Source organism: Burkholderia sp. BDU5, assembly GCF_001522845.1.
GTDB classification, from domain to species: Bacteria; Pseudomonadota; Gammaproteobacteria; order Burkholderiales; family Burkholderiaceae; genus Burkholderia; species Burkholderia mayonis.
On the sequence record NZ_LOWC01000159.1, the window covers coordinates 171136 to 228806 of the forward strand.

At 65.7% G+C, this 57671-nt stretch carries 49 protein-coding genes and 3 pseudogenes; 29 read left to right on the forward strand and 23 right to left on the reverse strand.

The genetic code is table 11. The features are described 5' to 3' along the window. The first annotated feature begins 54 nt into the window (after positions 1 to 54). Positions 55 to 1617, forward strand: a complete 1563-nt coding sequence (locus tag WS69_RS25850) for a DHA2 family efflux MFS transporter permease subunit (protein ID WP_059473486.1) — start codon at positions 55 to 57, stop codon at positions 1615 to 1617. A 102-nt stretch (positions 1618 to 1719) separates the two neighbouring features. Here WS69_RS25850 and WS69_RS25855 read toward each other — a convergent pair whose 3' ends face one another. Beyond that, a complete protein-coding gene (locus WS69_RS25855) occupies positions 1720 to 2643 on the reverse strand; it encodes a LysR family transcriptional regulator (protein WP_059473487.1) in 924 nt (307 codons plus the stop codon). 135 nt (positions 2644 to 2778) lie between these two features. Between WS69_RS25855 and WS69_RS25860 the strand changes: the two genes are divergently transcribed. The 19 genes from WS69_RS25860 to WS69_RS25955 all read left to right on the forward strand — a co-directional run bounded on the left by WS69_RS25860 (position 2779) and on the right by WS69_RS25955 (position 23976). Continuing rightward, positions 2779 to 3252 carry a CidA/LrgA family protein gene (locus WS69_RS25860; RefSeq protein ID WP_059473488.1) on the forward strand — a complete coding sequence of 158 codons (474 nt, stop codon included), beginning with the start codon at positions 2779 to 2781 and terminating at the stop codon, positions 3250 to 3252. A 65-nt stretch (positions 3253 to 3317) separates the two neighbouring features. Further along, positions 3318 to 4040 carry an LrgB family protein gene (locus WS69_RS25865; protein ID WP_059473489.1) on the forward strand — a complete coding sequence of 241 codons (723 nt, stop codon included), beginning with the start codon at positions 3318 to 3320 and terminating at the stop codon, positions 4038 to 4040. Between the two features lie 390 nt (positions 4041 to 4430). Next, entirely contained in the window at positions 4431 to 4931 is a 501-nt protein-coding gene (gene fliL, locus WS69_RS25870) for a flagellar basal body-associated protein FliL (protein ID WP_059473490.1), read from the forward strand. A 26-nt stretch (positions 4932 to 4957) separates the two neighbouring features. After that, on the forward strand, positions 4958 to 5956 hold the full coding sequence (gene fliM / locus WS69_RS25875) for a flagellar motor switch protein FliM (protein WP_059473491.1): 999 nt from the start codon (positions 4958 to 4960) through the stop codon (positions 5954 to 5956). Beyond that, positions 5949 to 6446 (forward strand): flagellar motor switch protein FliN, encoded by a 498-nt coding sequence (gene fliN / locus WS69_RS25880; protein WP_059473492.1) that lies wholly within the window; start codon positions 5949 to 5951, stop codon positions 6444 to 6446. The genes fliM and fliN overlap by 8 nt, the downstream gene beginning before the upstream one ends. Further along, positions 6443 to 7096: a flagellar biosynthetic protein FliO gene (gene fliO / locus WS69_RS25885; RefSeq protein ID WP_059473493.1), complete on the forward strand. Its 654-nt coding sequence runs from the start codon at positions 6443 to 6445 to the stop codon at positions 7094 to 7096. Before fliN ends, fliO begins: the two co-directional genes overlap by 4 nt. 1 nt (position 7097) lies before the next feature. Beyond that, positions 7098 to 7928, forward strand: coding sequence for a flagellar type III secretion system pore protein FliP (fliP, locus tag WS69_RS25890; protein ID WP_418230141.1), 831 nt, complete (start codon positions 7098 to 7100; stop codon positions 7926 to 7928). Positions 7929 to 7953: 25 nt separating this feature from the next. Beyond that, positions 7954 to 8226 carry a flagellar biosynthesis protein FliQ gene (fliQ, locus tag WS69_RS25895; RefSeq protein ID WP_010100578.1) on the forward strand — a complete coding sequence of 91 codons (273 nt, stop codon included), beginning with the start codon at positions 7954 to 7956 and terminating at the stop codon, positions 8224 to 8226. 62 nt (positions 8227 to 8288) lie between these two features. Continuing rightward, the gene (gene fliR, locus WS69_RS25900; RefSeq protein ID WP_059473494.1) at positions 8289 to 9071 is read left to right on the forward strand and encodes a flagellar biosynthetic protein FliR; all 783 of its coding nucleotides are present in this window, start codon (positions 8289 to 8291) and stop codon (positions 9069 to 9071) included. Positions 9072 to 9372: 301 nt separating this feature from the next. Then, the gene (locus WS69_RS25910) at positions 9373 to 10392 is read left to right on the forward strand and encodes an ABC transporter substrate-binding protein (protein ID WP_059473496.1); all 1020 of its coding nucleotides are present in this window, start codon (positions 9373 to 9375) and stop codon (positions 10390 to 10392) included. A gap of 94 nt (positions 10393 to 10486) precedes the next feature. Next, positions 10487 to 11284, forward strand: a complete 798-nt coding sequence (locus WS69_RS25915; protein WP_059473497.1) for an ABC transporter ATP-binding protein — start codon at positions 10487 to 10489, stop codon at positions 11282 to 11284. Positions 11285 to 11311: 27 nt separating this feature from the next. Beyond that, positions 11312 to 12166, forward strand: coding sequence for an ABC transporter permease (locus WS69_RS25920; protein WP_059473498.1), 855 nt, complete (start codon positions 11312 to 11314; stop codon positions 12164 to 12166). A gap of 75 nt (positions 12167 to 12241) precedes the next feature. After that, entirely contained in the window at positions 12242 to 13621 is a 1380-nt protein-coding gene (locus tag WS69_RS25925) for a sensor histidine kinase (RefSeq protein ID WP_059473499.1), read from the forward strand. Positions 13622 to 13631: 10 nt separating this feature from the next. Then, positions 13632 to 14309 carry a response regulator gene (locus tag WS69_RS25930; RefSeq protein ID WP_059473500.1) on the forward strand — a complete coding sequence of 226 codons (678 nt, stop codon included), beginning with the start codon at positions 13632 to 13634 and terminating at the stop codon, positions 14307 to 14309. Between the two features lie 288 nt (positions 14310 to 14597). Beyond that, the gene (locus tag WS69_RS25935) at positions 14598 to 15758 is read left to right on the forward strand and encodes a porin (RefSeq protein WP_059473501.1); all 1161 of its coding nucleotides are present in this window, start codon (positions 14598 to 14600) and stop codon (positions 15756 to 15758) included. 388 nt (positions 15759 to 16146) lie between these two features. Then, positions 16147 to 18171, forward strand: a complete 2025-nt coding sequence (locus WS69_RS25940) for a site-specific DNA-methyltransferase (protein WP_059473582.1) — start codon at positions 16147 to 16149, stop codon at positions 18169 to 18171. Positions 18172 to 18211: 40 nt separating this feature from the next. Then, entirely contained in the window at positions 18212 to 21247 is a 3036-nt protein-coding gene (locus WS69_RS25945) for a type III restriction-modification system endonuclease (RefSeq protein ID WP_059473502.1), read from the forward strand. A gap of 339 nt (positions 21248 to 21586) precedes the next feature. Next, positions 21587 to 22687, forward strand: a complete 1101-nt coding sequence (locus tag WS69_RS25950; RefSeq protein ID WP_059473503.1) for a porin — start codon at positions 21587 to 21589, stop codon at positions 22685 to 22687. Positions 22688 to 23016: 329 nt separating this feature from the next. Beyond that, positions 23017 to 23976: an AraC family transcriptional regulator gene (locus WS69_RS25955; protein WP_059473504.1), complete on the forward strand. Its 960-nt coding sequence runs from the start codon at positions 23017 to 23019 to the stop codon at positions 23974 to 23976. A gap of 64 nt (positions 23977 to 24040) precedes the next feature. Here WS69_RS25955 and WS69_RS25960 read toward each other — a convergent pair whose 3' ends face one another. From WS69_RS25960 to WS69_RS26035, 16 genes are all read right to left on the reverse strand, one after another. Then, positions 24041 to 24772 carry an ABC transporter ATP-binding protein gene (locus tag WS69_RS25960; protein WP_059473505.1) on the reverse strand — a complete coding sequence of 244 codons (732 nt, stop codon included), beginning with the start codon at positions 24770 to 24772 and terminating at the stop codon, positions 24041 to 24043. Continuing rightward, complete coding sequence (locus WS69_RS25965) at positions 24762 to 25484, reverse strand: ABC transporter ATP-binding protein (RefSeq protein WP_059473506.1); 723 nt, start codon at positions 25482 to 25484, stop codon at positions 24762 to 24764. Before WS69_RS25965 ends, WS69_RS25960 begins: the two co-directional genes overlap by 11 nt. Further along, positions 25481 to 26530, reverse strand: a complete 1050-nt coding sequence (locus WS69_RS25970; protein WP_059473507.1) for a branched-chain amino acid ABC transporter permease — start codon at positions 26528 to 26530, stop codon at positions 25481 to 25483. The genes WS69_RS25965 and WS69_RS25970 overlap by 4 nt, the downstream gene beginning before the upstream one ends. After that, positions 26527 to 27405: a branched-chain amino acid ABC transporter permease gene (locus WS69_RS25975; protein WP_059473508.1), complete on the reverse strand. Its 879-nt coding sequence runs from the start codon at positions 27403 to 27405 to the stop codon at positions 26527 to 26529. Before WS69_RS25975 ends, WS69_RS25970 begins: the two co-directional genes overlap by 4 nt. 4 nt (positions 27406 to 27409) lie before the next feature. After that, entirely contained in the window at positions 27410 to 28669 is a 1260-nt protein-coding gene (locus WS69_RS25980) for an ABC transporter substrate-binding protein (protein WP_059473509.1), read from the reverse strand. Positions 28670 to 28793: 124 nt separating this feature from the next. Then, positions 28794 to 30299, reverse strand: coding sequence for an aldehyde dehydrogenase family protein (locus tag WS69_RS25985; RefSeq protein WP_059473510.1), 1506 nt, complete (start codon positions 30297 to 30299; stop codon positions 28794 to 28796). A 49-nt stretch (positions 30300 to 30348) separates the two neighbouring features. Then, positions 30349 to 30741 (reverse strand): nuclear transport factor 2 family protein, encoded by a 393-nt coding sequence (locus WS69_RS25990; RefSeq protein WP_059473583.1) that lies wholly within the window; start codon positions 30739 to 30741, stop codon positions 30349 to 30351. A 10-nt stretch (positions 30742 to 30751) separates the two neighbouring features. After that, positions 30752 to 31543 carry a molybdenum cofactor biosynthesis F family protein gene (locus tag WS69_RS25995; protein WP_059473511.1) on the reverse strand — a complete coding sequence of 264 codons (792 nt, stop codon included), beginning with the start codon at positions 31541 to 31543 and terminating at the stop codon, positions 30752 to 30754. A gap of 44 nt (positions 31544 to 31587) precedes the next feature. After that, positions 31588 to 32385, reverse strand: a complete 798-nt coding sequence (locus WS69_RS26000) for an SDR family NAD(P)-dependent oxidoreductase (protein WP_059473512.1) — start codon at positions 32383 to 32385, stop codon at positions 31588 to 31590. A 72-nt stretch (positions 32386 to 32457) separates the two neighbouring features. Further along, positions 32458 to 34128, reverse strand: coding sequence for a GMC family oxidoreductase (locus WS69_RS26005; protein WP_059473513.1), 1671 nt, complete (start codon positions 34126 to 34128; stop codon positions 32458 to 32460). Between the two features lie 545 nt (positions 34129 to 34673). After that, a complete protein-coding gene (locus WS69_RS26010; RefSeq protein WP_082716484.1) occupies positions 34674 to 35897 on the reverse strand; it encodes a DUF2087 domain-containing protein in 1224 nt (407 codons plus the stop codon). 7 nt (positions 35898 to 35904) lie between these two features. Further along, positions 35905 to 36600, reverse strand: a complete 696-nt coding sequence (locus WS69_RS35125) for a hypothetical protein (protein WP_231747221.1) — start codon at positions 36598 to 36600, stop codon at positions 35905 to 35907. 6 nt (positions 36601 to 36606) lie between these two features. Next, positions 36607 to 37485 carry a class I SAM-dependent methyltransferase gene (locus WS69_RS26020; RefSeq protein ID WP_226382790.1) on the reverse strand — a complete coding sequence of 293 codons (879 nt, stop codon included), beginning with the start codon at positions 37483 to 37485 and terminating at the stop codon, positions 36607 to 36609. Positions 37486 to 37487: 2 nt separating this feature from the next. Then, complete coding sequence (locus WS69_RS26025) at positions 37488 to 38687, reverse strand: MFS transporter (protein ID WP_059473517.1); 1200 nt, start codon at positions 38685 to 38687, stop codon at positions 37488 to 37490. After that, positions 38687 to 39877: a hypothetical protein gene (locus WS69_RS26030; protein ID WP_059473518.1), complete on the reverse strand. Its 1191-nt coding sequence runs from the start codon at positions 39875 to 39877 to the stop codon at positions 38687 to 38689. Before WS69_RS26030 ends, WS69_RS26025 begins: the two co-directional genes overlap by 1 nt. Positions 39878 to 39979: 102 nt before the next feature. Further along, complete coding sequence (locus tag WS69_RS26035) at positions 39980 to 40213, reverse strand: hypothetical protein (protein ID WP_059473519.1); 234 nt, start codon at positions 40211 to 40213, stop codon at positions 39980 to 39982. Positions 40214 to 40976: 763 nt separating this feature from the next. On the opposite strand from WS69_RS26035, the gene WS69_RS26040 reads away from it, so the two are divergent. Together WS69_RS26040 and WS69_RS26045 are read left to right on the forward strand one after the other, a co-directional pair. Continuing rightward, positions 40977 to 41318, forward strand: a complete 342-nt coding sequence (locus WS69_RS26040; RefSeq protein ID WP_059473520.1) for a PadR family transcriptional regulator — start codon at positions 40977 to 40979, stop codon at positions 41316 to 41318. Further along, positions 41315 to 42493, forward strand: coding sequence for a DUF1700 domain-containing protein (locus WS69_RS26045; protein ID WP_059473521.1), 1179 nt, complete (start codon positions 41315 to 41317; stop codon positions 42491 to 42493). Before WS69_RS26040 ends, WS69_RS26045 begins: the two co-directional genes overlap by 4 nt. Positions 42494 to 43459: 966 nt before the next feature. On the opposite strand, the gene WS69_RS26050 is transcribed toward WS69_RS26045, so the two are convergent. The 3 genes from WS69_RS26050 to WS69_RS26060 all read right to left on the reverse strand — a co-directional run bounded on the left by WS69_RS26050 (position 43460) and on the right by WS69_RS26060 (position 46581). Next, positions 43460 to 44449, reverse strand: a complete 990-nt coding sequence (locus tag WS69_RS26050; protein ID WP_059473522.1) for a fatty acid desaturase family protein — start codon at positions 44447 to 44449, stop codon at positions 43460 to 43462. Positions 44450 to 44475: 26 nt separating this feature from the next. Then, complete coding sequence (locus tag WS69_RS26055; protein ID WP_059473523.1) at positions 44476 to 45312, reverse strand: PaaX family transcriptional regulator C-terminal domain-containing protein; 837 nt, start codon at positions 45310 to 45312, stop codon at positions 44476 to 44478. 174 nt (positions 45313 to 45486) lie between these two features. Continuing rightward, on the reverse strand, positions 45487 to 46581 hold the full coding sequence (locus WS69_RS26060) for a GlxA family transcriptional regulator (RefSeq protein WP_059473524.1): 1095 nt from the start codon (positions 46579 to 46581) through the stop codon (positions 45487 to 45489). Positions 46582 to 46691: 110 nt separating this feature from the next. Between WS69_RS26060 and WS69_RS26065 the strand changes: the two genes are divergently transcribed. The 4 genes from WS69_RS26065 to WS69_RS26080 all read left to right on the forward strand — a co-directional run bounded on the left by WS69_RS26065 (position 46692) and on the right by WS69_RS26080 (position 52981). Further along, entirely contained in the window at positions 46692 to 47828 is a 1137-nt protein-coding gene (locus WS69_RS26065; protein ID WP_059473525.1) for an acyl-CoA dehydrogenase family protein, read from the forward strand. 359 nt (positions 47829 to 48187) lie between these two features. Further along, positions 48188 to 49393, forward strand: a complete 1206-nt coding sequence (locus WS69_RS26070) for an acetyl-CoA C-acetyltransferase (protein ID WP_059473526.1) — start codon at positions 48188 to 48190, stop codon at positions 49391 to 49393. 12 nt (positions 49394 to 49405) lie between these two features. Next, positions 49406 to 51529: a 3-hydroxyacyl-CoA dehydrogenase NAD-binding domain-containing protein gene (locus WS69_RS26075; protein ID WP_059473527.1), complete on the forward strand. Its 2124-nt coding sequence runs from the start codon at positions 49406 to 49408 to the stop codon at positions 51527 to 51529. Between the two features lie 318 nt (positions 51530 to 51847). Beyond that, a complete protein-coding gene (locus tag WS69_RS26080) occupies positions 51848 to 52981 on the forward strand; it encodes a CaiB/BaiF CoA transferase family protein (RefSeq protein WP_059473528.1) in 1134 nt (377 codons plus the stop codon). A 143-nt stretch (positions 52982 to 53124) separates the two neighbouring features. Here WS69_RS26080 and WS69_RS33805 read toward each other — a convergent pair. Both WS69_RS33805 and WS69_RS26090 read right to left on the reverse strand, forming a co-directional pair. Next, positions 53125 to 53421: pseudogene (locus WS69_RS33805) on the reverse strand (sigma factor-like helix-turn-helix DNA-binding protein); the annotation flags it as partial. A gap of 318 nt (positions 53422 to 53739) precedes the next feature. Then, positions 53740 to 54201: a hypothetical protein gene (locus WS69_RS26090; protein ID WP_059473584.1), complete on the reverse strand. Its 462-nt coding sequence runs from the start codon at positions 54199 to 54201 to the stop codon at positions 53740 to 53742. Between the two features lie 360 nt (positions 54202 to 54561). Between WS69_RS26090 and WS69_RS26095 the strand changes: the two are divergent. Together WS69_RS26095 and WS69_RS26100 are read left to right on the forward strand one after the other, a co-directional pair. Next, positions 54562 to 55631: pseudogene (locus WS69_RS26095) on the forward strand (catalase family peroxidase). A gap of 3 nt (positions 55632 to 55634) precedes the next feature. Then, a pseudogene (locus WS69_RS26100) lies at positions 55635 to 55979 on the forward strand (cytochrome b); the annotation flags it as partial. On the opposite strand, the gene WS69_RS26105 reads toward WS69_RS26100, so the two are convergent. Next, positions 55965 to 56414 (reverse strand): helix-turn-helix domain-containing protein, encoded by a 450-nt coding sequence (locus WS69_RS26105; RefSeq protein WP_231747222.1) that lies wholly within the window; start codon positions 56412 to 56414, stop codon positions 55965 to 55967. The pseudogene WS69_RS26100 and the gene WS69_RS26105 overlap by 15 nt on opposite strands. A gap of 222 nt (positions 56415 to 56636) precedes the next feature. On the opposite strand from WS69_RS26105, the gene WS69_RS26110 reads away from it, so the two are divergent. Next, complete coding sequence (locus tag WS69_RS26110) at positions 56637 to 57536, forward strand: GIY-YIG nuclease family protein (protein WP_059473530.1); 900 nt, start codon at positions 56637 to 56639, stop codon at positions 57534 to 57536. The last annotated feature ends 135 nt before the right edge of the window (positions 57537 to 57671 follow it).

Below are 57671 nucleotides of genomic sequence, written 5' to 3' on the forward strand. Positions count from 1 at the left end.
GATGTCGATGCATAAAAGGATGTCGGGGCAACTGTCGCCCCTTAGGAGAGACGCATGGCTGCGACGGCCCCCGCTTCCGCTTCCCCTTCCGCCGAACCGGCGCCGCTGTCGGGCGGCGTGCTCGCGCTGCTGACGGTCGGGCTCGCGCTCGGCACGTTCATGGAGGTGCTCGACACGTCGATCGCGAACGTCGCCGTGCCGACGATTTCCGGCAGTCTCGGCGTCGCGACGAGCGAAGGCACCTGGGTGATCTCGTCGTACTCGGTCGCGTCCGCGATCGCGGTGCCGCTGACCGGCTGGCTCGCGCGGCGGGTCGGCGAGGTCCGGCTCTTCACGCTGTCGGTGCTCGCGTTCACGATCGCGTCCGCGCTCTGCGGCCTCGCGGAAAACTTCGAATCGCTGATCGCGTTCCGGCTGTTGCAGGGCCTCGTGTCCGGCCCGATGGTGCCGCTGTCGCAGACGATCCTGATGCGCAGCTATCCGCCCGCGAAGCGCGGGCTCGCGCTCGGCCTATGGGCGATGACGGTGATCGTCGCGCCGATCTTCGGCCCGGTGATGGGCGGCTGGATCACCGACAACTACACGTGGCCGTGGATCTTCTACATCAATCTGCCGATCGGGATCTTCTCCGCCGTGTGCGCGTTCTTCCTGTTGCGCGGTCGCGAGACGAAGACGACCAAGCAGCGGATCGACGCGATCGGGCTCGCGCTCCTCGTGATCGGCGTGTCGTGCCTGCAGATGATGCTCGACCTCGGCAAGGACCGCGACTGGTTCAATTCCACGTTCATCACCGCGCTCGCGCTGATCGCCGTCGTGTCGCTCGCATTCATGCTCGTTTGGGAGTCGACTGAGACGGAGCCGGTCGTCGATCTGTCGCTTTTCAAGGACCGCAACTTCGCGCTCGGCGCGATGATCATCTCGTTCGGATTCATGGCGTTCTTCGGCTCGGTCGTGATTTTCCCGCTGTGGCTGCAGACCGTGATGGGCTACACGGCGGGCCTGGCCGGCCTCGCAACCGCGCCCGTCGGCTTCCTCGCGCTCGTGCTGTCGCCGCTCATCGGCCGCAACATGCACCGGCTCGACCTGCGGATGGTCGCGAGCTTCGCATTCGTCGTATTCGCCGTCGTGTCGATCTGGAATTCGACGTTCACGCTCGACGTGCCGTTCAACCACGTGATCCTGCCGCGGCTCGTGCAGGGGATCGGCGTCGCGTGCTTCTTCGTGCCGATGACGACGATCACGCTCTCCAGCATCTCCGACGAGCGGCTCGCGAGCGCGTCGGGGCTGTCGAACTTCCTGCGGACGCTGTCGGGCGCGATCGGCACTGCGGTCAGCTCGACGTTTTGGGAAAACGATGCGATCTATCACCACGCGCGCCTCGCGGAATCGGTGAACGTCTATGCGCAGAGCACGGTCGACTACCAGGGCGCGCTCGCGCAGCTCGGCATCGCCGGCCAGGTTTCGACCGCGCAGATCAACCAGATCGTCACGCAGCAGGGCTTCATGATGGCGACCAACGATTTCTTCTACATTTCGGCGCTCGCGTTCGTCGTGCTCGCGGCGCTCGTGTGGGTGACGAAGCCGAAGAAAGGCGCCGGGCCCGCGATGGGGCATTGAGCGGGCGGCTGCGCACGCCTCGCGGCGGACGGTTGCGGGCGGCGGCCGAGACCGGGCGGAGCCGGGCGCCGGGTGTCGACGGCGCGGCGCTCGACCGCCGCTTCAGCGCGCGCGCAGGCTGCCGAACGCGAGGTCGTCGCCCGGATCGACGGGGCCCGTCTCGCGTGCGACGTCGAGCCACGCGCGCGCCGCGTGCGACAGGTAGCCCTTCTTCAGCCAGCCGATCGCGACCGCCCACGTGATCTCCGGCTCGACGATCGGCCGGCACGTGAACTGCGTGGTGTCGAGCCGCCGGCAATAAGGCTCGGGCAGCAGCGCGATGCCGACGCCCGCATGCACGAGCGCCGCCATGAAATCCCAGTGGCCGCTGCGGCTCACGATCTGCGGCGTGAAGCCGACCTTCCGGCACGCGTCGAGCACCGCGTCGTGCAGCGCGAGGCTTTCCGCGTAGAACACGAACGGCTCGTCGGCAAGGTCGGCAAGCGGCACGGTTTCGTTGCCGCCCCAGCGAGAACCGTGGCGCGCGACGAGCCAGAGCGGCGCGCGCACCATCGGCAGCACGTCGAACACAGCCGGATCGACGGGCTCGAGCACCCCGCCCAGCTCCAGCTCGCCCGTGACGAGCGCCTCTTCGATCATCCGCGCCCCCTGCTCGAACAGCTTCAGCTCGATCTTCGGATAGCGCTGCTTGAACGCGGCGATCGCCGGCGTGAACAGCGAGCCGCCGAGCGGCGGGATGCCGATCGCGAGCTCGCCGCGCCCGAGCGTGCCGAGATCGTTCAGCTCGGCCTGAAGCTGCGCCTGCGCGGCGAGCACGTCCTGGCCGCGCTGGTAGACGATCCGGCCGGCGTCCGTCAGCACCATCTGGCGACCGTCGCGCAGCAGGAGCGGCGAGCCGATTTCGTCCTCGAGCGCCTTCACCATCTTGCTGATCGTCGGCTGCGTGACGTGCATCTGCTCGGCCGCGACGGTAAAGCTCTGCTGCCTGACCACCTCGACGAAATAACGCAACGCGCGCAGCTCCATCGGCGCCTCCTTCAGTGAGCGAGTCGGTGAAGATTCCTAAACGGAATGATTTTTATAGAAGCAAGTCATTTTATTTATGATCGCGTGAATCCTATACTGCCTCCATTCAGTAAAGCAAGGCATTTCGGGGCATCCATGACCAAACTCTCGGCAACGGCCACGGCGGCAGCGGCGACCTGCCCGGCAGCGCTGCATGCGCGCGCCGGCCGCGCGGCGCGCATCGTGCTGCAAACGGCCGCGCTCGGCGCGCTGTGGGCGACGATCGACTGGGCGGTGCGCGCGCTCGGCGTGCCCGTGCCGTCCGGCGTGGTCGGCCTCGCAGTGCTGCTCGTGCTGCTGCTGTCGGGCGGCGTCGCGCCCGGCTGGGTGAAGGACGGCGCGAACTGGCTGCTGTCCGACATGCTGCTCTTCTTCATCCCGGCGACCGTCGCGGCGGTCCAGTACGGCGGGCTCTTCAAGGAGGACGGCTGGCGGCTCGCGCTCGTCGTCGTCGCCGGGACGACCTGCGTGATGCTCGCGGTCGCCGTCGCGGTCGACGTGGCGGCAGGCTTCGAACGGCGTCTCGCGGTGATGCGCGTGCGCGCCGGCCGCCGCCGCGCGCGGGCCTGACGCCGACCGCCGCCGCGCCCGCCTTTCTTCCATTTGTTGGTGGCACCGGTTCCATCTAGCGCACCATGACGACGCCCGATCCTTCGTTTCTTTCCGCGCCCGCGAGCGCCGCGATTTCCGCCAGCTGCTTCGCACTGACGATCGCGCTCTATTTCGCGTCGAAGCGTCTCTACGCGTACCGCAAGACGCTGCTCTTCTCGCCGCTCGTGCTCGTGCCGGCCATTCTCGTCGCGCTCGTCGCGCTGACGGGCATCCCGTACGCGGTCTACTTCCACGACACGCGCTGGCTGATGTGGCTGCTCGGCCCGGCGACGATCGCGTTCGCCGTGCCAATCTACGAGTACCGCGCGCTGATGAAGCGCCACTGGTTCTCGCTGACGGTCGGCGTCGTCGTCGGGATCACGGTCGCGATCTGCGGATCGCTGCTGCTGTCGAAGCTGCTGCACCTGTCGCCCGAGCTGCAGCGCAGCCTCGTCACGCGCTCGGTGTCGACGCCGTTCGCGCTCGCCGTGTCCGACAAGATCCACGCGCCGCGCGACCTCACCGCGCTCTTCGTGATCGCGACCGGGATTTGCGGGATGCTCGTCGGCGAGTTCGTGCTCGCGCTCGTGCCGCTGCGCTCGCGGCTCGCGCGCGGTGCGCTCTTCGGCGCGGCCGCGCATGCGGTCGGCACGGCGAAGGCGCGCGAGATCGGCAGCGAGGAAGGCGTCGTGTCGAGTCTCACGATGATGATTGCGGGCGTCGCGATGGTGCTGATCGCGCCGTTGCTGACGCTGCTGCCGATCTGACTTGCCGGTCCGGCCGGGCGCGCCCGCGACGCGCGCCCGATCGCCTTGTCGTTCTGCCTTCGGCTTTCGCCATGCGCGCCCGACGGGCGTCGGACCACCCGATTCGTCCGGCCCGCGCCGGCGGCCGGCCTCCAGCGCCGCCCCGCCCGCCGCTTCCGCGCCTCCGGCTCTGATGACGCGCCCGCTCGCGGCTTCCGCCCGCCTCCGCCTCCGCCGTCCGCATCGCCCCGTTCCGCCCGCGCCCGTTCGACCCGATCGCGTCCCGTCCGGCCCGCCCGAGCGACAAACAAACGGCTGAGATAGCCGCAAATCCCCCTTCTATTCCGCCCATCGCGCCCGGCTCGGATGCCGAACAATGCAGGCTACCTAGAGTCTTTTCGCATGCACGCCATGGCTACCACGACCGCAAACCCGACCGTCGACAAACCGGCCTCGTCCGGCAAGCTCAAGCGCCTCGTCCTTTTCCTGCTGATCGGGCTCGTCGCCGCTGCCGCCGCGGCAGGCGGCACGTATTTCGTGCTGGCGAAGGAAGGCGTGCGCGGCGCGGCGCCGAGCGCGCCCGCACCGCTCGCGGTGCCCGTCTTCTTCGCGCTCGAGCCGCTCACCGTGAATCTGCAGTCGGACGACGGCATCCAGCACTACCTGCGCGTCGGCCTGTCGCTGAAGCTCACCGATGCGAAGGCGCAGGAATACCTGACCCAGCACATGCCGGAGCTGCGCAGCCGGATCCTGCTCGCGCTGTCGAACAAGCATCCCGAGCAGCTCGCGACGCTCGAAGGCAAGCGCGCGCTCGCCGACGAGCTGAAGACGCTGATCGAGCAGCCGACCCAGCCCGGCAATCGGAGCGCACGCATCGACGACGTGCTGTTTACCGAGTTCGTCGTTCAATAACGCCGCCGGCAAAGGAACGAACGCGCATGGGCCACGAAGAATTCATGTCCCAGGAGGAGGTCGATGCACTCCTCAAGGGCGTCACGGGCGAAGACGACTCGGCCGACGAACCGACCGAAGCGTCCGGCGTTCGCCCGTACAACATCGCGACGCAGGAGCGGATCGTCCGCGGCCGGATGCCGGGCCTCGAGATCATCAACGACCGCTTCGCGCGTCTGCTGCGGATCGGCATCTTCAATTTCATGCGGCGCACGGCGGAAATCTCCGTGAGCCAGGTGAAGGTGCAGAAGTACAGCGAGTTCACCCGCAACCTGCCGATTCCGACCAATCTGAACCTCGTGCACGTGAAGCCGCTGCGCGGCACGTCGCTGTTCGTGTTCGATCCGAACCTCGTGTTCTTCGTCGTCGACAACCTGTTCGGCGGCGACGGGCGCTTCCACACGCGCGTCGAGGGCCGCGACTTCACGGCGACCGAGCAGCGGATCATCGGCAAGCTGCTCAACCTCGTGTTCGAGCACTACGCGGTCGCGTGGAAGAGCGTGCGGCCGCTGCAGTTCGAATTCGTCCGCTCGGAGATGCATACGCAGTTCGCGAACGTCGCGACGCCGAACGAGATCGTGATCGTCACGCAGTTCTCGATCGAGTTCGGGCCGACGGGCGGCACGTTGCATATCTGCATGCCGTACTCGATGATCGAGCCGATCCGCGACGTGCTGAGCTCGCCGATCCAGGGCGAGGCGCTCGAGGTGGACCGCCGCTGGGTGCGCGTGCTGTCGCAGCAGGTGCAGTCGGCCGAGGTGGAATTGGTTGCGGATCTTGCCGAGATTCCGACGACGTTCGAGAAGATTCTCAACCTGCGCGCCGGCGACGTGCTGCCGCTCGACATCGTGGAGACGCTCACCGCGAAGGTCGACGGCGTGCCGGTGATGGAGTGCGGATACGGCATTTTCAATGGTCAGTACGCGTTGCGCGTGCAGAAAATGGTCAGCGCAAGCGACACGATGAAGGAAGGTGGATATGACTGAGTTGAATTCGACCCCCGAGACCGACGGCGTCGACGAACAGGCGTTCGCGGACGCCGCGATGCGCGCCGCCGCGGCCGACAAGGCGCCCGCCGACGTGCAGCAGGAAGACGCCGGCATGGACGACTGGGCGGCCGCGCTCGCGGAGCAGAACCAGTTGCCGATCGAGCCGGGCGCGACGGGCGCGGGCGTGTTCCGGCCGCTGTCGAAGGCTGCGGCCGCGTCGACGCACAACGACATCGACCTGATCCTCGATATCCCGGTCAAGATGACGGTCGAGCTCGGCCGCACGAAGATCGCGATCCGCAACCTGCTGCAGCTCGCGCAGGGGTCGGTCGTCGAGCTCGACGGGCTCGCCGGCGAGCCGATGGACGTGCTCGTCAACGGCTGCCTGATCGCGCAGGGCGAAGTGGTCGTCGTCAACGACAAGTTCGGCATTCGGCTCACCGACATCATCACGCCGTCCGAACGCATCCGGAAGCTCAACCGATGAAACCGCGCGTCGCGCCGCTCGTTTCGCCGCGCCGGCCGGCCTTGCGCGTCGCGCGCCCGCTCGCGGCGTCGCCGCGCGGCGTGGAGCGCGCGCTCGCCGGGCTCGCCGCGTTCGCGATCGGCGCGGCGGCGCTGCCCGCATCGGCCGCCGACATGAACGCGGTGAATCACGCGGCGTCGATCGCGTCGGGCGTCGTCGTCGGTTCGGCCGCGCCGTCGCTCGGCGTCGGCGCGGTGCTGCAGACGCTCGTCGGGCTCGCGATCGTGATCGGCCTCGTGTTCGGCTGCGCCTGGCTCGCGCGCCGCTTCGGCTTCCAGCCGTCTCGTCGCGGCGGCGCGCTGAAGGTCGTCGCGAGCGTCGCGGTCGGCGGCAAGGAAAGCGCGACCGTCGTCGAGATCGGTGACACGTGGCTCGTGCTCGGCGTCGCGCCCGGCAACGTGCGCCTGCTGCACACGCTGCCCGCCGGCTCGGCGGGCGTGATCGGCGCGGCAGGCGGCGCGCCCGCGGGCGGCGGGATGCCTCGCGCGCCGGGCGGCGCGGCGATGTCCGGCCAATTTCCCGAGGGCACGTCCTTCGGGGCGCGCTTTCGCGATGCGATGCTCGGCGAAGCCGCGAAGCGCTTCAAGCGCGACGGCGGCGGGGATCGCTGAGATGCCGCGCCTTCGTTTCGTCGCGCCGCGCGCGCATTCCGCCGCGCGCGCCCACTCCGACCGTCGTTCGATGAAGACCACCCTGTTGCGCGGCGCCGTGCGCTGGCTGCCCGCGCTCGCCATCGGCGTCGCGCCGGCGCTCGCCTGCGCGCAGTCGGCCGGTTTGCCGGCATTCAACTCGGCGCCCGGCCCGAACGGCGGCACGACCTATTCGCTGAGCGTGCAGACGATGCTGCTGCTCACGATGCTGTCGTTTCTGCCGGCGATGCTGCTGATGATGACGAGCTTCACGCGGATCATCATCGTGCTGTCGCTGCTGCGGCAGTCGCTCGGCACCGCGTCGACGCCGCCGAACCAAGTGCTCGTCGGCCTCGCGCTCTTCCTCACGCTGTTCGTGATGTCGCCCGTGCTCGACAAGGCTTACACCGACGCCTACAAGCCGTTTTCCGAAGGCACGCTGCAGATGGACCAGGCGGTCCAGCGCGGCACCGCGCCGTTCAAGGCGTTCATGCTGAAGCAGACGCGCGAGACCGATCTCGCGCTGTTCGCGAAGATTTCGAAGGCGGCGCCGATGCAGGGGCCGGAAGACGTGCCGCTGTCGCTCCTCGTGCCCGCGTTCGTCACGAGCGAGCTGAAGACGGGCTTCCAGATCGGCTTCACGATCTTCATCCCGTTCCTCATCATCGACATGGTCGTCGCAAGCGTGCTGATGTCGATGGGGATGATGATGGTGTCGCCCGCGACGGTGTCGCTGCCGTTCAAGCTGATGCTGTTCGTGCTCGTCGACGGCTGGCAGCTCTTGATCGGCTCGCTCGCGCAGAGCTTCACCTAGGCTCCGTTCAACGAGGAGAGTCGAGATGACCCCCGAAAACGTGATGACGCTCGCGCACCAGGCGATGTACATCGGCCTGTTGCTCGCTGCGCCCCTTCTGCTCGTCGCGCTCGCGGTCGGCCTCGTCGTGAGTCTGTTCCAGGCGGCGACGCAGATCAACGAGGCGACCCTGTCGTTCATCCCGAAGCTGCTCGCGGTTGCCGCGACGATGGTGATCGCCGGTCCGTGGATGCTGTCGACGATGACCGACTACCTGCGCGAGATCCTGCTGCGCGTCGCGACGCTCGGCGCGGGCTGACGCCGCCGAGCGCGGCGCTCTCGTCCGCTTTTCCCGCTCCGTCCCGCTTTTGCCATCGACCGATGTTCTCCGTGACCTACGCGCAACTGAACGGCTGGCTCACCGCATTTCTGTGGCCGCTCGTGCGGATGCTCGCGCTCGTCGCGACCGCGCCGGTGACGGGTCACCGCGCGACGCCCGTGCGCGTGAAGATCGGGCTCGCGGGCTTCATGGCGCTCGTCGTCGCGCCGACGCTCGGGCCGATGCCCGTCGTCACCGTGTTCTCCGCGCAGGGCGTGTGGATCATCGTCAATCAGTTCCTGATCGGCGCGGCGCTCGGCTTCACGATGCAGATCGTGTTCGCCGCGATCGAGGCGGCGGGCGACATCATCGGCCTGTCGATGGGGCTCGGCTTTGCGACGTTCTTCGATCCGCACGCGAGCGGCGCGACGCCCGTGATGGGCCGCTTCCTGAACGCGATCGCGATCCTCGCGTTTCTCGCTTTCGACGGCCATTTGCAGGTATTCGCCGCGCTCGTCGATTCGTTCAGGCTCGTGCCGATCTCGGCCGACCTGCTGCGCGCGCCCGGCTGGCAGACGATCGTCGCGTTCGGCGCGATGATTTTCGAGATGGGGCTCCTGCTCGCGCTGCCCGTCGTCGCCGCGCTGTTGATCGCGAACCTGGCGCTCGGGATCCTGAACCGCGCGGCGCCGCAGATCGGGATCTTCCAGGTCGGCTTTCCGGTGACGATGCTGGTCGGCCTGCTGCTCGTCCAGTTGATGGCGCCGAACCTGGTGCCGTTCGTCGGACGGCTCTTCGATACCGGCGTCGATTTGGTCGGGCGCGTCGCGGCCGGCTTGCATTGAGCGGTGCGCGCGCGACGGGTGCGGCGTGCGGCGCGCCGCATCCGTCGGCCGCGCGCTTTCATAGCGTCGTCACGCACGCGATCTTCGGCATCGGCCTGTACGGCACGGGCTCGGCGCGCTTGCGATGCTCGGCATGGGTTGGCGCGACCGAGCAGCCCTTCGTCCTCCCGCTCCCCGCCTTGCTGGAAAACCCCTAAAAGAAAGCCGCGCCCGCGAAAGGTTGCGGAAGGCTTCGTCTCCCTATACTCGTCTCGACGATGCAGCAAGCATCGCTTCATACAGACAACATTGGAGACTCCCGATGCGCACCAGCACCACTCTTCGCGCGCTCAGCTTGGCCGCGGTCGCGGCCGGCCTGTCCTTCGGCTTCGCTTCGCAGTCCGCCTTCGCCGGCGACGGCGGCAAGATCACGATCATGGTGGGCGGCATCACGAAGCTCATCTACCTGCCCGCGCGGCTCACGCAGGAACTCGGCTACTTCAAGGCCGAAGGACTCGATGTCGACCTGCAGTCGCAGCCGGCCGGCGTCGACGCCGAGAACGAGCTGCTCGCGGGCGCGGTGCAGGGCGTCGTCGGCTTCTATGATCATACGATCGACCTGCAGAGCAAGGGCAAGGACGTGAAGGCGATCGCCGTGCTCTGCCAGGTGCCGGGCGAGGTCGAGATGGTGTCGACGAAGGCGGCCGGATCGATCAAGTCGATGGCCGACGTGAAGGGCAAGACGCTCGGCGTGACGGGCCTCGGCTCGTCGACGAGCTTCCTCACGCAGTATCTCGCGCAGCAGCACGGGATTGCGGCGAACCAATACACGATGCTGCCCGTCGGCGCTGATGCGAGCTTCATCGCGGCCGTGAAGCAAAGCCGCATCGATGCGGGGATGACGACCGAGCCGACCGTGTCGGTGCTCGAGAAGAGCGGCGACGCGAAGGTGCTCGTCGACATGCGCACGCTCGACGGCACGCGCGCCGCGCTCGGCGGCACGTATCCGGCGGCGAGCCTGTACGTGCAGTCCGCTTGGGCCGACACGCACGAGGCGGAGGCGACGAAGCTCGCGCACGCGTTCGCGCGCACGATGCAGTTCATCCACACGCACAGCGCGGAAGAGATCGCCGCGAAGATGCCCGCCGACTACCAGAAGGACAAGGCGCTCTACGCGAGCGCGCTGAAGGCGTCGCTGCCGATGTACACGCCCGACGGCAAGATGCCCGCCGACGGTCCGGCGACGGTGTTGAAGGTGCTGTCCGCGTTCAATCCGTCGGTGAAGGGCAAGCACATCGATCTGTCGAAGACTTATACGAACGAGTTCGTGAACGCGAAGTAAGCGATCCGAACGACAAGCGGCCAGTTTTGAACCAGGCTCACGAGGGCCGCCGGCGCCGCGCGGAGGCGCCGGTTTCGATGCAGGACTTCAAGCGATGAATCAACATGTTTCGGCCAATGCACCCGCGATCGAGTTTCGCAACGTGTCGTGCCGCTTCATCTCGCCGGACGGCCGTGCAACCGTCGCGCTGCACGACTTCACGATGTCGGTCGCGCGCGGCGAGTTCGTCGCGATCGTCGGCCCGACGGGCTGCGGCAAATCGACGACGCTCAACATGATCACGGGGCTCCTCAAGCCCGTATCGGGCGAGGTCCGCGTGATGGGCAAGCCCGTCGACGGCATCGATCCCCGAATCGGCTTCGTGTTTCAGGCCGATGCGGTGTTCCCGTGGCGCACGGTGATCGACAACGTCGCGGCCGGCCCGATGTTTCGCGGCCGCTCGAAGGAATCCGCGTACGCGCAGGCGGAGGAATGGATCCGCCGCGTCGGGCTCGATAAATTCACGAAGCACTACCCGCACCAGTTGTCGGGCGGCATGAGAAAGCGCGTCGCGCTCGCGCAGACGTTCATCAACCAGCCGGAAATCCTGCTGATGGACGAGCCGTTCTCGGCGCTCGACATGCAGACGCGCACGCTGATGCAGGACGAGCTGCTGCAGCTCTGGTCGGCGAACAAGGGCTCGGTGGTGTTCGTCACGCACGATCTCGAAGAGGCGATCGCACTCGCCGACCGTGTGTTCGTGCTGACGTCGCGCCCGGCGACGCTCAAGCGCGTGTACGAGATCGATCTGCCGCGCCCGCGCGTCACGTCGGAAGTGCGCTACGAGCAGCGCTTCATCGAAATCTCGAAGGACATTTGGCACGATCTGCGCGAAGAAGTGCAGATCGGATAAACAGGAAAGGATTGGAGCATGACTGACATGACGCTTCCGACGCCGCTTGGCACCACCACCACCACATCGCTCGAAGACGAAGAGCGCGCCGCGCAGCGCCGACTGCGGCGGCGCCGGCACTTGATCGTCGGGTTGCGCATCGCGGTGCTCGTCGTTGCGCTCGGCGGCTGGGAAATCGCCGCGCGGCTCAAGTGGATCGACCCGTTCTTCTTCTCGATGCCGTCGCTGATCGTCGCGCAGATCCAGGACTGGTTCGTCAACGGCACGTCGCAGGGCCCGCTGCTGCTGCAGGTCTGGGTGACGCTCGAGGAGACGATCGCCGGCTTCCTGATCGGCTCGGTCGCGGGCGTCTTCTGCGGAATCGTGCTCGGCCGCAACAAGCTGCTCGCCGACGTGTTCGGTCTCTACATCCAGATCGCGAACTCGATTCCGCGCGTCGTGCTCGGTTCGATATTCGTGATCGCGCTCGGCCTCGGGATGGCATCGAAAATCGCGCTCGCGGTCGTGATGGTGTTCTTCGTCGTGTTCGGCAACGCATTCCAGGGCGTGCGCGAAGCGGACCGCTATCTGATCGCGAACGCGCAGATCCTCGGCGCGTCGCGCCGGCAGATCACGACGTCCGTCGTGATTCCGTCCGCGCTCAGCTGGATTCTCGCGAGCCTGCACGTGAGCTTCGGCTTCGCGCTCGTCGGCGCGGTCGTCGGGGAATTTCTGGGTTCCAAGCAAGGCATCGGCCTGCTAATCTCGACCGCTCAGGGCGCGTTCAACGCGAGCGGCGTGTTTGCCGCGATGATCGTGCTCGCCGTCGTGGCGCTCGCTGCCGACTTCCTGCTGACGCGGCTCGAGAAGCGGCTCCTGAAGTGGCGGCCCGCCGCGTTCTGAAGACGATGCATCAGCGAAACGGCGCATCTTCGGTGCGCCGTTTCGTTTTTGGGCTGGAATGTGGGAGATAACGGCATGTCGCACAGCCTGCGCGGCCGACTGCTTTGGTGGCTGCTGCTGCCGCTTGCCGTATTCGTCGTGATTGCGGGCGCGATGTCGTACGACACCGCGCGCAAGACGGCCGACCTCGTGCAGGACGGCGCGCTCGTCGCGTCGGCGCGCGCGATCGCGGAGGACGTCGACTGGGAAAGCGGCGCGCTCGTCGCGAACGTGCCGCCCGCGGCGCTCGAATTGTTCGAATCGCCCGCGCAGGACCAGGTGTACTACAAGGTCCGTACGGGCGGCGGCCGGCTGCTCGCCGGCAGTCCCGATCTCGACGGCCCGCCCGTCGCGACCCGGCCCGTCGCTCAGCCGGTGCTGTTCGATACGACGCTCAACGGGCTCGCGATCCGCGCGGTCGCATACACGCGCGAGCTGTACAACGCGGGCGACACGGAGACGGTGACGGTCGTTGTCGGCAAGACGCAGACGTCGCGGCAGATGATGATCGCGGCGATCTGGCATCCGCAGCTCTGGCGGCTCGCGCTGATGCTCGCGCTCGCGATGGCGCTCGTCTATCTCGGCCTCACGTTCGAGCTGCGGCCGCTGATGAAGCTGAAGGACGACGTCGCGGACCGCGAGCCGATGGAGCTCGAGCCGATCCGCACCGAGCGTCTGCAATTCGAGCTGCGCCCGATCGTCGACGCGATCAATCAGTGCATCGCGCGGCTCAACCTGCATGCGGCGACGCAGCGCCGCTTCATCGCCGATGCCGCGCATCAGCTGCGCACGCCAATCGCGGTGATCGACACGCAGATCCAATGCGCACGGCAGCGCGAGAACGACGATGCGGCGCTCGCCGGGCTACTCGCGTCGATGCAGCGCAGCAGCCGCAAGATGGCGGACGTCACCGACAAGCTGCTCCTGCTCGCGCACGCGGAAGCGGCGTCGCCCGCGCGCCTGAACGCACGCGTCGAAGTCGCGGCCGTCGTGTCCGGCGTGCTCGAGGAGGCGATCGTGCTCGCCGAGCGGCGCCGCATCGATCTCGGCGCGGAGCTCGACGACGACCTGCAGGTTGCGGGCAGCGAGAGCCTTTTGTCGGCGCTCCTGATGAATCTCGTCGACAATGCGGTGCGCTACGCGCACGAAGGCGGCCGTGTGACGGTGAGCGCGCGGCGCGACGGCGATGAAGTCGTGCTCGAAGTCGTCGACGACGGCCCCGGCATTCCGGCCGAAGCGCGGCCGCACGTGTTCAAGCGGTTCTACCGGGTCGCGAAGGACGAGGAAGGTACGGGCCTCGGACTCGCGATCGTCGAAGAGATCGCGCAGTTGCACGGCGGCACGGTTGCGCTCGCGACGGGCCCCGGCAACCGCGGCGTCAAGATGACCGTGCGCCTGCCCGCCTATCGCAATTGAGAGAGTCTCGATGAAACTGCTGCTCGTGGAAGACAATGCGGAACTCGCGCACTGGATCGTCGATCTGCTGCGCGGCGAGGGCTTCGGCGTCGATTCGGCGCCGGACGGCGAGAGCGCGGACACGGTGTTGAAGGCGCAGTGCTACGACGCGCTGCTGCTCGACATGCGGCTGCCCGGCATGAGCGGCAAGGAACTGCTCGCGCGGCTGCGCCGCCGCGGTGACAACGTGCCCGTGCTGATGCTGACCGCGCACGGCTCGGTCGACGACAAGGTCGATTGCTTCAGCGCGGGTGCCGACGATTACGTCGTGAAGCCGTTCGAGTCGCGCGAGCTCGTCGCACGGATCCGCGCGCTGATCCGGCGGCAATGCGGCGTCGGCGCGACGCAGCTCGCGTGCGGCGATCTCGTCTACCTGTTCACGACGCGCGAGTTTCAATGCAGCGGCGTGCCGCTCGTGCTGCGCCGCCGCGAGCACGCGATCCTCGAGACGCTGATGCTGCAGCAGGGCAAGACGGTATCGAAGGCTCGGCTGATGGACAGCGTGTACGGCCTCGACGACGAGCCGAGCGCCGACGCGATCGACATCTACATCCACCGGCTGCGCAAGCATTTGTCCGGCTCGGTCGCGCAAATCATCACGCTGCGCGGGCTCGGCTACATTCTACGAACGAAGGATGCGGCCGAGTAGGCCGCCGCGCGATTCGTCGCACGCCGCACGCACGCGGCGCACGCACCGGATGCCCGCGCACAATTAGTTCGTCCTGCTTCGCGAATCGTCCGACGTTTTCCAGCGCCGCGTCGCGCGACGGCGCTCGTCTGCCTGACGCATCGGAAAGACGCGTACCACCCGTGTTTATCCCGAGATATCCGACCCGCGCGCGAAAGCGGCGCGAAGGATTGCGCCGACTACGATGACGTGGCCGTTCGATGCGCATCGCATCGCGTAGGCGCGGCCAACGCTGCGTAGTACGAAAGAATGGCGGTCAACACGATATCGGAGGGGACGATCTTGAAACGACAATACCTGGCACTTTCCATCGCGACGGCCGCCTGTGCGGCGCCGCAAGCGCACGCGCAGTCGAGCGTCCAGCTCTATGGGCTCATCGACTTGAGCGTGCCCACCTATCAGTCGCACGCGAACGCGAAGGGCGATCACGTGATCGGCATGGGGCTCGGCGGCGAGCCGTGGTTCAGCGGCAGCCGCTGGGGCTTGAAGGGGGCGGAGGACATCGGCGGCGGCACGAAGGTGATCTTCCGACTCGAAAGCGAATACCGGATGGGCGACGGCCAGATGGAGGACCCGGGCCAGATCTTCGATCGCGACGCGTGGGTCGGCATCGAAAACGATACGATCGGCAAGTTCACCGCGGGCTTCCAGAACACGATCGCGCGCGACTCGTCGGCGATCTACGGCGACCCGTACGGTTCGGCGAAGCTGACGACGGAGGAAGGCGGCTGGACGAACGCGAACAACTTCAAGCAGATGATTTTCTACGCGGCGAGCGCGACGGGCACGCGCTACAACAACGGCCTCGCGTGGAAGAAGCTGTTCAGCAACGGCATCTTCGCGAGCGCGGGCTACGCGTTCAGCAATTCGACGAGCTTCGCGCAGGACTCGACCTACCAGGTCGCGCTCGGCTACAACGGCGGCCCGTTCAACGTGTCGGGCTTCTTCAGCCACGTGAACCACGCGGGCTACGCGAACAAGTCGTTCTCGGTCGGCGGCAACTATACGTTCGACATCTTCCGCATGAATGCCGGCTACTTCCGCTATCTCGGCAATCAGGGCGCGCTCGGTCAGCGCCAGGACAACGCCTGGACCGTGTCGTTCAAGGTCGCGCCGAAGGGCGCGCTCGACTACGAACTCGGCTATCAGCAGATGCGCGTGCATAACGCCGCGTACAACACCGACGGCGACATTCCGAATGCAAACCTCGGCGACTTCAGCCTGACGTCCGGCGTCGGCAACGGCTTCAAGGAGACGCTGTACGGATCGGTGTTCTATCACCTGTCGAAGCGCACGGAGCTTTATCTCGCCGGCGACTACATGCGGCTGCACGGCGGCTACACGGTTGCATCGACGCACGGCTCAACCAATCAGCTCGAGCTGACGACCGGCATCCGCACGCGATTCTGATCCACTGCGCGATACGGCCGGCCGCGACGCGGCCGTGTCGCGCGCCTCCGCTTCTCCCGTTCCGTTCGCTCGATCTCCAGCGAGACAATGCGGTATTCGACAGCCCGGCTCACACGCCGGGCTTTTTGTTTTCGATCCGCGGCACGGGCACCGGCAAAACCGCACAAAGACGGCCGCCTTCCGAACCTGTGGTAAACATCTGCGTCGCCGAACGCGGCGCGATCCCCGGCGCCGACGCCGCAGCCCCTGCCCGGCGGCGCGCGCCGGCGCCCCGGCCGTAAGTCCTTGACCTACGGCGGACGGATCGCTAGCGTTTCGCCTTTGCCGCGCCGCGCGGGCCCGGGAATCGGGCTTGCGCCGGCGCGAAGACATGCAATGGATGGGAAGGATGATGCAAAAACTCGATGCGGCGAGCCCGGAAGCGCAATCCGCGGATCTCGTGTCCGCGAACGTCGAGCGCCTGAAGGCGCTCTTTCCGGACGTGGTGACCGAAGGACCGGACGGCGCGTCGGTGAACCTCGACGCGCTCGCGGCGCTCGTCGGCGCGCCGGCCGTCGCCGACGCCGACGAGAAATACGGCCTCAACTGGCACGGCAAGCGCCGCGCGCGCCGGCTCGCGCTCACGCCGTCGACGGGCACGCTGCGCCCGTACCCGCGCGAAAGCGTCGACTGGGCGTCGACCCGCAATCTGATGATCGAGGGCGAAAACCTCGAGGTGCTGAAGCTGTTGCAGAAGAGTTACGCGGGGCGCGCGAAGCTCGTCTACATCGATCCGCCGTACAACACCGGCAAGGATTTCGTCTATCCGGACAATTTCACCGACAGCCTGCGCCACTATCTCGAGCTGACCGGCCAGACGACGGGCGGCAAGAAGGTCAGCAGCAACACCGACGCGAGCGGCCGTTTCCACACGGACTGGCTCAACATGATCTATCCGCGCCTGAAGCTCGCGCGCGACCTGCTCGCCGACGACGGCGTGATCGCCGTGCACATCGACGAGCACGAACAGCACGCGCTCGTGCTCGTGATGCGCGAGATTTTCGGTGAGGACAACGAGCTCGGCGTCGCGGTGTGGGACAAGCGCAATCCGAAGGGCGACGCGCGCGGGATCGCGTACCAGCATGAATCGATCGTGCTGTTCGCGCGCGACGCGGAACTGCTGTTCGAGCGCGCGCCGCTCAAGCGCCCGAAGCGCAACGCGCAGCGGATGCTCGACGCGGCGCGCGGCGCGATCGCGCGCGCGTCGACGATCGCGGAAGCGAACGTCGCGTACCGGAGCTGGGTGAAGTCGCAGACGACGCTGTCGGGGGGCGAGGCGATGTACGACCGGATCTCGGCCGACGGCCGCGTCTACCGGCTCGTGTCGATGGCGTGGCCGAACAAGAAGAAGGCGCCCGACGACTACTTCGCGCCGCTCGCGCATCCGGCGACGGGCAAGCCGTGCCCCGTGCCCGAGCGCGGCTGGCGCAATCCGCCCGCGACGATGCAGGCGCTGCTCGACAAGGGGCTCGTCGAATTCGGTGCGGACGAAACGACGCAGCCGCAGCGGATCTACTTCCTCGACGAGAACATGTACGAGAACGTGCCGTCGGTGTTGCCGTTCGGCGGCTCGGACGACGCGCTCCTGAAATCGCTCGAGATTCCGTTCGATCAGCCGAAGCCCGTCGAATTCGTTGCGTCGATCATCGGCTGGTGCACGGACGGCGATGACCTGATCGTCGATTTCTTCGGCGGCTCGGGCACGACCGCGCATGCGGTGATGGCGCTCAACGCGGCCGACGGCGGCAACCGCCGCTACGCGCTCGTGCAACTGCCCGAGCCGCTCGACGCCGACAGCAAGGACCAGAAGGCCGCCGCCGATTTCTGCGCGGCGCGGCGCAAGCCGCTCAATCTCGCCGAACTGACGAAGGAGCGGCTGCGGCGCTCGGCGGCGAGGATCGCGGCCGAGCATCCGGGCGTGCGCGCCGATCTCGGCTTTCGCGTGTTCAAGCTCGATTCGACGAACGTCTCCGAGTGGGACCCGCGCGGCGACGACATCCAGCAGTCGCTGCTCGCGGCCGTCGAGCACATCAAGCCGAGCCGTTCCGACGAAGATCTGCTGTACGAACTGATGCTGAAGCTCGGCCTCGACCTGTGCGCACCGATCGAAGCGCGGGCGATTGCCGGCAAGGCGGTCTACGTGATCGACGGCGCGATCGTCGCGTGCTTCGACGCGCACATCGATCGCGCGGCGACCGACACGCTGGGCGAAGGCATCGTCGAGCTGATCGCGGCATCGGCGGCGGCGGGCGCCGCAGACGCGCGCGACGTGACCTGCGTGTTCCGCGACAGCGGCTTCACCGACGACGTCGCGAAGGTGAACCTGTCGGCGATCCTCGAGCAGCACGGCGTGAAGCGCATCCGGAGCCTCTGATGCGCGCACGCGAGCCACACGCAGACAAGGAAGGTTGAGCATGCAGTTGTATTTCGAGTCGGATCTCGACTATCAGCTCGAAGCGATCGAGGCGGTATGCGATCTGTTTCGCGGCCAGGAGGCGTGCCGCGCCGAATTCAGCGTGACCGCGCAAGCCGCGCGGCGGCGCGCGACGCCGCAGATGTCGCTCGGGATGGCCGAGTCGGGGCTCGGCGTCGGCAATCGCCTGACGCTCGACGCCCACGCGTTCGCCGAGAATCTCGCGCGCGTGCAGGTGCGCAACGGCCTGCCGCCGTGCGGCGCGCCGAGCTCGAACGATTTCACCGTCGAGATGGAAACGGGCACGGGCAAGACCTACGTCTACCTGCGCACGATCTTCGAGTTGCACCGCCGCTTCGACTTCACGAAGTTCGTGATCGTCGTGCCGTCGGTCGCGATCAAGGAAGGCGTGTACAAGACGCTGCAGATCACTGAGCAGCATTTCAAGCGCCTGTACGCGGGCGTGCCGTTCGACTACTTCGTCTACGATTCGGCGAAGCTCGGCGAGGTGCGCAGCTTCGCGTCGAAGTCGACCGTGCAGATCATGATCGTCACGGTCGCGGCGATCAACAAGAAGGACGTCAACAATCTCTATAAGGATAGCGAAAAGACGGGCGGCGAGAAGCCGATCGATCTGATCCGCGCGACGCATCCGATCGTGATCGTCGACGAGCCGCAAAGCGTCGACGGCGGGCTGGAAGGGCGCGGCAAGGAAGCCCTCGACGCGATGCGGCCGCTGTGCACGCTGCGCTACTCGGCGACCCACGCCGACAAGTATCAGATGCTGTACCGGCTCGATGCGATCGACGCGTACGAGCGCAAGCTCGTCAAGCAGATCGAGATCGCGTCGGCGACGGTCGAGGACGCGCACAACAAGCCGTTCATGCGCGTGATATCGATCGGCAGCCGGCGCGGCGCGATCACGGCGCGCGTCGAGCTCGACGTCGCGACGCCCGCCGGCGACGTCGAGCGGCTGACGCTCGCCGTCGCGGACGGCGACGATCTCGAGCGAGTCACGAAACGCGCGGTCTACGCGAATTTCCGGATCGGTGCGATTCACGCGGCGCGCGGCGCCGAGTACCTCGAACTGCGCTATCCGGGCGGCGACGCGTTCCTGTCGATCGGCGATGCGTACGGCGATGTCGATGTGCCCGCGATCCGGCGCGAGATGATCCGCCGCACGATCCGCGAGCATCTCGACAAGGAGCTGCGCTTGAAGCCGCTCGGCGTGAAAGTGCTGTCGCTCTTCTTCGTCGACGCGGTCGACAAGTACCGCAAGTACGACCGGCACGGCCATCCGTTCAAGGGCGACTACGCGTTGCTGTTCGAGGAAGAATACCGTCGCGCGGCGAAGCTGCCCGCGTATCGCGCGCTGTTCGACGGCGTCGATCCCGCAGGCGCGGGCGCGGCCGAGGCTGTGCACGACGGCTACTTCTCGATCGACAAGAAAGGCGGCTGGACCGACACGAGCGACAAGAGCGCGGGCAGCCGCGAGAATGCGGAGCGCGCGTACAGCCTCATCATGAAGGACAAGGAGCGGCTGCTGTCGTTCGACACGCCGCTCAAGTTCATCTTCTCGCACTCGGCGCTGAAGGAAGGCTGGGACAACCCGAACGTGTTCCAGATCTGCACGCTGCGCGACATTCATAGCGAGCGCGAGCGTCGCCAGACGATTGGCCGCGGGCTGCGTCTCGCCGTCGATCAGCGCGGCGAGCGCGTGCGCGGCTTCGACGTCAACACGCTGACGGTGATCGCCGGCGAGAGCTATGAGCAGTTCGCCGAAAACCTGCAGAAGGAAATCGAGGCCGATACGGGGATTCGCTTCGGCGTCGTCGAAACGCATCAGTTCGCGGCGCTGCCCGTTCCGGCCGCGGACGGCAGCGTGCAGCCGCTCGGCATCGAGCGGTCGACGGCGCTTTGGACGTACCTGAAGGACGCCGGCTATCTCGATGCGCGCGGCCGCGTGCAGGACACGCTGCGCGCGGCGCTCAAGCTGCGTGCGCTGCCGCTCCCCGCCGAATTCGACGCGCAGCGTACGCTGATCGTCGACATGCTGCGCAAGCTCGCGGGCCGGCTCGACGTGCGCAACGCGGACGAGCGTCGCCACATCGCGCTGCGCCGCGATGCGCAAGACAAGGCGGTGTATCTCGGCGATGCGTTCCGCGCGCTGTGGGACCGCATCAAATATCGAACCACGTTTCGCGTGAATTTCGACAATGCACGCTTGATCGAGCGCTGCATTGCCGCGCTGAAGGCGGCGCCCGAGGTCACGCACGCGCGGCTGCAGTGGCGCAAGGCCGATATCGCGATCGACGCGGCGGGCGTCGAGGCGATCGAGACCGCGGATGCCGGCACGATCGCGATCGACGAAGGCGAACTCGATCTGCCGGATCTGCTGACCGAGCTGCAGGACCGCACGCAGCTCACGCGGCGCACGATCGCGACGGTGCTGATCGAAAGCGGCCGGCTCGTCGAATTCCCGCGCAATCCGCAGCGCTTCATCGCGCTCGTCGCCGCGACGCTCGAGCGCTGCAAGCGCGATGCGCTCGTCGACGGGATCGAATACAAGCTGCTCGGCGAGCAGCACGCCCATGCGCTGTCGCTGTTCGAGGACGAGCCGCTCACCGGCTATCTGTCGAGCATGCGGCGCGACGCGACGAAATCAATCCACGAGGATGTGCCGTGCGATACAACGGCCGAGCTCGCATTCGCCGACGCGCTCGAGCAAGACGACGCGGTCAGGCTGTACGCGAAGCTGCCCGGCTGGTTCAAGATCCCGACGCCGCTCGGCAACTACAGCCCGGACTGGGCGGTGATGATCGCCGAAAACGACGGGTCGCGGCTCTATTTCGTCGTCGAGACGAAGAGCGGCCTCGCCGACGGCGATCTGCGGGCCTACGAGCGGCGCAAGATCCAGTGCGGCGCCGCGCATTTCCGCGCGCTGGAAGCGGCCGTCGATGACCCGGCGCGCTATGTGCGCGCACGCACCGTCGACGATCTGCCGACGACCGCTGCAAACGCGCACGACGCGGCCTGAGCTTCGTCGCCGCGTTGCTTCGCTGCGCCGCCGCATCGCCGTTCGTTTCCGGCACGTGGCGCGCAGCGGCTTCCCGCCGCATCCGTACGCGCGATCCCCTTCCCTGCTGCGTTTCGCCGCGCGCGCCGGATTTCCCGAGGCGCGCGCTGCATCGCGCCATGTCGCGCACTTCATTTCGTCATCCGTAACGTCGGACGATGTCCGTGTGCATCGTCGAGCTAGTGTTTGTGCGCCCTCGGGAAAGATGCGCGCCGCACGCTGCTCCACACTCCGTGCCGAAGATCGACGACGACGCCTCGAGCGTCGCCGCGCATAACGACAACCCCAACGGAGACGACGATGAAGAAGTTTGCGGTAGCGGCGGCGGGCCTGGCCGTCGCGACGGGCGCGCATGCGTCCGACGGCAGTGTGGCGCTGTTCGGCCTGATCGATGCCGGCGTGTCCTACGTGTCGAACGAAGGCGGCAAGCACAACCTGCATTTCGACGACGGCATCGCGGTGCCGAACCTGTGGGGGCTCAAGGGGACGGAGGATCTCGGCGGCGGTGCGAAGGCGATCTTCGAGCTGACGTCGCAATATGCGCTCGGCAATGGCGCCGCGCTGCCGACGCCAGGCTCGATGTTCTCGCGCACCGCGCTCGTCGGCTTGTGGAGCGAGCGCCTCGGCAGCGTGACGTTCGGCCAGCAATACGATTTCATGACCGATTCGCTGACGTTCGGCTCGTTCGACGGCGCGTTCCGCTACGGCGGCCTTTACAACTTCCGCCAGGGGCCGTTCTCGAAGCTCGGGATTCCCGACAATCCGACCGGCTCATTCGACTTCGACCGGATGGCGGGCTCGAGCCGCGTGTCGAACTCGGTCAAGTACACGAGCGCGAACCTGAACGGTCTCGTGTTCGGCTTGCTGTACGGTTTCGGCAATCAGGCGGGCGGCGGATTGTCGACGAACAGCACGGTGAGCGCGGGCCTCAAGTACGAGACGGGCAACTTCGCGCTCGGCGCCGCATACGTCGAGGTCAAATATCCGCAGATGAACAACGGCCACGACGGCCTGCGCAACTGGGGGCTCGGCGCGCGCTACGCGCTGTCGGCGTTCGACCTGAACCTGTTGTACACGAACACGAAGAACACGCTGACGGGCGCGGGGATCGACGTGATCCAGGCGGGCGCGCGCTACGTCGGCGCGCCGTGGACGATCGGCGCGAATTACGAATACATGAAGGGCAACGCGCAGCTCGACCACAACTATGCGCACCAAGTCACGGCGGCCGTCCAGTACGCGCTGTCGAAGCGCACGTCCGCGTACGTCGAGACGGTGTATCAGTACGCGGGCGGCAGCGCCGGCGCGCACGCGTGGATCAACGGCGTGATGGGGCCCGATGCGCAATCGAGCTCGCGCTCGCAGTTCCTCGCGCGCATCGGGATGCTGACCCGCTTCTGAGCCCGGCGGCCGCGGCGCGAAGCCGGCCGGCGCAAACGCCGGGCGCGCCGCACGCACCGGCCGCCGGCCGCCGACCACACGCGCGGCGCGATCGCGCGCATTCTTCCGATGATCGCCGACTCCATCGGCGGTTGCGCCGCCCCGAAGTCTTATGTGGGCCAGCGCACATCACGCCGCTGCCACCGCCTCACAATCGACGCTCGGGCAGCCGAGCTCACGTTCCGGAGTAAACCGGATTCAGTCCGCCCAAAATATTTAATATGCTAAGTATATCCGGGTGACTGGATGCTCAGCTTTGGTCCGGCTAGACGTGTACTCGCAAGGAGCGCATGGTGAACGGCAGATTCTTCACGACGGCGGGTGAATCGCCCGCGTTCCGCGGCCGCGCTTGGGGCCGCGTCGTCACGCAGTATTTCGGCGGACTCGATGCGTGCTGCGACGACGGCGACGCGTTCGACGCGCAGCTCAGCCAGTACGAGATCGGCCCGATGCGGGTGTTCACGATCGCCGCGCCCGCGCACCGGATCGTGCGCCCCGTCGCGGCGCTGCACGATCACGGCTCCGACTACTTCAAACTGATCCTGCAATTGAGCGGCGAGAGCGAGATCGAACAGCGTGGCAAGGTGTTCAGGCTGCGCACGGGCGACTGGAGCCTGTACGATCCGCGCGTGCCGTACAGCATCGCGAACCTGACGCACGTCGAGCAGCTCGCGATTCAGATCCCGCGCAAGCAGCTCGGCGGCTTCGCGGTGCCTGACCTGCATACGTCCGACGCGCGCGAGTTCGAACTCAAGGGATTGTTCTCGTTGCTGTCGTCGTTTCTCGTATCGTTGTCCGAACAATTGCCGTCGCTGCCCGGCACGACGGGCACCGCGCTGTCGGAGACGATTCTCGGCCTCATCGTGTCGACGCTGACCGCGCAGCACGACGCGCAAGGTACGCACATGGCGCTGCCCACTGTGTTGAGGATGCGCGTCAAGCAATACATCCAGGGCCATCTCGCCGACGCCGACCTGTCGATCGACCGGATCGCGCGCGAGCTGCGCTGCTCGAAGCGCTACCTGCACCGGATCTTCGAAGAGGAAGGCGTGACGATAGACCGCTACATCTGGTCGAACCGGCTCGAGCGCTGCAAGGAGGCGCTCGACAATGCGCGCGCGGCGAAGCCTGCCATTTCCGAGATCGCATTCAGTTGGGGATTCAGCAGCAGCGCGCATTTCTGCCGCAGCTTCAAGCAGCGCTACGGAATGACGCCGCGCGAGTTCGTGCGGCAACGCACGTCGTCCTGAACGCGAGTCCGCGCCGGCGGCCGGCGCTGTTGCATCGCGCCGGCCGCCGCTTCCTTCGGAAACATCAAGCCGCGCTCGCGCCGCTTCCCTTCGATGCCAGATAGCTGCCGTGCAGAATCTCCGGCCGCTCGCGCAGCGTCTGCGCGCTGCCGGCGAACGCGACGCGTCCGCGTTCGAGCACATATGCGTCGGTCGCGAGCGCGAGCGCGATCGTCGTGAACTGCTCGATCAGCAGCACCGCGACGCCCTGCTTCGCGATCTGCGCGACGGTCTGAGCGAGACGCTTCGTCACGGTCGGCGCGAGGCCGAGCGACAGCTCGTCGATCAGCAGCGTGTGCGGCTCGCCGATCAGCGCTTGCGACACGCACACCATCTGCTTCTGTCCGCCCGACAGATCGTTGCCGCGCGCATCGAGCTTGGACTTCAGCTCCGGGAAGATCGCGAGCACGCGCTCGATCGCATCGTTCAGTCGTCGCGTCGGCAGAAACGCGCCCGCGGCGCGCAGGTTGTCGAGCACCGACAGATCGCCGAGCACGCGATGCCCTTCCGGCACGACCGCGATCCCGCGACGACGCACCGCTTCCGGCCGCAGCGCGCCGAGCGGCGCGCCGTCGAGCAGCACGTCGCCCGACGTGGCGGGCAGCACGCCGGCGATGCTCATCACGAGCGTCGACTTGCCGGAGCCGTTCGCGCCGACGAGCGCCGTCACCCGGCCGGGCGCGACCGCGAGCGACACGCCGTGCAGCACGGGCTTGTTCGCGCGATGGACGACGAGGTCTTTCACTTCAAGCCGCATGTTCGTCAGCCTCCTTGCCGAGATACGCGCTGCGCACGACCGGATCGTCGAGCACCGCGCGCGTTGGCCCGAGCGCGAGCCGCTTGCCGAAGTCGAGCACGAGCGTCTCGGCGCACACGGCGTCGATCAGATCGACGTCGTGATCGATCAGCAGCACCTGCGCGCCGGTGAGTTCTGGAATGCGAACGATCACGTCGCGCAGCCGAGCCGCCTCCGATTCGTTCAATCCCGCGCCCGGCTCGTCGAGCAGCAGCAGACGCGGCTCGCCGACGAGCGCCTTGCCGAGCTCGAGCATCCGCCGCTGATACAGGTTGAGCGCCGCGCCCGGCACGTGCGCGACGTCGGCGAGGCCGACGAGCTCGAGTGCGCGCACGGTGTCGTCGCGCGCCGCGAGCGCCGGCATCACGTGCTCGGCGAGCGCGAGCACGTTGTCGTAAACGGTCAGATCCTCGACGATCTGTTCAGTCTGGAACGTACGCCGCACGCCTGCGCGCACGCGCTCGGTGACGGACAGCCCGAGCAGCGCGCGGCCGTCGAGCGCGACGCTGCCCGCGCGCGGCCGCAGAAAGCCGCTCAGCACGTTGAGCAGCGTCGTCTTGCCCGCGCCGTTCGGGCCGATCAGCCCGCACACGGGCGCGGCGAGCGTCGCGTCGAGCGAATCGAGCACGCGCGTGCCGCCGAACTGCACGATCAGGTTCGAGATCTCGATCATCGCGTGCCTCCGTCGCGTGCGCCGAACGCACGCACGATGCGCGATGCGAGTCCGGCAAGCTGTCCGGCGATGCCGGCGGGCGCCGTGATCAGCGCGTGCAGGAGCGCGGCGCCGAAGAAGATCATCGCGAGATAGCCGTTCACGCCGAAGTCGGTCAGGAGCCCCGGCACCGCGCGCAGCAAGAGCCCGGTGATCAGTGCGCCGAACCAGTGGTAGACGCCGCCGACGACCGACAGCGCGAACAGCAGCACCGATTCCGATGCGGCGAACGCGCGCCCGTCGAGCTGGCCGACGGTGCCCGCGAGCAGGCCGCCGGACAGCCCGGCGAGCAGTCCCGCGAGCCCGAATGCCCAGGTCTGATAGAGGACGACGTTCACGCCGGCCGCGAGCGCCGTCGTTTCGCCGCGCCGGATCAGCGCCCACGAGCGCCCCGCCTTCGAGCGGCGATGCAGCTCGATCAACACGAACGCGAGCGCGGCCCATGCGGCGACGTAGCGGAAGTACGCGGCATCGCTCTGGCCGAGGAGCGGCCTCGCCATCATCTGCCGCGCGCCGAACGACAGATGGCCGGTGAAGCCGCCGCCGCCGTCCGGAAAGCCGATCGCGGACACGACGACCTGAAACCCGCCCGCCATCATCAGCGTGACGAGCGCGAGATAGAGGCCGCGCAGACGCAGCGCGGGCAGCCCGGCGATCATCCCGATCGCGCTGCCGCCGACTGCGCCCGCGATCATGCACAGCTCGAACGGCGCGCCGAGATGCGCGAGCCGCAGCGCGATCCAGCCGCCGACGCCGAGCAGCGCGTATTGCGACAGACATACGAGCCCGAGCTGCCGATACAGCAGCGCGACGCCCGCGGCGGCGATGCTGACCGTCAGCGCGGACGTCAGCGTCTTGATCCAGTAGGCGTCGGCGAAGGCGGGCACGACGAGCGCGATCGCGGCGAGCGTGCCGAGCGTCGCGACGAGCGGCAGGCGCGCGCCGAACGGACGAACGTGCGCGGCCGCATCGTGCGACGGCGCGGCAAAGGCGAGTGGCGTTTTCATGATTCGTTCGCGGCGTGGCCGATCGATTTGGAGCCGATGAAGAGCATCGCGACGAGCGCGATCAGGAACGGCGTCGCGCTGCGATACTGCGCGAAGCCGGGCACGGTGATCGCAAGCGCCTCGGCGAGGCCGATCGCGATGCCGGCCGCAACCGTCGCGGGCAGCGACGCGAGGCGGCCGACGATCGCCGCGGCGAACGCCGGGATCACGAGGAACGTGAGCACCGCTGCCTGCAGGCGCACGAGGTTCGCGAGTAACAGACCCGTGATGCCCGCGAACACGCCGGAGATCACCCACGCGGCGACGTCGACGCGCAGCACGCGAATGCCGAGCAGCCCGCTCAAGTGCCGGTTGTTCGATAGCGCGCGCATCTGGAGTCCCAGCCGCGTGCGTGCGAGCACGACGCCGATCGCCGCCATCATCGCGAACGCGAGGCCGAGGCCGACGATTCGCGTGTACGTGAAGCGGACGTCGCCGAAGTCGAGCGCCTCGCTGTCGGTCGGCAGCACGAGGCGACGCGGCGTGTCGCCCCAATACCACTCGCAGAAGCCGAGCAGGATCAGCGCGAAGCCGAGCGTCGCGACGCTGCGCACGACGCGATCGCGCGCGGCGAGACGCGGCGCGAGCACGAGGCCGTAGACGAGCGACGCCGCGGTCGACGCGGCGATCGCCGCGGCCCATGCGAGCGTCTGCGAATAGTCGGCGTCAAGACACGCGGCCGCGACGTACGCACCCAGCGCGCCCGTCGCGCCGAACGCGAAGTTCAGCACGCCCGATGCGCGGTACAGTACGACGAGGCCGACGCCCGACAGCGCGTAGACCGCGCCGACGCCGAGCCCGGAGATCAGATATGGAACGAAGTTGATCGCGTTCATGGCGTCAGTGCATCTTCTTTTCGGCCGCGCGGATGTCGGCGAGTTGCGGATCGTCGACCGCCTGGCACGTCGACACCGTTTTCCAGCCCGCGCCCGTCGATTGCGCCATCCGGCCCGCGTTGTTCGCGTTGTGCCGGTCGCCCGCGCCGACGTAGAACGGGCCGCACAGAATGTCGCTGCGGAAATCCTTCACCTGGCGCAGCGCGGCCGTCACGTGCGCGCGATCGAGCTGGTTCGCGGGGAGCTTCAGCAGCGTGTCGGCCACGAGCCGCGCGGCGAGGTAGCCCGCCTGCGAGAACGTGTCGCGCGGGTCCTTCTTGTCGCCGTACTTGTTCATCACCGCGAGCCAGTTCTGGTTGTCGGGCGTCGACGCGTCGAGCGGCTGGAATTCGAGATTCACGTCGAAGTTGCCTTTCCAGTACGGTCCGATCGCCTTCGGCACGCCGAGATCGTAGCCGGACGCCGCCGACACGAAATGAATCCGCCGGCCGAGGTTCTGCTGCTCGGCGGCCGACAGGATCGGCACCATCAGCCCCTTCGGCAGCCCGAGGAGGATCGCCTGCGGATTCTTCGACGCGGCCTGCAGCACGACCGAGGTCGGATCGGCGGAATCGGGATCCATCACGATCGTGTCGACGGTCACGCCGTTCTGCTTGCCCCACAGCGCCGGCCCTTCGCACGACCACGCGCCGAGGCTCGGGATGTTCGGCGCGATGCAGACCATCCGCGTCGCCTTGTACTGCTGCTTCGCGTACAGCGCCGCTTCCGTCATCGACAGCCGCGGCCCCATGTTGAGCGGCACGTAGTTGCGCGCGAAATAGCATTCGCGCGGCACGCCGACGCCCGCGATCGCGATCACGTTTTCCTGTTCGTAGAACTTCGCGTTCGCGCCGCATTCGACGAAGCTCGCGTTGCCCGCAAGGGCGAGCACCTTGCGGTCGCGCACGAGTTTAGACGCGACTTGCGACGCCGTCTCCGGATTCCATTGATCGTCTTCGACGAGGTACTGGACCGGCCGGCCGTTGATGCCGCCGTTCGCGTTCACGCATTTGAAATACGCGGCGGCCGCGCGGGCCGAAGAGCTGAAATCGTCGGGACCGGTCTTGCCGACGATCGCGCCGATCGGAATCGGCGCGCCGGTCGCGGGCTTGCCGTTGGCGAGTCCGCAGCTCTGCGCGAACGCGGCATGCTGTGCGAAGAGTCCCGCGACGCCGATGCATGCGCCGGCGAGCGTGCGCTTCATGTTGGGGGAAAGCAGCTTCATCGTGTCTCCTGGTGTTGTCGTGGGGCGCGGCTCCGCGTATGGGCCGCGCCCTCGGGTACTGCCTTGACGCTTCGGTGTTGCTTCGGTACTGCTTCGATGCTGCCTGGCCGCCGTGCGCCGCGCGTCAGTGCGCGATGCAGACGGACTTGAGCTCGGTGAACTGCTCGAGCGCCGCGCGGCCGAGCTCGCGGCCGTAGCCCGATTGCTTGAAGCCGCCGAACGGCAAATTGTTGTCGAGCATGTTGTGCGTGTTGACCCAGACGATGCCCGCCTTCAGACGCGGCACGACGCGATGCACGAGCGACAGGTTCTGCGACCACACGCTCGCCGCGAGCCCGAAGTCGGTGTCGTTGGCGAGCCGCACCGCGTCGTCGACGGTGTCGAACGGCGTGACCGTGACGACCGGGCCGAACACTTCTTCGCGCACGATCCGCATCGACGGCGTCGTATCGACGAACACCGTCGGCTTCACGAAATAGCCGCCGTCGAACGCGCGTGCGCCGCCCGTGACGAGCGTCGCGCCCTCCTCCTTCGCGGCGTCGATGTGGCCGAGCACGCGCTCGAAGTGCCGCTTCGACACGACCGGGCCGATCTGCGCGTGCGGATCGAAACCCGAGCCGATCTTCATCGATTCGGCGGCGGCCGCGATGCCGGCGACGACGCGCTCGAAGTGGCGCTTCTGCACGTACACGCGCGAGCCCGCGGTGCAGACCTGCCCTTGATTGAAGAAGATCCCCTGCGCGGCGCCGCGCGCGGCGATGTCGGGATCGGCATCGTCGAAAACGATCAGCGGCGACTTGCCGCCGAGCTCGAGCGTGAAGCGCGCCATGCGGTCGACGGCCGCGTGGCCGATCGCACGGCCGACGCCGACCGAGCCCGTGAACGTGATCTTGTCGACGCCCGGATGCGCGACGAGCGCGGCGCCCGCCTCGCTGCCGGTGCCCGTCACGATGTTCAGCACGCCGTCGGGCAGGCCCGCTTGCTGCGCGAGCTCGCCGAGACGCAACGCGGTGAGCGGCGTTTCCTCCGACGGCTTCAGCACGACGGTGCAGCCGCACGCGAGCGCGGTCGCGACCTTCCACAACGCGATCGCGAGCGGAAAATTCCATGGCACGATCGCGCCGACGACGCCCGCCGCCTCGCGGCGCGTGTATGCGAAATACTCGGTGTCGGCGGGCACGGCGATCGACGTGTCGAGCGTCGAGCCTTCGATCTTCGTCGCCCAGCCGGCCACGTAGCGGACGTATTCGGCGCCGCCCAGCACGTCGATCGCGCGCGCGATGCCGACGAGCTTGCCGGTTTCGAGCGTCTCGAGCGCGGCGAGTTCGTCCGCATGACGCTCGATCAGTTCGGCAAACTGATAAAGCAGCTTCTCGCGGGCCGCGGGGCGCATCCGCGGCCAGTCGCCCGAATCGAATGCGCGTCGCGCGGCGGCAACCGCCGCGTCGACGTCGCGCGCGTCGCTCGCGGCGACTTCGGCGATCGTCATCTCGGTCGCGGGATCGATGACGGGCAGATAGCGGCCCGAGCGCGGCTCGGCCGCGCGTCCGTCGATCCAGTTGCCGAACGCGCGGCGGGCGAGAAAGCCGGATTGGCGTTGATGCTGCGTCGAAAGATCGGCCAGGTTCATGTCAGTCTCGTGCGAAACGGAACGATGGGTTGAAGGGACGAACGCGCGCTCACGGCTGCATGGCCTCCGCGACGAGCAGCGTGTCGGTGAACTGCTCGAAGCGCACGATCTTGCCGGCTTCGACGCGCCATACGTGCGCGACGCGGCACTCGAACGACTTGCCGGTCCGCTTGTAGGTGCCCGAGTAGCGGCCGACGCCGATCACGGTGTCGCCCGCGTCGTGCAGCGCGTCGAGCTTGAACGTGTAGCCGTCCCACGCTTCGCCGAGGCGCTGGAACACGTTGCGGACGATCTCGTCCGCGCTGCGGTACGTGCCCGCGCACGGAAAGCCCGCCATCTCGGTCCATTCGATCGTCGGCGCGATGTCGGCCATCATCGCGGCCAGGTCGTGTCGGTCTGATGCCGCGTAATGTTCGGCGACGATTTGGTAAGGGGTACGCATCGTGTATTTCTCAGACAGGTTGCGCATCGTCCGGATAGACGGTCTGCGACAGCTTGCGGATGAACGAGCCGGCCGGATGGTTCGCGATCGCACCGTCGCCCGTTTCGCCGAGGAACTTGCCCGTCGAGCGGCCGGCCGCGAAGTTGAAGACGAACACCGACGCGACCGGAATCAGGAATTCGCGGAACGTGAATACATAGAGGTCGTCGGCGAACTTGTAGGTCGTCGCGAGATCGACGTCGCCATGGCCGCGCTGCTCGCCGACGAGGCATTGCCAGCAGTAGCGCGTCGAGCTTAGGTACGTGTGCTCGTACGTGTGGTGCGGGCTGTAGACGTTCAGCGTGCGCGTGCCGATCAGGTCGCGCGTCTCGGCGGGCTCGGCGGCGGATGCGCCCGCGTCGGCTTCGTCGCCCGCGAGCGTGCCGACCAGGAAATCCTGCGCGACGCGCGGCGCGGCGCCCGCCTCCTCGCGGCTGCGGATGCGCGACAGGATGCCGAGCACGCGCCGCGTCGCGGTATCGAACACGAGCGTCAGCGCTTCGGCCGGCCGGCTCTTGAACGTGACGTCGACGAAGAACGTGTTGGGCGCGACTTCGATCGCTTCGTACCAGTCGGTGTCGCTCGCGTCGCCGCGGCGCCATGCGAGCGTATGACCGTCGACGAAATTCGCGGCGAGCACACCGTTCGGCAGCTCGAACGTCAACGTGCGACCGGCGAGCGCTTGCGTCGCGGGCAGCCGGTTCGTGTCGATGCCGGCCGCGAAGTCTTCGTAGTTTTTCCAGTCCTGCGGTTTGTCGTTCATCGGAAAGGTCCTCGGAAAGACGTGTTTTTCGAGTGGTCGCGCGCTTAGCGCGCGAATTCGATCGTCGGCAGATCGACGGCCGATGCGCCGCCGTCGACCAGGAGCGACGTGCCCGTGATCATCGACGCATACGGCGAAGCCAGATACAGCACCGTGTCGGCGACTTCGTCGGGCTCTGCCGGGCGGCCGAGCGGCACGTCGCGCGTGACGAGCTTGTAGGCGTCCTCGCGCGTCGCGAGCCCGTGCGCATCGCGCAGCGCATCCATTTGCTCGTCGGCCATTGCGGTGCGCACCCAGCCGGGACACACGGCGTTCACGCGCACGCCGACGCGGCCGTAGTCGCGTGCGAGCGAGCGCGTAAGTCCGATCAGCGCATGCTTCGTCGTCACATAGCCGACGACGTTCGGGCCTGCGAAATGCCCGGCGAGCGACGACAGGATCACGATGTTGCCGCGCCGCTCGATCAGCTCGGGCAGCAGCTCGCGCGCGCAGACGAATGCGGTGTCGAGATTCACGCGCGTCGATTGCGCCCACGACGCGTCGTCGGTGTCGAGCGCGCTGCCGACGCCGTGGCCGCCCGCGTTCGCGACGAGCACATCGACGCGTCCGAACGCCGCGCGCGCTTCGGCGAGCGCGCGCTGCACGTCGCGCGCGTCGGCCGCGTCGCCCGCGACGGCGATCGCGGCGCCGCCGAGCGGCTTCGCCACCGCTTCGAGCAACTCGCGGCGGCGGCCGAGCAGCACCGCCTTGCCGCCCGCTTCGATGAACTTGCGTGCGACGGCGGCGCCGATGCCGGTGCCGCCGCCCGTGATCAACGCAACCTTGTCGTTGAACGTATGCATTGCTGAGGTTTCCTTGAATTGATCGTGAATACGTGAATACGTGATGACGTAACGCTTGCGAACGTGTGACGTTCAGGGCGTGTCGTCCGCATGCAGCGGCGCGGCTAGCCGCACGCTCGCCGTCGCGCGCGCATTCGACGCGCCGGCCGGCGACAGCATGAATTCCGCGCAGCGTTCGGCGATCATGATCGTCGGCGCGTTCGTATTGCCGGACACGAGCGACGGCATCACCGACGCATCGCAGATCCGCAGTCCGCTGACGCCGCGCACGCGCAGCCGCGAATCGACGACCGAAGCGGGATCGCCGCCCATCCGGCACGTGCCCGACGGGTGATAGACGGTCTTCGCGTGCGAGCGCACGTACGCGTCGAGATCGACGCGGCCGCCGTCGGTCGGCAGTATCTCGCCTGAGATCACCTTCGACATCGACGGCATCCGCATGATCTCGCGTGCGAGCAAGAGGCCGCGCACGAGCGTCGCGAAATCGTCCGGATGACTGAGGAAATTGCCGTCGAACAGGATCGGCGCGTGCGGATCGGCGCTGCGCAATCGCACCGTGCCGCGCGACTTCGGCCTCAGGAAGCACGGATTGACCGAGATTCCGTGTCCGGCGAGCGGCTCGCGGCCGACGTCGCCGACGAGCACGGGCAGCACGTGGAACTGCACGTCGGGACGGCCGCCGTTCGCGGTGTCGACGAAGCCGCCGCTTTCGACGACGTTCGACGTGAGGAGCCCCGTATGAAACATCGTGTACTGAATGCCGTGACGCAGCGCATTGAGCCCGCGATCCTGGCCGGCGAGGCTGATCGGTTCGCGCGCGCGCCCGTACAGCGACACTTCGAGATGGTCCTGGAAGTTGAGCCCGACCTCGGGCGAATCGTGCACGACCGGAATGCCGTGCTGCAGCAGTTGATCCGCCGGGCCGACGCCCGACAGCATCAGCAGCTTCGGGCTCGCGAGCGCGCCCGCGGTGAGCACGATCTCGGCGCGCGCGCGAACGAGCCGTTCTTCGCCGTCGCGCGCCTGATAACGCACGCCGACCGCGGCGCCGTTCTCGAACACGATGCGCGTGACGAACGCGTCGGTCTCGATCGTCAGCAGCGGATCGCGCTTGACTGCGGCGAGATACGTCGCGGCCGTGCTGCCGCGGCGGCCTTCGAACGTCGTCGTCTGATAGAAACCGACGCCCGCCTGCGACGCCCCGTTGAAGTCGTCGTTGTACGGCAGCCCAAATTCCTGCGCGCCCTTGATGAACGCCTGGCTCAGCGGATGGCGAAAGCGCGTGTCGCTCACGTGAAGCGGCCCGTCGACGCCATGCAGCGGCCCCGCGAGCCGCTGGTTGTGCTCGGCGCGCCGAAAGAACGGCAGCACGTCGTTCCAGCCCCAGCCGTCGCAGCCGGCGTCGCGCCAGCCGTCGTAATCGGCGGACGTGCCGCGGATGTAGACCATCGCGTTCACCGAGCTGCCGCCGCCGAGCGTGCGGCCCTGCGGCACGTGCATTCGGCGGCCGGCCGCATGCGTTTGCGGTTCCGTCTCGTAGACCCAGGTCCGCTTCGTGCCGATCACGCGCACGAAGGTCGCGGGCGTGCGGACGAAAAACGAATTGTCGGGCGGGCCGGCTTCGAGCAGCAGCACGCGATGCCCGGCCTTGACGAGCCGGTGCGTGACGACGCAGCCGGCCGAGCCGCCGCCGATCACGATGTAGTCGAATTCCGTCGAGCCGTTATGGTTTGCCGCCGACATGTGTCGCTTCTCGCTTGGTCGAATGGATGGACAGGCTGCCACTATCGGCTAAATCGCCCGACGCGTGCGCTGTGTGCGCTGTCGATCAATTCAAACTGCGTTCTGAGCGGAAGACGCTGGCGACGCGCGCATTGCGCGGCCTTGCGCACACATCGCAGGCGCGGTCCGTCCCTTTTGGGGTTCTACGCCGGAACCCCAGAAATTTCCATCAATTCCCTCTACGAGTGCGTCCAGGTCGATTTTGTTGTTGCTTTGCCTTGATCGGCCTGAATGCAAAGCTATCGAGCCTCAAAGTCCGGTAGGCCAATGCTGCTGCGCTTCTTGCTCGTGATGCCCGAGCCTGCGCATTCTGCAGGACGCGCTCGGCATTGAACTGGCGAAGGCGCTGGTGTCAGCGGGCGTCGTTATAGAGCCAATTCGGGGGCGGCGTAATCGGGCCACCTGAGGGGGCGCAATGAGGCATGGCCGGAAATCCAGTCCCAGTGCGACTCGCAAACCGATTTGGGTAACTCAAAAAACTAGCAATCAGTTGAATGCCGTCCGGCTTATTGCGATAGAACTCGTCGATATACGTTATCTTGACGTTGCAGCACACCGCGATCGACCAGATATCGCCTCAGCCGGGCGTAATCTGTTGTGAACAACTGACAGATTTTGGATATCTCCGATTCGGTGTATTGGGTATCCGGGGCGAAAGCCGTCGCGATCTTTTCGATGGCGAGATCCGTTTCCAGCTGTCTATCGCTCAAATCGTCAGCGCTACGATGCTGTCGATCGGCAATCTCTTTCCACACGGTGTCGACATCCGAAAATCCACTGTCATCTCGCTGAATAAGGCCGATGCTCAGCAACCGGGTCACGATTTTGCTGACAGCCTTCGTATCGATGCCGACTTTCTCCACGATATCGGCAATGCGATCGGCACCGAGGGCGATCGCAGCATAAACGGAGCGTGTTTCGCGCGACGTCATCGCGGCAATAATGGCGTCTTTGCGAAGACGCTGGCTCAACGCCTCCTCGCCAATCGGCAAATAGCTGCTGCGAATTGGAATTTCCCCCAACTCGACAAGCTCTGACTGCAGCGTCTGAGAACGGAGCACGCGTTCATTTTGTTGACGCTTCCGGACGATACCCAACCCACTCTGGCGGTATTTGTGCAACTCCGGCAGTGTTATCAGCTCGAATGAATCGTCCAGCCTGCGAAACAGCTCTTCCCAGATCGGCGTTCTGACTCTGCGAACGCGTTGTGCGCCCTCCATGCTGACGGTGGTCAACATGGTTGGCTCGTGCAGGCACAGGTATCCACCAGGCGCGATGTGTTCCCAAAGCGCTGCGACGAAGCGAACATCGTCGGCCGGCGTGCCCGCATCGATCCACGCGATGTCTATCGCTCCCCATGAAGCGATGGTGGCGTCGTCGAGTGCGTAGAAGTTGCTTTTGACGAACGTAACGAGGCTCCTGTCGACATCGTGATTCTTCAATGCATCCCATGCTTCTTCGGCCGAGGAACCTTCGGCCGTGAAGTCGTCAATGGTGATCAGCCTGGGTTGATAGATATCGGGAATTCCAGTCGGATCCAGAAGTGCGCTGCGCTCCTGCCATGTCGAGGCATCCAGTAAATCCTTGTCGTGTTGCCAATCCTGCCGCGTCTGCTGGAGCGCCTTCGCGATGAAAATCGTGCTGTCGCCGGCACCTATCTCGACCACCGTTGCGGGGCGGGTCATGCGGATAAGCGCCGAGATCAGGCTGGCGCTGTTCTCGGTACCCATTCCGGGTCTAATCATGTGCACGGGCGTTCCCTCCAGAAATCAATCGCATCACGCCTGCTTCCACAAAGTGGACGATGTTCGGGTGCAGTGATTTCGGTATCTCGTTCAAAAGCTTGTCCAGGGAGAAGATACCTTGAGAAGCTTCGCTCAATCGAATTGTTCGACCATTAAGCTGGTTGATGGCTACGCGTCCGATCCCGGGGGCGTCGGCAACGATGCAGGTGGGTTCGATCATATAGCGGACCGGAGGAGATGCCGGGAACTCCTGGTCAGTCTCGATGAACCCATGTCGATATAGTGCGACCAATAGCGTGGCCGCTTCATGCACCACGCCATTGATTTCCATACTCGGCAACGCGCCCACTGTTGTCCCTTCCGCGAGCGCCTGAACGTCTTCATGGCGAAACCCTCCAAACGCCTGCGCACTTGCAACCACGACAAGCGATGATCGAATCCCCCGTGCACCGACAAGCCGAGACGTATTGCGAGTAATGCGCACTGACTTGGACCATCTGACCGAGCGGTCTGGAGCCAGGAATTCAGGACAGGTTGCGAGCGGGTTTCGCAATTCCGGTGGCATTGACTTGCTGAGCGTGTAGCTGCCATTTCTGTCAGCCTGGTCGCCCTGGAGATATTCGGCGAGCTGCCAGGCATATCCCCCCGTACCCTGATAAAAGTTTGGTCGAATCGGATCTGTTCTCATGGTGGCTCAAGTCGATTTCAGTATGACAATTGCCGTTGCCATGCCCACGGCGGTCCCGTCTTGCACTTCGGATGCGATCACTTTTTCGACCGTGAGGCCGCTGGCCTCCGCGATGGGGACGAGCGTCGACGGCGTCCACATCCGGTCTCGAAGATCGCATACGACTCCTTCGATATTCCCGTTTTCATTCCGTCCCGATTGCGCAAAGACCGATCGATGCATGATCAGCTTGTCGCTGTCGTATTTGTAGGCCCACCAGATGAGCGCGGCTTCCCCGTTGCTCCGCCGAAATGGCACCACTGTGCATCGTTTGTCCATGAACGAAAGACGCTCGGGTGTTCCGTCACCGAAGACGGCGACCATGATCCTCGATCCGGAGTCGCGCAACTGTGCCTTCGCGCTACGCAACAGCACTTCGAGCTTATCGTCGTCCAGAATGAAATTGACGGTCGCATCGCCAAACGTAACGACGTCGAAGCGTCGTTGTGTGATCGGCGTCGGCAGATCAAATATGTCGCCCTGGAGCGCATGAACGTGGCTGTGATTGATGGACGCATTGAAGCGATCGATGGCGACCGGGGAGATGTCGATGCCAAAGCTCTCCTTCAGCGAGAATTTTTCGGCGAGGTGTAGGAGCAGCCGACCATCGCCGCAGCCTAGATCGAGAATATTGTATCCATCCCGGACAATGGATTCCGCGGCGGAAAAATCCCATGTCGCACGGACTGTCGTCAATTCATACTCGTCGAATAACGGCTCGTCGAAATAGTAATGGCTGACTCTGAGATCCGCTATGCCCGATGTCACGATGCGATCCAAAGGGGCTTGCAGCTTGATTGATTTCGTATCGTTTGGCTTCGATCCGAAGCGCCCTATACCATCCATCACTAAGCTCCTTTTGTAACCATGCTTGGTCGGTTTTTGACATTCAACGCGAAGCCGCATGCGCCGATGATCGCCGTTGCGACTCCAACAGCCACGAGTGCCATGCTCACGTGTGCCGTACTGATCATGCCGGCGCTCAGGAAGCCGAGAAATACGGAAGTCTGGATGCAAAATATATAGGCCGGCATTAGGTTGACACGCCGCTGCGGATCAATCGCCTTCATCATGAAACTTGCCGTGAGCGCGTTCTGGATGCCGTTTGCCGATCCGATCAGAAACGCGGCGCACATGATGATCCATGCCGCGTCGCTCAATGCGAGCCATAAAATGCCGAAGCCGATAATACTGGCGGCAATCGAGGCACCGGCGGCATCGCCGAATCTCGCCAACATCCCGGAAAAAACCACGGGACCGACGATCAGCCCCACACTCAACGCGCTGATAACGAATCCGTAGATCTCGGCACTGAACTGCAGCTCGGTGCGAATTCGAAATATCAACAGCACATTGAGCGTGGATGTCAGCACGACCGTCATCAACAACGGGGCTACCGCACGGATCACGCCGGCTGTGCGAAAGAGATCGGGCAGGTCGAGTCGTCCCTTCTGCTTTTCTTGCGTGGGCGCCTGATCCGATTTTTGACTGAAAGAATCCAGCACCTTGAAACATAGTGCGGTGACAGGCGCGGCGACCAACACCAACAGTGCCAGCAGCAACAGCCCCCGCGAACGCTGGGCCATGCCGTACAGCAGCCCGCCGAGAGCCGGGCCGCCCACGTAACCCATGTTCCGCACCGATTGCGTAATCCGGTTTACGCGATCGATGTGCCGCTCGTTGTTTGTGTAGCTTGGAATGGCGACCATGATTGCCGCCCACTGAAGGGACCCGGTGGATCCGAGCGCCATTGACACGATGACGTAGCTCCAGAATTGATTGGCCAAGGACGCGGCCGCGATCAGAAGCGCCTGAAGGAGAAATACCGCGGGAATCGTTTTGCTAGGCCCGATCCGCCGGAGGATCATGGGTGCGATCGGGCCGGAAAGAATGCCTCCGATGAGACCGGCGGCGAGCAATATCGATACCGAGGAAGTGTTGTCGGCCAGTCTCAGGGCAAAGGTCACTTGCGCCGCTTCATCGGCGAAGCTGCCAAACGACAGGGAGATACAAATAAAAACGAGCGCCCATCGACCTCCGATGCCCATCAAAGCGCTCCCCACCGCGCCAGCGATGCGGCAACACTCAGGAGATCATCGTTAAACAGCCTATCTTTCCCGCTCGATAAATCCAAAATGTTCACTTGCTGGCCGGCGGACAGGCGATTCAGAAAGTCATGCAATGCGTGGCTGTATCTGAAGCTGCCGCAGTGGCCGTTGGCCGCGACCAGAACCTCCCCCTCCTGCAATATTGGCATCCACTGCAGGGTGCTGACGGCGTTGAGGGCGATGACATCGTCCAGTTCTTCGACTTCGACGATTGGACGGCCGACATTCAGGCGGCTGCTGGTATCCGAGATGAGTTGAGAAATCATCATTCGTCTTTTCAGAGACGCGCTGTCAAGTAAGGCCTTCAGGGATGAAAGCAGAAGCTCATCATCGGGGTTCAGGCTCGCGATGCCCGAGGAGCGCACATCATGGCGGGTACGATTGGGTGCCTGTAGCAGACTCTTCACGTAGTGCGCGTTTTGCTGAGAATCGTTGCCGGTTTCCCAAAAAGCGATATTCACGTTTACTGAAACGTCGGATTTTGTTTCGGCAACGTGAAGCCAGTCCTCGGGGAAATAGGTTACTCGATTCGTTTTGTTCTCAAGCGGAATGCCTTCGGACTTGAATGATTCATAGTCTGGAAATCGCACGCCAACGAGATCCGAGCGGGTTCCGGGCCAGGTAAACATCGTTTTCCCATCGCGCAAGGTGAACCCGAAATTATGCGCATGATCCACATGGATTCCGATATAGGTGGACGAATATCGCCCGATAAAGCAATCAATATCGACGCGGCCGCCAGGCCGATAGCCTATTGACAAGGCGAGTTGGTCAGAAAAAGCTTTTGCGACATCCCAGATGATGGGGCTTGCCGCATGCAGCCCATAGTACATGACCGTCCATTCGTCGTCGCCGGCAAGACACCCAATTCTCGATACATAATCCTCGAGCGTGTTATCGGTGGGAAGCACAAGGAAATCAGGGCGCGGCTCCGACGTGCGCTTTCCGTTGAAAGCGGTTATGACTTCCGACTGAGCGTTGCGCGATCGAATGTCGTTCGCACACACCGCATATTCCTTGAGTGCACTCAGCACATCTCTATCATTGAATGGGATCCGCGATATGGCCAGCTCCGTCGCTTGCTTACCCCATAATTCTTTCACAAATTGCGGCGACAACAATGCGACCATATTCGACTCTCCGTTCACAGAGAAACATGGATAAGTGAGCAAGAGGCCAAGGCCCCTTGCTCAAGGGGCGGATTCAGCAATGCATGAGCATTACCGCGCCGTTCAGACAGCCTCGGCGACAGCCATTACTTCTTCATCGTTACGCTGCGCATACTTGACATTGGCCACAACCGGCTCTACCTCGACATCATTACGCTGTGCGTATTTCACGTTGGCTACAACCGGCGCTACCTCGGCGTCATTACGCTGTGCGTATTTGACGTTGGCTACGATCGGCTCGATCTCGCCAGCGGTCAATTCATGAATTCTCGTTATGTTTTCCAAGGAAATCGTCATATTGATGCTCCTTTTTAACGAAACTGAATTTAGGGCGGATAACGCGTGCTTCCTCGTTTTTCCATTAAGAGGTTACACGCAGCGTAACATTGCATCAGATGTAATTAGCATGTCAAGTATTTGTAATGATATTAAATTAGTCGATGCACCGAGGGATGCACTGCATAAATTGCTTCCCCCGGCGTCGCGGCTCATTGAAATCAATGCTTTACGCAAACCTCACTAAGAAATTTCCGATTTATGTGGAGGTTCCTTTGGGGGCTCGAGATTCGGACGTTTCCGTACTACAAGAGCTTCCCTGTTGAGTCGCCACATGGGTCGGATGCAAATACATTACTCGCTGTATCGCGTAAGACAGTGGCCAAAGACCCGCGGTTTGCCGGCCAGTGCGGCTCCAGAATTGCACCCTACTCGGCGGCCTTGCCGTTATCGAAGAAGCGGTACGCCACCATCGTCTTGTCCCAGCCCGACACGCCTGAGGCACGCCAGCCGTCGGCTTGGCCACCAATCGTTCCGTCAATGTCCTCGCTCGCTTGTTCAGGCGCGCTTCACCAGGAGCGAGGCCGGCAAATTTGGGGTTCCGGCGTTGAACCTGCTTTGGGTGTCACATCGCGCGTTGTGATATCCATCGTACATAAAACAGTACCTTGCATTGGACGATACCGGCTGCTATAGTCCGCCCATGTTCGCAGCGGCCCGCACGACAGACCGCTGCAGAACATAACACGGTACTTTGCAACGCACACTACGCCGGCAGAACGGAATGAAGACCCAGTTGAAGAAAGGCACGCTCGACATGTGCGTGCTCGCCATGCTGGCGCGGCGAGACAGCTACGCGTACGAGCTCGTGTCGACCCTCGCCGAAACGATGGAGATCAGTGAAGGCACGATCTATCCGCTGATGCGGCGCTTGCAGGCCGAAGCGTGGGTCACGACCTACCTCGTCGAATCGACGTCGGGGCCGCCGCGCAAGTACTACTCGATCACCGACGCCGGGCGCGCGAGCCTGCGGCAGATGGAGGACGAGTGGCGAAGTTTCGTCGATGAAGTCAACGGCGTGCTGGCGCTGCACGGCACGCCGGCGCACGGAGAGGAACGGCTATGAAGCAGGACGCATTCATCCAGCGGTTGCGGCAGGAACTCGGCAGCCTGCCGAAGCGGGAAATCGACGAGATCGTCGCCGACTACCGCGAATACATCGGCGACGCGCTCGCCGCCGGGCGCGCGGAGGAAGACGTGATTGCCGCGCTCGGCGATCCGGCGAAGCTCGCGCGCGAGCTGAAGGCGCAGGCGAACTTCCGGCAATGGGAAGAGCGGCGCTCGTTCGGCAATCTGATGCGCGTCGTCGGCTCGATCGCCGGACTCGGGCTGCTGCACGTGATCCTGCTCGTGCCGTTCCTGCTGTACATGCTCGTGCTGACGACGGGCTATGTGTTCTTCGGCGCGCTGATGGTGGCGGGGCTCGTCACGCTCGTCGCGTTCGGCAGCCATTACGTGTTCGGCACGTCTGTGCCGGGCGTGCTGCCGTTCGGCGGCGGCGCGGGGCAGGTCGACGTCGCGGGCGCCGTGGCCGGCAAGGGCGCGCCGGGCGGCAAGCAGGCGCAAGGCGGCAAGAGCGTGAAGGATGCGGAAAGCGCGAGCGCCGCGGCCGCCGGCGCGCTGATCGACGCGAAGGAACTGCGCGTCGACGGCGAGCGCTACGTGCTCGACCTGCACGATGGCAGCCGCGTGTCGATCGTCACGCGCAAGGGCGTGATCGACGCGCACAAGCAGGACGGCAAGCTGTCGATCGACGCGATGGGCGACGGCGCGCGCGAGCTGCTCACGACGGGCAAGGACGGCACGCTCAGCATCGCGCGCGCCGACGTGATCGCACTCGATCTGAAGAGCGCGAGCGGCGATCAGATGACGGTCGCGAACACGGGCGCGTCGGCGCCGGGGCTGAACGTTCCCGGCATCGCGGGCGGCAACGTGCAGATGACGCCGGACGGCCACGGCGGCATGCATCTGTCGGTGACGAACGGCGAGAACTCGGTGTCGATCGTCGGCGGGCGGATTACCGTCGACAACGGCAAGCAGCACGTCAGCGTCGCCGCGCCGACAGGCTTCGCGCTCGGCGGCATCGCGTTCGGCTACGGGCTCGCGATGCTGCCGATCGGGATCGTCGGGCTGCTCGTGTGCATCTGGCTGACGCGGGTCACGTGGCGCGCGCTCGTGCGGTACGTGCGGCGACGCATCGATGCAGTGTCGGCGAAGCTCGAGCGAGAGCGGGTGGGGTGAGGTCGAAAGACTCGGGCTGTGGCGAAGGGCGTTCGATTCGGACGCCTTTTTTGTTTTGCGGGCGACGCAGCGCTTCGAGGCGTCGGAGGCTGTGAGGAAGTGCGGCATGCCGGCGTGCTTGCCGGCTGTGCTGCGGCGGAGCGTTCGAGGGGCTCGGGTGGCGGTCAGAACTTCGCACGGCTCTTCTGCGGCTGGGCGTCTTCTTCAATGCGACGAGACATGCAAGCCACAGTCTGTGTTTTTGTATTTTATTTGTATACAAACGTAGTAATAGTCAATAAAGGCTATGGTTTTCTGTGGACAAGCACCAAGATTCGTTTCGAATCAAGGATGTATCGACCGGGCAACCCTTTGCACAGGTAATGAATTGTCGGGGGCTGCGAGGAACAACTTTGGGGTGCACAGCTCATTCCGTGGATTACCCCCAGATTGTCCACTGGGTGTGGGCAAGTGCCTGTGCCACACAAATAGATCAGCCGTCGAACCATTCGAGGGTTCGATGGCTGGTTTCGAGTCATCGCGAGATGCGCCCGTTGCGCGGCAGTTCGACCGTCACGCGCCCCATCGGATAGCTTGACAGCGCGTGGACGGTCGCATCGGCGACGAAGTGCCGGGCATCGAAATCGTTATTTGAAGCGCTGATGGATTTTGTTATTCATCGTGACGCGTCGTTTTTTCGGCGCGCGAACGATATGTCGATCTTTAATGTATGGCTGTCGACAATTGCAATACGTAGATTCCGAACAACATATTGAAAAAAGGTGAAACAGTTGATGGGAGCGGCATTGCACGTCGCGGAATCGCCGCATTATTCGGGCCGCAAATGACTATCCTGGTAAATAAGGCGGGCTCGATCGTCGTCGAATCGGGCCAAAGTGCGGCACGGGCGCGAAGTTCGCGCGGCGGATGCGCATCTCGAACGGCGGCGCCCGGCGATCGGCTCGATGCCGATGCCCGCAGCCGTGCTCAAGCCGCCGGCGGTTTCCCGCTGACGGCCTTCAGCACCTGCCAATACGACGGCGGCCGCGCGACGCAGCCGCGCTCGCGCAGCATCCGGTGCATCTTCGGCAGCCGGAAGTACGGCACCGACGCCATCAGGTGATGCTCGACATGATAGTTCACGCGAATCGGCGCGACGGTCGCGCGCGCGAGCCAGCCGGCGTGCGTCGTGCGCGTGTTGCGCAGCGGATCGTCGCTCGCTTCGAGGCACGCGTGCTCGGCCATCGAGCGGATGCGGATGAAAAGCGGAAACGGCGTCACGTACGCGAGCACCCACGCGCCATACAGCCACGGATGACCGCTCGCCCACAGCACGCCGAACAGGATGGCGTTCGTGATCAGCATGCCGGCCGCGGTGCGGAAGAATGCGAGCGGATAATCCCACCAGCGCCGGCCCGTCTGCGGCAGGCGCTCGATATCGTTCGTCAGCGACCATTTCAGCACGCCCGCGTCCATCAGCGCGCGGCCGATCAGGAACTTGACGCCCGTCACGCCGGAAACGTCGCGCAGGAACTTGCGCGCGAGCGACGCGCGCGTCGTCGGCAGGCCCGCCACGAGCGACAGATCCGGATCGGCGCTCGACGACGTCGTCGCGTGGTGAGTCAGGTGATACGGGCGGTACTTGTGCAGCTCGTTCCAGATCGGGCGCGCGCACAGCCAGTCGACGAGCACGTCGTTCGCCCAGCGCGTGCGAAACAGCGTACCGTGCGCGGCGTCGTGCTGGAGGATGCCGAGACAGAGCTGGCGTCCGGCGAGAATCGTCATGCCGACCGCGAGCGCCAGCGCGAAGCCCCAAGGCGAGAAATGCGCGCGCGCATAGGCGAGGCCCGCGAACGCGAGCGCGATCACCGCCCACGTCGAGCCGACCGCCCATGCGCCGCGCCAGTTCGAGCGCGCGGTCAGCGAGCGGATCTCGTCGCGGGTGAAGAGATCGCGGATGCGGATTCTTTCTATCATGTCGATGTCTCCTCCGGCGTGTCCCGCTAGTGCAATCGACTGACGGCGGCGGCGCCCGGCGCGGCTGCCGCGGCCGGGCGCTCGCTGTCGAACAACGCGCGCCAGACTCGGTGGCCCACGCCGACGTAGCGCCGCGCGCATTCGATGAACGCGGCGCGCGCGGCCGCATCGACGAACGGCTCGGGCAGCAGCGGATCGAACACGACCTGCCGGATCGCCTTGCCGCCGAGCAGGAACGCCTCGCGCGCGGCGACATCGAGATCGAGCTCCGGTGCGCGCGCGAGCCAGTCTTCGAGCTGCGCGCCGAGCGTGCGGTACGCGTTCGACAGCGCTTCGCCGTCCCACAGCGCGCGGATGCGCGCTTCCTGGGCAGCGTCGAAGCCCATCGCGACGAACACGGCCGCCGCCGGCTCGACGCCGAGCTTCGTCAGCCGCCGGCGCACGGTATCGACGTTGCCTTCGACGTTGTCAGGGCGCACGTACAGGCTCTTGTCCCATTCGCGGAAGCCGAGCATCTCGAGCGCGCGCTCGCGGCGCGCGAGGGCGGTGCGGTCGACGCGGCCGAGCGAAATGCACGACACCATCAGATACGCGCCGCTCCAGCGGCGCAGCCGCGTCTCGACGGTGCGCCACGCGGTCAGCTCCTCCGACAGCTCGACGGCCGACGGCCCGAGCCGGTAGCTGCCGCGCTCCGCGCCCTCAACGAGCGATTCGGCCGCGAGCCGCGCGAGCGCAACGCGCACGCTGTTTTCGGTGAGGCCGAACAGCCGGCACGCGATGATCGCTTCGCGCACCTGAAGCGGCTCGCCGTCCTTCGCGACCAGCAAATCGAGGATCAGATGTTTCGCGGTGGGTTGCGTCATGGGGAGCGTCTCACGGCTGAAAAACGAAAGGTGATTACATCGGATTTATTTATATTGCTTTTTTTGTAATATTTCAATCCGGTCGAGTAGTGGATGGCGGGCGATGAAAGCGGTTGGGCCGATGGTCACGACGCCACCCGTCCCTCAACGTCGACTGCCCGTCGCCCGCCGGCATCAAACGGAATCCGCCCCGCCGCCCGAGGCCGTCCCCGCACCGCCCGCCGCGTTTCCATCCGCCGCGTCCCGCCGGACATCCGGCCGCGCATCCGGCCGATGTCGATGCCGATTCCGATACTGAATCGGGCTGCATCCTTGCCCCGCGAGAAACGCATGGCTCAACGCGCTCGCGCTCGCGAAGCCGCATTCGTCGGCGATGTGATCGAGCGTCATCCGGCTCGTGCGCAGCAGGAACGCGGCGAGCTCGACGCGCAGCACGGCGACGTAGCGCCGCAACGTGAGCCCCGTGGCGGCGGCGAAGCGGCGCGACAGCGTGCGCTCGCTCATCGCCGCGCGCGCGGCGAGCTCGGCGAGTGTCGGCGGATGCGCGAGCGCGCGCTCGACGATGTCCTGGATCGCGAGCACCGGCCCGTCGCCGTGCCGCTTGTACTGCGCGGCCCACACGGCCATGTGCTCGTACGACGGCAGCGCCTGCGTGAGCGCGACCTTGAGCAACTGCTGCGACACACCCGCGCCGAAGCAGTAGTCGATTACGTAGGCGCACGCGTCGACGGCCGGATTGATCCCGCTCACCGTGATGAGCCGCCCGTCGACGACGAGCGGCTTCGACGGCGTGTAGCGCACCGCCGGAAAATGCCGCGCGAACAGCGTGCGCTCGCTCGGCAGCCCGGTCGCGCCGCGGCCGTCGAGGAGCCCGGCCTTCGCGAGGAGCGGCGCGGCGTTGAGCCCGACGACGAGCGCGCCCGCCGCGTAGCGCCGGCGCAGCCAGTCGATAAAGACGCGCTCGGCCGCGTCGATCTGCTCGTCGGGCATGAACTGCGCGGGGACGATCACGACTTCGTGCGCATCGGCGTCGCGAAGCGCGGCCGTCGCCGGCACGTCGATTCCGCCGATCGTCTGCACCGGCCGTCCGTCGTGCGACAGGATCGCGATGTCGAACAGCCGGCTGTTCACGACGTCGAGGCTGCGCGCCTTCATCGTGCCGGCGAGCAGCAGCATTTCCTGCGTGAGGAACACGTAGCCGCCCAGGAGCCGCGGCGGCAGAAGGATCGCGACCCCCGGTCGGCCGGCGCCGCGTGGCTGCTTTTTCATATCAAGAAAATGGCGTTTTGGATCAACGCAGATTGTCCCGGACTTGCTCAAATACCGCAAACAGCAGGTTGCCGACGCCGGCCGCCATGCGATCACTCACTGGAGACGCCATGATTCCCCGCACCATCTTCGACGAAGAGCACGAGCAGTTCCGCGAGTCCGTCCGCCGTTTCATCGAGTCCGAAGTGATGCCGCACCACGAGCGCTGGGAAGACCAGGGCTACGTGGACCGCGACGTGTGGCGCAAGGCCGGCGAGGCCGGCTACCACTGCGCGAGCATGCCCGAGGCGTACGGCGGTGCGGGCGCCGACATCCGCTACAGCGTCGTGCTGTTCGAGGAAATCGCGCGCGCGGGCGCGTCGGGGCTCGGCTTCGGGCTGCATTCGGAGATCGTCGCGCCGTACATCCTCCATTACGGCAGCGACGCGCTCAAGGCGCGCTACCTGCCGAAGCTCGCGAGCGCGGAGATGATCGGCGCGATCGCGATGACCGAGCCGGGCGCGGGCTCCGACCTGCAAGGCGTGCGGACCACCGCCGTGCGCGACGGCGACCACTACGTGCTCAACGGCTCGAAGATCTTCATCACGAACGGCTGGCACGCGGATGTCGTGATCGTCGTCGCGCGCACGACGCCCGAAGGCGGCTCGAAGGGCACGAGCCTGTTCGTCGTCGATACGGAGATGGCGGGCTTCAGCAAGGGCAAGCGGCTGAAGAAGGTCGGCATGAAGGCGCAGGATACGTCCGAGCTGTTCTTCGACGGCGTGCGCGTGCCCGCCGGGAACCTGCTCGGCGAAGAAAATCGCGGCTTCGTCTATCTGATGCAGGAGCTGCCGTGGGAGCGGCTGCAGATCGCGATCAGCGCGATTGCGTCGGCCGAGGCGGCGCTCGCGTGGACGCTCGACTACACGCGCGACCGCCGCGCGTTCGGCCGCGCGGTGATCGACTTCCAGACAAGCCGTCATGCGCTCGCCGAGCTGAAGAGCGAGATCCAGGTCGGCCGCGTGTTCGTCGACAAGTGCATCGAGCTGCAGCTCGCGGGCAAGCTCGACGCGGCCACCGCGTCGATGGCGAAGTACTGGACGACCGAGCTGCAGTTCAAGGTGATCGACCGCTGCGTGCAACTGCACGGCGGCTATGGCTACATGTGGGAGTACCCGATCGCGCGCGCGTGGGCCGATTCCCGCGTGCAGCAGATCTACGGCGGCACGAACGAAATCATGAAGGAGCTGATCGCGCGCACGCTGTGACGGCGCGGCCGTGACGCGCCGGCTCACGGCCCGGCGCGGCCGCGCGTCACGGTTCGATCGGCGATCGGCGCTTCGTCACGTTGCTCGACACGAGCGTATCGGGTGGGCGGTCGACGCCGGTTCGGCGCGGTGCGCGAATCGGCCCGCCGATCGGTCCGTGGCTGGTTCGCCGACGGGGCTGCCGATGGGGTCGTCGACGAGGCCGCTGGCCGGCGACCGGCCGAACGTCCCGACGGAAGAGCGCCGACGAGCAAGACCCGACCAGCAAGACCCGACAAGCACGCCCCGGCCGGCAGTGCGACCCGGCCGACTCGACCGCCGTCCCAGCCGGCTGTCCCCATCGACCCAAGGAACGATCCATGGAAGCCTACATCTTCGACGCCGTGCGCACGCCGCGCGGCAAAGGCAAGAAGGACGGCAGCCTGCACGGCGTCACGCCGCTGCGGCTTGCCGAAACCGCGCTGCGAGCGATCCGCGACCGCAACGACCTCGACACGCGTCTCGTCGACGACGTGGTGCTCGGCTGCGTCGAGCCCGTCGGCGAGCAGGGCGCGTGCATCGGCCGCGTTGCGGTGCTCGCGGCCGGCTACGCGGAGAGCGCCGCGGGCGTGCAGATCAACCGATTCTGCGCGTCGGGCCTCGAAGCGTGCAACATGGCCGCCGCGCAGGTGATGTCCGGCCAGTCGGACATGGCGATCGGCGGCGGCGTCGAAAGCATGTCGCGCGTGCCGATGGGCTCGAGCGGCGGCGCATGGCCGGTCGATCCGGCGATCGCGATTCCGAGCTACTTCGTGCCGCAGGGCGTGTCGGCCGATACGATCGCGACGAAGTGGGGCTACAGCCGCACCGACGTCGACGCGTACGCGGTCGAGAGCCACCGGCGCGCGCACGCGGCGACGCAGGCCGGCCGGTTCGCGCGTTCGATCGTGCCGGTGCGCGACGCGAACGGCCTCACGATCCTCGATCGCGACGAGACGATCCGCCCGCAGACGACGCTCGACACGCTCGCGACGCTCAAGCCGTCGTTCGCCGAGCTGGGCGAGATGTACGGCTTCGACGCGGTGATCCGCCAGCGCTATCCGGAGCTCGAACGGATCGAGCACGTGCATCACGCGGGCAACAGTTCGGGGATCGTCGACGGCGCGGCGGCCGTGCTGATCGGCACGCTGGAAGCAGGCAAGCGCGCGGGCCTCACGCCGCGCGCGCGGATTCGCTCGTTCGCGAGCATCGGCTCGGAGCCTTCGATCATGCTGACGGGGCCGAGCTACGCGGCCGAGAAGGCGCTGAAGCGCGCCGGCATGCGCGCGGCCGACATCGATCTCTACGAGCTGAACGAAGCGTTCGCGTCGGTCGTGCTGCGCTTCATCGACGTGATGTCGATTTCGCACGACCGGATCAACGTGAACGGCGGCGCGATCGCGATGGGCCATCCGCTCGGCGCGACGGGCGCGATGATTCTCGGCACGCTGCTCGACGAGCTCGAGCGGCGCGGCGCGGCCACGGGCCTCGCGACGCTGTGCGTCGGCGCCGGCATGGGCACGGCGACCATCATCGAACGGATTTGACGGGGGACCACCATGATCGATTACACGCTCGATGACGACGGCATCGCGACCCTCACCTGGAACCTGCCGGACCGCAGCCAGAACGTGCTGAACGGCGCAAGCTGCGAGGCGTTCTTCGCGGCGGCGGCGCGCGCGCTTCAGGATGCGGCGGCGAAGGGGATTCTCGTCACGTCGGCGAAGCCCGACTTCATCGCGGGCGGCGACCTCGAATGGCTGCAGGCGAGCAGCGACGCCGCGACGCTCTTCGAGCGCACGTGCGAATTGCACCGCGCGCTGCGCGCGCTCGAAACGGGCGGCAAGCCGGTTGCGATCGCGATGCCGGGCTCGGCGCTCGGCGGCGGATTGGAGATCGCGCTCGCGGGCCATTATCGCGTCGCGGCCGACAACCCGAAGGCGCGCTTCGGGCTGCCCGAAGTGACGCTTGGCCTGCTGCCGGGCGGCGGCGGCACGCAGCGCCTGCCGCGGCTGATCGGCATTCAGGCGTCGTTGCCGCTCCTGCTCGAAGGCAAGCGGCTGAAGGCGGCCGACGCGCTGAAAGCGGGCATCGTGCACGCGGTCGTGCCGGCGGGCGAAGAGACCGTCGCCGCGCGCGCGTGGCTGCTCGACGCGAGCCGCCGCACCGCGACGCAGCCGTGGGACGCGAAGGGCTTCAAGATTCCGGGCGGCGCGGTGACGCACCCGGCCGTCCAGCAGGTGTTCATGGCGGCGAACGCGCTCGCGCGGCAGAAGACGTACGGCAACTATCCGGCCGTCGCGAGCATCCTGTCGTGCGTGTACGAAGGGCTGCTGACGGATCTCGACACGGGCCTGAAGACGGAAGCGCGCTACTTCGTGAAGGCGGTGCTGTCGCCGGAAGCGAAGGCGATGATCCGCACGCTGTTCTTCGGGATGAACGAAGCGAACAAGCTCGCCGCGCGGCCGGCGGGCGTGCCGACGCAGCGCTACCGGAAGATCGGCGTGCTCGGCGCGGGGATGATGGGCGCGGGCATCGCGTACGTGAGCGCGAAGGCGGGGCTCGACGTGGTGCTGATCGATACGAGCGACGAAGCGGCCGCGCGCGGCAAGGACTATTCGCGCAAGCTCGTCGACAAGCAGGTCCAGCGCGGCCGGCTCGCGCAGGAGAAGGCCGACGCGCTCCTCGCGAAGATCACGGCGACGACCGACTTCGCGCGCCTCGACGGCGCGGAGCTCGTGATCGAAGCGGTGTTCGAGGATCGCACGATCAAGGCCGACGTCACGCGCAGGAGCGAAGCGGTGCTCGCGCCGGACGCGCTCTTCGCGTCGAACACGTCGACGCTGCCGATCTCGGGGTTGGCGCAGGCGAGCGCGCGGCCGGCGAACTTCATCGGCCTGCACTTCTTCTCGCCCGTCGACAAGATGCCGCTCGTCGAAGTGATCGTCGGGCGCGAAACGAGCCAGGAGACGCTTGCGCGCGCGCTCGATTACGTGAAGGCGATCGGCATGACGCCGATCGTCGTCAACGATTCGCGCGGCTTCTACACGAGCCGCGTGTTCTCGACGTACGTGCTCGAAGGGCTCGCGATGCTCGCCGAGGGCGTTGCGCCGGCGCTGATCGAGAGCGCCGGGCTGCTCGCCGGCATGCCGGTCGGGCCGCTCGCGCTGACCGACGAAGTGTCGAGCGAACTGATCCACAAGATCACGAAGCAAACGCGCGCGGATCTCGGCGATGCGTACGTCGCGCGGCCCGGCGAGGAAGCGGCCGCACGGATGGTCGAGCTCGGGCGGCTCGGCCGGAAAGCGGGGCAAGGCTATTACGACTATCCTGCGAGTGGCGGCAAGAAGGCGCTGTGGCCGGGGCTCGCGGACGAGTTCCCGGTCGCGGCCGAGCAGCCGGACGTGAAGACGCTGATCGACCGGCTGGTGACGGTGCAGGCGGTCGAGACCGCGCGCTGCGTCGAAGAGCGCGTGCTCACGACGGCCCGCGACGCGGACGTCGGCGCGATCCTCGGCTGGGGTTTTCCGGCGTTCCGCGGCGGCCCGATTTCGCATATTCACGGCATTGGGGTGGACGCGTTCGTCGCGACGTGCGATCGTCTCGCGGCGCAACACGGTGCGCGCTTCGCCGCGCCGGAGTTGCTGCGCAAGATGGCTGCCGAGCGACAAACCTTCTACTGAACGGGCTTTGCGCACCAAGAAGAAGCCGACCTCCATGCCGACACCGCAGACTTTCATATCCGCCCGAACTCCGCTCGGGCGGATCGACCGTCGGCTTCATCCCTCGGGGTGAGACCTGAATCATGAACAACTACTGAGCCGGACGTTTCGGTGCGCGCGGTGCGCCGGGCGTCGTACGGCGAGCGGAATTGCGTCGCATACCGCGTGATGTGCGACGTGTGAGGTTGCGTCGCGTCGCCGAACCACGGTCGGCGCGACCGACGCATCGCGATGCGACGCCATATCACGCCGAAAATATCGAACCTCACGGGAGCGGGCATGGGCCCTTTGCACGGAATCCGAATCGTCGAAATCGCCGGACTGGGCCCGGCGCCGTTCTGCGGAATGCTGCTCGCCGACATGGGCGCCGACGTGATCCTCGTCGAGCGCACGGCCGGCCGCGACGGCGATCCGCTCGACCTGGGCCGTCGCGCGATCTTCAATCGCGGCAAGCGCTCGCTCGCGCTCGATCTCAAGCAGCCCGCGGCGGTCGATGCGGTGCTGCGGCTCGCCGAGACTGCCGACGCGCTGATCGAAGGCATGCGCCCCGGCGTGATGGAGCGGCTCGGCCTCGGGCCCGGCGCATGCTTCGCGCGCAATCCGAAGCTCGTGTACGGACGGATGACGGGCTGGGGCCAGGACGGGCCGCTCGCCGATGCGGCGGGACACGACATCAACTACATCGGCCTGTCCGGCGCGTTGTGGTACGCGGGGCAGCCGGGCGACGCGCCGCTCGCGCCGCCGACGCTCATCGGCGATCTCGGCGGCGGTGCGCTGTATCTCGCGATGGGCGTGCTCGCGGGCCTCCTGGAGGCGCGCTCGCGCGGGACGGGGCAGGTCGTCGACGCGGCGATCGTAGACGGCAGCGCGAATCTGATGAACCTGCTGTTGTCGATCCATGCGGCGGGTTTTCAGCCGATGGAGCGCGGCAAGGGCTTGCTCGACGGTCCGCACTGGTACGGCAGCTATCGCTGCGCGTGCGGCGGCTATGTGAGCGTCGGCGCGCTCGAGCCGCAGTTCTACGCGCTGCTTCTCGACAAGCTTGATCTGACCGGCGACGACGAGTTCCGGAATCAATACGATGCGAGCCGCTGGCCGCGGCTGCGCGAGCGGCTCGCGGCGGTTTTCGCGAGCCGGCCGCGCGCGCATTGGATCGCGCTGATGGAAGGCACCGACGTGTGTTTCGCGCCGGTGCTGAGCCCGGCCGAAGCGAAATCGCATCCGCATCTCGCGGCGCGCGGCGTCTACGCGGAGCGCGACGGCGTGCTGCAGGCCGCGCCTGCGCCGCGGTTTTCCGGTTCGCCGAACGCGCAGCCCGGCGCGGTGCCGCGGCGCGGCGCGGACGGCGCCGCGATCTTGCGCGAAGCGGGATTCGGGCAAGACGAGATCGCGGCGCTCGTCGCGAAGGCGTGAGCGGCCGCGCGCATGGTATTCGTCGATCGGCATGCGGTACGCGGGTGACGCGCGCCCGCATGCACGTTCGCACGGCATGCATTCGATCGTCGTCGTCTCGCGTGATTTCGCCTGCGCAGCGTCGCCTCAGCCGGCAGCCGAGGCTATCGTTCTGATTCGCTCGTCAGCCGCCGCATGACCGCCGCGACGAGACGATCGCAATCGCCGCCGCCGAATTCAAGCACGTCGCGCTCGGCCAGATCGACTTCGCGGGCGAGCGCCTTGCGCAGCAGGTTCTTCGCGCGGAAATGACGGCTGCGCACCGTCGCCTCGGGAATGCCGAGGCAGCTCGCGGTTTCGTCGACGCTCAGTTCCTCGACCGAACGCAGCACGAACACGATCCGAAACGCGTACGGCAACTGATCGAGTTTCTGTTCGAGCAAGCCGCGCAATTCGGCGCGCGTCGCGCCTGATACGACGGAACGGGATCGTGTGCGCTCATCGCATCGATTTTGGATTCGGTATTCATATCGATTATCGGGACGATGCGTTGGCGGCACGCCATCCTCTCGTGATGATCTTCATACGGTTCCTCCCAAATGATGGACAGGCGGCGCGCGGAAACGAAACCGGATGCGGCGATCGCTTCCGCGTACCGTGAGGACATGGATGTCACGTGCGCTCGTCACGTTCCGGCGCGGGAACCGCGATCGGTGCGCTCCGCGGGACGATGCCCGCGGCGGGAGATTGCATACGCGCTGTTTCGTTCGTTTGGCGCGCTAGTGCCGCAGCATTCCACCGGATCCGCTCATGCCGTGGCCGTGCGACGTCCCGTGATGAAAGCCGCTGCCCATCGGCGGGCCGATGTGGCTTGGCGTCATTGGATGAAAATGATGGAACCGATGGAAGTGGTGGAAGCGGTCGACGAAGATGAAGGTCGTGTCCGCGCCGACGAAGAACGGCGTGCCCCAGTACCACGGATCGGGATACGGGTACGCGGCGACGGGATACCACAGCACGCTGCCGTCCTCGTTCTGGACGAGCTGCCATGTTCCGTCGCTTTGCCGGCACGCGCGTCCGACGACCTGCTGCATCGCGCCGTCGATTTCCGCCTGCCCGGTGACTGCCAGGCAATCGGACGTGTCGATCGGCGCGGTCGAGCCGTCATAGGTTTGCGCGCATGCGGACGCGGAAAGGCCTGCGCAAATCAGCGCAGTTCCGCAACGGATCAGCTTGTTCATGATAGGGCTCTGAATGGACACCCCGGAATGTCGACGCGCGGCGTGTCGGCCGGCGTCGTCCAGCCTGTCGTTATCGATGTTTGCGAGCGCGTTTCGCGACGCGTCGCTCCGCGCAAGGAGATACTGCAAGTAAACGAATCGGCGTGCCGGTCTATTCCACGCTTGCGGGCAAGCGCACCCCCGGTGAGCGTTCGGCAGCGTGCGGGCGGACGAGTCGATCGCGTCGATTCCGCGATCTCGAGGCCGACGGCGCGGCGCGTGCCTCACGCGATGCGCGAAAAAAATCTTCATGGAATAAACCGTGCGACGGTCCGTCATACGCGCGTTCGACACAGGACCTCATGGTCGGGAGCGTACACGATGGAACACCCTTCAACACCGCCGGCCGCGCCGGCGCGCGGCCGGCGGTGGGCGCTGATCGGCCGCGCGGTGGCTGCGTCACGGCATCGTTCGGCTACGTCGGCGGCTGGCTCGCGCCGCATCGGCTGACGCCGCATCGGCTCGTCGACGCATTGCAGCGCAACGGCGGCCTGTATCCGGTCTGCCGGCGCAATCACGCGAAAGGCGTATGCGTGACGGGCTATTTCGAAGGCAGCGGTGCAACGAGTGCTTACTCGACCGCGCCCTTTTTTGCGGCGGCGCGCACGCCGGTGGTCGGACGTTTCGCGCTGCCGGGCGGCAATCCGTACGCGCCGGACAATAGCGTGCCGATCCGCAGCCTCGCGCTGCGCCTGACCGCGCCCGACGGCGAGCAATGGCGCACGGGGATGAATGGCATGCCGGTGTTTCCGGTGGCGACGACGCGCGCATTTTACGAGCAGACGGTCGCGGGGCGGCCCGATCCGAAGACGGGCAAGCCCGATCCGGCGAAGCTCGAGGCGTTCTTCGACGCGCATCCGGTGATGGCCGCGTTCCGTGCGTGGGCGAAGACGGCGAGGCCGAGCGCGAGCTACGTCACCGAGACGTATTACAGTCTGAACGCGTTCTGTCTCGTCAATGCGGCGGTGCGGCGGCAGGCGGTGCGGTGGCGCGTCGCGCCGGAACGGACGGCCGGCGCGGGCGATGTTGCGAAGGCCGGCGATCCGAACGTGCTGCAAGAGGATCTGACGCGGCGCATGGCGTTGGGGTCGCAGCGCTGGCATTTGCTGATCACGCTCGCGGAGCCGGGCGATCCGCTCGACGACGCGACGCGCGCGTGGCCCGCGAATCGCACGACGATCGATGCGGGCACGATCGTGCTCGACCGCGTGGAGTCGCAGGGCAGCGGACCGTGCCGCGACGTCAATTACGACCAGACGATCCTGCCCGACGGCATCCTGGCGTCGGGCGACCCGCTGCTCGCCGCGCGCTCGGTGGCGTATGCGGATTCGTATCTGCGCCGCACGAGCGAAGAGGCGGGCATTCCTGGCGCTGCGCGTTCGTTCATATAAACGATGATGAAGACCACGTTCAGTTCCCTCGCGCGGCTGCTGCATTGGCTGATGACGGCGATGATCGTTTCGAAGTTTTTTATCGGCGCGGGGATGGTCGCGTCGGTGTCGGAGCGGCATGCGGTGTTGATTGCGATTCATAAGCCGCTTGGGGTGGCGGTGCTGGTGTTGGCTTGCGTGCGGGTTGTGGTGCGGTTGAGCTCGCGGCCGCCGGCGCTGCCTTCGGATATGCCGGGGTGGCAGAAATTTGCTGCGCATGGGTCGCATCTCGCGTTGTATGCGCTGATGATCGCGATGCCGGTGGTTGGGTGGCAGCCCATGCGGCCCGCGCTATTACTGGTTACCCTTCCCTGATGCTGTTATATCGATCGACGCAATTTTCTCGTTCGCCGAGATAGCTGGTTTGCACGCCGATATCCGATGCTTGAGAAGCATTGCTTCAAGGACCGATTTGACGACGTTTTTTTCCTGATCCGTCAAGATGCGTAGTCCATCGAACAGCAAGCGAAAATCTTCATCTGACCCATATTCGTCCTCGTCAAACAGCAACGCGTCGGCGCTAACAGACAGCGCGACGGCGAGCCGCTTGACCACGTCAACGGCTGGGCGGCTCGCTCCCGCTTCGTAGCGGTTGACTTGTACCAAGTGGACGTTGGCACGATCGGCGAGTTGTTGCTGGGTTAAACCTCTCTGCTTGCGCAGCATGGCGAGGCGGTCCGAGAAATCCATGGCGAAGAAAGTGGAATTCGAGAAATGAACACTGTTGATTTTTTCCGGAAGCACATAATCAGTTTATCGATTCTGTGATCGCCCAAACGGGATTCGACGAAGGATTAGCCAAAGGGCATACGAAATTTCTACGCGGTGGCGCTTCGTTTGCGATGGAATGGCACAGAGTTCGAGCTAGGGTCGAGGTACGCGAAACTCGCTATCTTTGACTAGTGGATCAGCTAAACTTCACACCTGCTGGACCAATTCTAAACAACTGATCAATGGAGTGCGGCTGTGCCAGTCGGGAAATCCATACGTGTCTATCTTGCTGACGCTACTGTTACCGGAATTCGATACGCCGAACTGGTGAATTGGACGGGACACGCGATCGCGTGTCCGAGAAATCGCCTGAGCGAATTGTCTAATTGGCAAGAAGCATCCAAGCCCGGAGTCTACTTTATTTTTGAAGGGCGATTTGGAGATAGCAAACCTCTTGCGTATATCGGCGAGTCAGAAAATGTCTTGCAACGTCTCACAAATCATGATCGGAGCAAGGATTTCTGGAATGAAGCGGTGATTTTCACTAGCAAAGACGAGAATCTGACGAAGGCGCACATCAAGTACCTCGAGTCATCTTTGGTGGTTCTATCAAAGAATGCCGATCGATATCAGCTCGAGAACGGTAATATGCCACCAGAATCGAGTTTGCCGAGAGCAGATAGAGACGCAATGGCCGAATTCGTCGAGAACATTCGCATGGTGCTCGGCATATTGGGGTACCAGATTCTCGAACCGATTCTGCCTGTACGTACTGCAGTTCCGGTGGGCGATACCGCTCTCATGGTGGCACCTGAGGTACCTCGAGTCACGGACTTGACGTTTAGTGTGAACGGCTTGCTGGCATTCGGAGCGATGACGGACGAAGGATTCGTCTTGAAGAAGGGCTCTCAATTGTCATCGACCAACACTTTGAGCGTTCCCGGTCGGGTGGCAATCATTAAAGAGCGTTTACTCAAAGACGGACTGGTTGCTGCTGACGGCGACAGGCTCGTCGCTATAACCGATATCCTTTTGACCTCGTCGACGTATGCGGCGGCTATCGTGGCCGGAACTTCCAGGAGCGGCCCTCAAAGTTGGAAAACGCGGGATGGGAAGACTCTGAAGGAGCTTGAGGATGCGTTGGTTCAGCAATGAACACCGTTGTTGCGAAAATTAATCAATCGCTCGAAATACGATCGGTTGCTGTCGGAACGACGCTGACGGACATCCTCATCCGCGGATGCGTCCGGGATCGCAAGTACCGTTGCAAGGAGACATCGTTACCGCTTC

Excerpts from the sequence above, each read along its gene's own strand:
- WS69_RS25850 (WP_059473486.1), top strand. The coding sequence starts at position 55 with ATGGCTGCGACGGCCCCCGCTTCCGCTTCCCCTTCCGCCGAACCGGCG.
- WS69_RS25855 (WP_059473487.1), bottom strand. The coding sequence starts at position 2,643 with ATGGAGCTGCGCGCGTTGCGTTATTTCGTCGAGGTGGTCAGGCAGCAG.
- WS69_RS25860 (WP_059473488.1), top strand. The coding sequence starts at position 2,779 with ATGACCAAACTCTCGGCAACGGCCACGGCGGCAGCGGCGACCTGCCCG.
- WS69_RS25865 (WP_059473489.1), top strand. The coding sequence starts at position 3,318 with ATGACGACGCCCGATCCTTCGTTTCTTTCCGCGCCCGCGAGCGCCGCG.
- fliL (WP_059473490.1), top strand. The coding sequence starts at position 4,431 with ATGGCTACCACGACCGCAAACCCGACCGTCGACAAACCGGCCTCGTCC.
- fliM (WP_059473491.1), top strand. The coding sequence starts at position 4,958 with ATGGGCCACGAAGAATTCATGTCCCAGGAGGAGGTCGATGCACTCCTC.
- fliN (WP_059473492.1), top strand. The coding sequence starts at position 5,949 with ATGACTGAGTTGAATTCGACCCCCGAGACCGACGGCGTCGACGAACAG.
- fliO (WP_059473493.1), top strand. The coding sequence starts at position 6,443 with ATGAAACCGCGCGTCGCGCCGCTCGTTTCGCCGCGCCGGCCGGCCTTG.
- fliP (WP_418230141.1), top strand. The coding sequence starts at position 7,098 with ATGCCGCGCCTTCGTTTCGTCGCGCCGCGCGCGCATTCCGCCGCGCGC.
- fliQ (WP_010100578.1), top strand. The coding sequence starts at position 7,954 with ATGACCCCCGAAAACGTGATGACGCTCGCGCACCAGGCGATGTACATC.
- fliR (WP_059473494.1), top strand. The coding sequence starts at position 8,289 with ATGTTCTCCGTGACCTACGCGCAACTGAACGGCTGGCTCACCGCATTT.
- WS69_RS25910 (WP_059473496.1), top strand. The coding sequence starts at position 9,373 with ATGCGCACCAGCACCACTCTTCGCGCGCTCAGCTTGGCCGCGGTCGCG.
- WS69_RS25915 (WP_059473497.1), top strand. The coding sequence starts at position 10,487 with ATGAATCAACATGTTTCGGCCAATGCACCCGCGATCGAGTTTCGCAAC.
- WS69_RS25920 (WP_059473498.1), top strand. The coding sequence starts at position 11,312 with ATGACGCTTCCGACGCCGCTTGGCACCACCACCACCACATCGCTCGAA.
- WS69_RS25925 (WP_059473499.1), top strand. The coding sequence starts at position 12,242 with ATGTCGCACAGCCTGCGCGGCCGACTGCTTTGGTGGCTGCTGCTGCCG.
- WS69_RS25930 (WP_059473500.1), top strand. The coding sequence starts at position 13,632 with ATGAAACTGCTGCTCGTGGAAGACAATGCGGAACTCGCGCACTGGATC.
- WS69_RS25935 (WP_059473501.1), top strand. The coding sequence starts at position 14,598 with ATGGCGGTCAACACGATATCGGAGGGGACGATCTTGAAACGACAATAC.
- WS69_RS25940 (WP_059473582.1), top strand. The coding sequence starts at position 16,147 with ATGATGCAAAAACTCGATGCGGCGAGCCCGGAAGCGCAATCCGCGGAT.
- WS69_RS25945 (WP_059473502.1), top strand. The coding sequence starts at position 18,212 with ATGCAGTTGTATTTCGAGTCGGATCTCGACTATCAGCTCGAAGCGATC.
- WS69_RS25950 (WP_059473503.1), top strand. The coding sequence starts at position 21,587 with ATGAAGAAGTTTGCGGTAGCGGCGGCGGGCCTGGCCGTCGCGACGGGC.
- WS69_RS25955 (WP_059473504.1), top strand. The coding sequence starts at position 23,017 with ATGGTGAACGGCAGATTCTTCACGACGGCGGGTGAATCGCCCGCGTTC.
- WS69_RS25960 (WP_059473505.1), bottom strand. The coding sequence starts at position 24,772 with ATGCGGCTTGAAGTGAAAGACCTCGTCGTCCATCGCGCGAACAAGCCC.
- WS69_RS25965 (WP_059473506.1), bottom strand. The coding sequence starts at position 25,484 with ATGATCGAGATCTCGAACCTGATCGTGCAGTTCGGCGGCACGCGCGTG.
- WS69_RS25970 (WP_059473507.1), bottom strand. The coding sequence starts at position 26,530 with ATGAAAACGCCACTCGCCTTTGCCGCGCCGTCGCACGATGCGGCCGCG.
- WS69_RS25975 (WP_059473508.1), bottom strand. The coding sequence starts at position 27,405 with ATGAACGCGATCAACTTCGTTCCATATCTGATCTCCGGGCTCGGCGTC.
- WS69_RS25980 (WP_059473509.1), bottom strand. The coding sequence starts at position 28,669 with ATGAAGCTGCTTTCCCCCAACATGAAGCGCACGCTCGCCGGCGCATGC.
- WS69_RS25985 (WP_059473510.1), bottom strand. The coding sequence starts at position 30,299 with ATGAACCTGGCCGATCTTTCGACGCAGCATCAACGCCAATCCGGCTTT.
- WS69_RS25990 (WP_059473583.1), bottom strand. The coding sequence starts at position 30,741 with ATGCGTACCCCTTACCAAATCGTCGCCGAACATTACGCGGCATCAGAC.
- WS69_RS25995 (WP_059473511.1), bottom strand. The coding sequence starts at position 31,543 with ATGAACGACAAACCGCAGGACTGGAAAAACTACGAAGACTTCGCGGCC.
- WS69_RS26000 (WP_059473512.1), bottom strand. The coding sequence starts at position 32,385 with ATGCATACGTTCAACGACAAGGTTGCGTTGATCACGGGCGGCGGCACC.
- WS69_RS26005 (WP_059473513.1), bottom strand. The coding sequence starts at position 34,128 with ATGTCGGCGGCAAACCATAACGGCTCGACGGAATTCGACTACATCGTG.
- WS69_RS26010 (WP_082716484.1), bottom strand. The coding sequence starts at position 35,897 with ATGGGTACCGAGAACAGCGCCAGCCTGATCTCGGCGCTTATCCGCATG.
- WS69_RS35125 (WP_231747221.1), bottom strand. The coding sequence starts at position 36,600 with ATGAGAACAGATCCGATTCGACCAAACTTTTATCAGGGTACGGGGGGA.
- WS69_RS26020 (WP_226382790.1), bottom strand. The coding sequence starts at position 37,485 with ATGGATGGTATAGGGCGCTTCGGATCGAAGCCAAACGATACGAAATCA.
- WS69_RS26025 (WP_059473517.1), bottom strand. The coding sequence starts at position 38,687 with ATGGGCATCGGAGGTCGATGGGCGCTCGTTTTTATTTGTATCTCCCTG.
- WS69_RS26030 (WP_059473518.1), bottom strand. The coding sequence starts at position 39,877 with ATGGTCGCATTGTTGTCGCCGCAATTTGTGAAAGAATTATGGGGTAAG.
- WS69_RS26035 (WP_059473519.1), bottom strand. The coding sequence starts at position 40,213 with ATGACGATTTCCTTGGAAAACATAACGAGAATTCATGAATTGACCGCT.
- WS69_RS26040 (WP_059473520.1), top strand. The coding sequence starts at position 40,977 with ATGAAGACCCAGTTGAAGAAAGGCACGCTCGACATGTGCGTGCTCGCC.
- WS69_RS26045 (WP_059473521.1), top strand. The coding sequence starts at position 41,315 with ATGAAGCAGGACGCATTCATCCAGCGGTTGCGGCAGGAACTCGGCAGC.
- WS69_RS26050 (WP_059473522.1), bottom strand. The coding sequence starts at position 44,449 with ATGATAGAAAGAATCCGCATCCGCGATCTCTTCACCCGCGACGAGATC.
- WS69_RS26055 (WP_059473523.1), bottom strand. The coding sequence starts at position 45,312 with ATGACGCAACCCACCGCGAAACATCTGATCCTCGATTTGCTGGTCGCG.
- WS69_RS26060 (WP_059473524.1), bottom strand. The coding sequence starts at position 46,581 with ATGAAAAAGCAGCCACGCGGCGCCGGCCGACCGGGGGTCGCGATCCTT.
- WS69_RS26065 (WP_059473525.1), top strand. The coding sequence starts at position 46,692 with ATGATTCCCCGCACCATCTTCGACGAAGAGCACGAGCAGTTCCGCGAG.
- WS69_RS26070 (WP_059473526.1), top strand. The coding sequence starts at position 48,188 with ATGGAAGCCTACATCTTCGACGCCGTGCGCACGCCGCGCGGCAAAGGC.
- WS69_RS26075 (WP_059473527.1), top strand. The coding sequence starts at position 49,406 with ATGATCGATTACACGCTCGATGACGACGGCATCGCGACCCTCACCTGG.
- WS69_RS26080 (WP_059473528.1), top strand. The coding sequence starts at position 51,848 with ATGGGCCCTTTGCACGGAATCCGAATCGTCGAAATCGCCGGACTGGGC.
- WS69_RS26090 (WP_059473584.1), bottom strand. The coding sequence starts at position 54,201 with ATGAACAAGCTGATCCGTTGCGGAACTGCGCTGATTTGCGCAGGCCTT.